We start from the raw sequence: 57,671 nt of genomic DNA, 5'->3' as shown, positions 1-57,671 counted from the left end.
ACAATACCTCATGAGCCTTTCTCTGTCAACTCTTAAGGAGTCGTGGGTTTCATTTTTGAGTTGGCGATTTAAGATCAGTTTTGTTTAAGTATCTTTTACCATGACTTCTACATCGAACTTTCAGCCGACGATAGTCTCAGAGTTTTAGCCGACCTCGAACTCAGCCTAGTTGCTCATTTTCACAGCAAAAACTGCATCCATAAATTTATCGCCGAATTTTAGCATGGAAATTGACACACTACTGCAGCAAATTGATATTGGAGAAGACCAAGAATATGAGTTTAAATCAGCCGAGGGAGGCTTGCCAAAAGACATTTGGGAAACTCTTTCAGCTTTCGCTAATACCGATGGCGGTTACATTATTTTGGGTGTTAGCGAAAAAAAACCTAGATTAGAAATTACAGGAGTGCGTAACCCTAAAAATCTTCAACAAGAGTTTTGGGATAACCACAACAACCGACAAAAACTGAATATATCTATCTGTTCTAATTCAGACGTAGAAGTAAAAAAGATTAATGAATATCAGCTTCTCATTATTCATATTCCTAGAGCTACCCGAACTCAGCGTCCTGTATATATTAACAATAACCCAATGACTGGTACATATAAGCGAAATTATGAGGGAGATTATCGCTGTCATAAGGAGGAAATAGAGCAAATGTTTCGCGATGCCAGCAATGAACCTCAAGATTTTCAAGTTTTAGATAATTTTAATCTCAACGATATTGATCCTGATACTCTGAAAGTATTTCGCCAACGGTTCAGCAATCGCGAACCCGATCATCCTTGGTTAGCATACAATGATCAACAATTACTCCATCAGTTAGGAGGATGGCGACGAGATAGAAATTCTAGCAAAGAAGGATTAACTGTAGCGGGTTTACTCATGTTTGGACGAGAACGCAGTATTTTAGATGCTTTCCCCCATTATAGTCTCGACTATCAGGAAAAATTATCTGACGATCCTGAAAAAAGATGGACATATCGCTTAACTCTTGATGGTAAATGGGAAGCTAATTTACTTAACTCTTATTATCGTGTTTATGGCAGATTAATTAATAATTTAGATGTTCCTTTTCAATTAGACAAAGATGCCGTTCGTAAAGATGAAACCCATGTTCATGAAGCTTTAAGAGAGGCTTTAGTTAATACTTTAATCCACGCCGATCACCAGTCTTCACGGCCTATAAAGGTGGTAAAATCTATCGATGGCTATCTATTTTCTAATCCCGGTCGTCTGAGAATTCCCCTACAGCGTCTCTATGAAGGCGGTACTAGCGATCCTCGTAATCCTCATCTACAAAAAATGTTTCAAATGCTCGGATTAGGTGAAAAAGCTGGCTCTGGATTTGGGAAAATTCTTCGTGCTTGGAAAGAACAACAATGGTTGAGTCCCCTAGTTTCGGAAAAACTTGACCTAGAAGTTACATCTGTTAATTTACCGATGACAAGTTTTATTCCCGAAGCAGTTGAAGTGGAATTAAAAAGGATTATCGGGGATGCTTACCGTCAGTTAGGTGATCTTGATAGGATAATATTAGTATTAGCGCATCAGTTTGAGGAAATTAGTAATACTGACATTCAGCGTTATCGATCAGAACATCCCAGAGATATTAGCGAACGCCTTCGTAATTTAGTTCAAAATGGCTGGTTACACCAGTCAGGTAAGTGTCGGGGAACACGCTACACCCTACCGAACCAGAATTTTTCAGCGCAACTTTCTCTATTACCAAGCTCCGAACATTACCCACCAAGCTCCGAACATTACCCACCAAGCTCCGAACATTACCCACCAAGCTCCGAACATTACCCACCAAGCTCCGAACATTACCAACAGTTAGAGGCAATTGCTGAACCCATACGCAGAAAAGGCCGCATTAGTAAAGACTCGGTACGAAAAGTGATTCTTGAACTATGCTCCCAACAATATCTACCCCTCGGAACATTAGCTCAACTGCTCGGAAGAGAACCTGATACTATTCGTAATCACTATGTCAACCCGATGATAGATGAGGGATTGCTGGAGCTTAAACACCCCCAACTAAGGAACCATCCTCAACAAGCTTATCGAACAGTATCTCGATCGCATTTCCTATCAGCGCAAGATGAGTAAACACCCGCTCCTCAAATCCGAGAGATTAAGGGGACTACATCGGCAAGCCACTAATTTAGCGATCGATAGCTAACTTATCACTTAACATTTCCCTGACGATTTTAGCGGTAGCGGGGGCTAATAAAACCCCGTTGCGGTAGTGTCCCGTGGCCAGAATAACGTTATCGTATCCGGGCAAATATTCGATGATGGGAGCGGATTTTTTCTCCGGTCGCGGTCGCTTACCGGACCAAGTACGCACGATCGCACCCGCAGCCAAAGAGGGACAAAAAGTGATCGCTTTTTGATACACTTGTTCTAATAAGGCAGTATCGGCGATAATTTCGCCCTTTTCGTCCATAAATTCCACCGTTGCCCCAATCCAGTATTCCGCTCCAGCCAAAGGCAGAATATGCAGGTCATTTCCTGTTAAAATCGGCTTAAAATCGCAACTTTCTAGGGGTTGCGTCAATTTTATCTGTAAAGCTTGCCCTAAAACCGGTCGGATTGCCACTGGATGGGTAAGAGTTTCGGTTAAAGCAGTAGAACCAATTCCCGCACAAAGAATCAAAGAGTCGGTTTCCTCTATACCATTGGAACTATAAACCTGGGTGCATTGCCTCACATTAGAGCCTTGAAGCTCTGTCTTCCCGAAATTTTCAACTTTTACCCCAAATTGACATTTTACCCCCCTTCTTGCCGCAGCAGCGACGAGAGACTCCGTGAGCAGGGCCGGATTAATTTGATGATCCCTGGGAGAATAGATAGCACCCTGGAGATGATCGCTGGCCACTTGGGGACATTTTTGGTTTAAAGTCTCTTTATCCCAGATTTCTAGACAATATCCCTGTTCTTGGCGGATTTGGGCTAACTTGCGCCAATTTTCTTCGTCTTCGGCACTCGATCGCAGTAGGACAATACCATCACGGTTACAGGGAATAGTCAGTCCGGTGAGGGATTCTAGCTCAGGAAGGAGAGTTTCGTAACGTTTTAAACTTTCTTGCCGCAGTTTCCAGGCTCTACCTTTAGTTTTATGGCTGATAATCCCCATTAAAATCCCTAGGGCTGCCCCGGTTGCTCCTTGTCCTGGTTTTTTTTCATCGATGAGGGTAATTTCTAATCCTTCGATGGCACTTAATTCGTAGGCAATGGTGGCCCCCACTATCCCCGCACCGATGATGACAATTTTAGTCATAAACTCCAGAGGCTATTTTTCTAGTGGGAATAGGACTAAAAAAGGGTTGAACCGGTTTCAACCCCGATAATTAATTACAGAACCCGGAAAATAAAAGGATAACGGAAAACCTTATAGGGATCTTTCCAGACTTGCAGGATAGCAAGAATGGGGAGAACAATGTTCACCACACCCAGAATTGCTAGGAGCAAATAACCGATTAAAACCCAAATTAGAATCCCGGCAATTAGGTAGTATAACCACATATTCAGGTGAAAGTTTAAAGCTTCTTTGGCGTTTTCCTTCACCGTTCCATCATCAGAAATGAAATAAATAGCTAAGGGAATCCCCACCGATACCAGCGTAGCACTCAAAAAGATCGAAGCATGACAAGCCACGGATAGGAGTCTTTTTTTGGTTAAATCTTCACTCATGACCATCGGGTTTATCCCCCTAAAATTGGCGGAGAAAGCGGATATCGCTATTATAACAACGGCGAATATCGTCTATCTCATGTAATACCATAGCAAATCTTTCCACGCCAAAACCAGCAGCAAAACCCGTATAGATTTGGGGGTCATAACCGACTGCTTTTAAGACATTGGGATCCACCATACCACAGCCCATCACCTCCAACCATTTGCCTTTCCACTGCACATCTACCTCGGCCGAGGGTTCAGTAAAAGGGAAGTAGGAAGCGCGGAATTTAACCGGTAAATCGGCCCCAAACATTTGCTTAAGAAATTCTTTAATTGTTCCTTTCAAATCCGTAAAGGTTAATCCCCGGTCCACCGCTAATAATTCCACTTGATGGAAAACCGCGGAATGGGTTGCATCCACGGTATCGCGACGATAAACGCGGCCCGGGGCCACAATCCGAATCGGGGGTTCGTGACTTTCCATGTAGCGAATCTGCACCGGGGAGGTATGGGTCCGCAATAAACGACCATCACTCAAGAAAAAAGTATCCTGCATATCCCGGGCCGGATGGTCAGCAGGGATATTTAAAGCCTCAAAATTATAATAATCGGTTTCTACCTGCGGCCCGGTGGCGATGCTGTAACCCAGACCGACGAAAATATCGATCATGCGATCAACTGTGCTATTTAAGGGGTGAATTCGCCCTAAAGGACGGCTAAGAGCAGGTAGGGTGACATCGAGGGTTTCCGCCGCTAATTTCGCCTTAATTTGGGCATTCTGGAGACTTTCTCGCCGGGATTCCAGCAGCGATTGTACTAATTCTTTGACCTCATTAGCGATCGCACCTAATCGCGGTCTCTCTTCGGGGGTTAATTTGCCCATTTCCCGTAAAATCTGCGATAATTCTCCTTTCTTACCGAGATAATTCACCCTTAGCTGTTCTAAGTCTTCTAGGGTTGTTGTTTGTTCGATGGAATTTTCCGCTTTCGCTGCCAGGGTTTTTAGGGCAGTTTCGATCGGATGGGGGGATAAACTCATAATTAGGGCATTTTATAGGGCAGCATTCTAGTCTAGTTTATCTGCTCCCGTGGCGAGACAGGCAGAATCGAGCAAAGCTAATAGCTATGTGCTAGGATGGAAGTCGAGAATAAAAGTCGGCACTGCGGCTCGTGGTCAGTATTAATGGTTAAAGCGTTTCTGTTTAGTATTGGTTCAGCTAGTTCCCGAAATCTTCGTTCTCTACAAATCTGTTGTTTTTATCGGTGCAAGGATAGGTTTTATGTCAATTTATGTTGGTAATCTCCCCTTCGAGGTTGACCAAGACGACGTAGTTGAGGTTTTTAAGGAATATGGTGCAATTAAGCGCGTTCACCTCCCCATGGATCGGGAAACGAAAAGAAAACGCGGGTTCGCTTTCGTGGAAATGGAAACCCCAGAGCAAGAATCGGCCGCTATTGCCGCTCTTGACGGCGCTCAATGGATGGGACGAGAATTAAAAGTCAATCAAGCTCGCGAAAAAGAACCCAGATCTTCCTTCGGCGCTGGCGGCGATCGCAATCGGGAGCGTCGCTACTAATCCCCGACCGTAACCATTCTAGGTGATCGGAAATTTGGGTTGAAAACCCCGTCCTTTTAGGACGGCTTTGTGCGAGAATGTTTGTCGGTGGTTCCGAGCGTGAGAACGTGAGGAAACAGGTTAAACGTCCTACTCCGTGATCTGAAAATTTCTAACAGTCAATGGTGTTCAATTAAGTCCAAACTGTAAGAACGCAAAACAATTAAATACTGTGGGACACACAGAAATTTACGCTTGGGGAGTAGTCCATAAGAGTGCTTGCCTTATCGGTGTAGTCGGACTAGACATGAAACCGTAAGACCAAAATTAGCGTTGCTAGTGGAGGCAGGATTCAGCCCAAGAATCTCCGCACTTTTAGGGCGGAGAGTGTCAATGTCAACAGGGGAAGCGAGCGCTCGTTTCCCCGCTTGTCTATCTAATATCCCAAGGAGATTCTTGTGGCTAAACGTCGTAATTTGAAAAAAGAAAAAGCTGAACGCAACCGCGCCTACGCGCGTCAATTCCGGGCTGCCTCTAATCGTACCACCACCAGAGGAGGTAGAGGCGGTTATTCCAGCGATCAAAGACAATCTTCGGAAAATGAAGGGGCAGCCGATACCTAATCTGCTGACTTAGTTAATCTAGCAATAAAAGCCATAGCCTCGCTTTTATTGCTGACTATTCCATCTAAAGTCGCCCCCAACACCGCCGCAAGTAACGATTTAAACTGGGGACCGGGTTGATAACCCAAAGCTTTTAGGTCATTGCCGTCGATAGGAGCCTCGATCTGCGACCATTTAGTTAAATATTGCCAGATTAAAGCCCGCATCCTAGTCTCACTCCTCACCGCCACCAGTAACAAACTAGGAACCTTATAACCATTGAAAAAGCTGACGATTTGACTAACGGGTCGATCATAAGCAAAATTATTGCTAATCTCCCTTTCCATAACTTCTAGTTTTTGTAAACGCCCCACACTATCTTTGGGCAATTGTAAATTATTAGCGATCGCTATTCTTTCCCCCACAGCCAGAGAAGCGATTAATAATTCCAACCGCATTAACCAAGCATTCACCAGCAATTCCAGACTTAAACAATCTAACCAACGACTGAGACAGCGCAATTGTCGCCATAAAGCCCGATTTAAACTTAAATCCCCGTGTAAACAGTGCAAAGCCCCCAAATCGGCCAACTTTTCTAAGGCACTTTCCCAGTAATCCGCCTCTAAAATATAATTCAACTCCGCTTTTAAACGAGACTGTAAAGCGGGTGCATTCTGATTTTGTTGCCGTGAGCGCTCATAAACTCCACTTTCGATCGCATACCTAATATAGTTTTCTGTCAAGGGTTCAATAACAAATCCTAACCGAGTGGCAAAACGCACCGCTCGATAGATGCGCGTCGGATCCTCAATAAAACTATTAGCGTGGAGAACCCGGATTTGTTGGGCGCGTAAATCCAACATACCGCCAAAAAAGTCGAGTAATTCCCCCTCTTTCGGCGAAGTTAGGCGAATTGCCAGAGCATTAATCGTAAAATCCCTTCTATACAAATCCTGTCGAATCGAACTAGCCTCCACTTGGGGATTGCTGGCAGGATAGGGATAGAATTCCGTGCGTGCCGTGGCGATATCCACCCATAACGAGCCAAAACGCTCATCTTTGTGCCATAACAAAGCCGCCGTCTGAAATTCCCCGTGAATCGATAACCGGGCCCCCGGATAAATTTCCTGTAAACAATTAGCCAACTCCACCCCTGCACCCACACCGGCGGCGCGATGGCAGCCATCCACCACTAAATCGATATCCTGTAACAATAAAGTATCCCTTTCTGTGGCTAACAATAAATCCCGCACCGCACCCCCAACCAGATAGAGATGCCAACCGCGTTTTTGAGCGGCAGTGGCGGCAGCTTGCAGGAATGACCATAAAATCGGCTCTAAACGCTCTTTAATCGTCGGTAAAAGACAGGAAACCAAAGCAACCCCTTCAAAACGCACCCGCTCATTTTGATGAATCTGTCTTAATACATCTGTACGAGTGACGATACCGACTAACTGCCCATTTTCTAGTACAGGTAAACGCCCCAAATCGTACGTTACCATCAGCGACTCGATTTCCTGAAGGGAAGTGTCGGGGGTAATAGTTTTCGGATTACAAGTCATGTATCCCTTCACGGGAGAGCGAGAAAAGCCGTGATGGAGAGCTAAATCGAGGTCACGACGAGAAATCACCCCAACTAAGCGATCCTGCTCATCTACCACCGATAAACCCGAATGGCCGTAACGGAAAAGGATGCGCTCGGCTTGAGATATGGAAGTATCGGGACGAATTGTCCGCACCGGAGAAGACATTAAATCCCTAGCGGTGGGAGAAGGGGGAATTTGAGCAATTAAGTCCCCCAGTAGTTGGTTTAACTGTTGAACTGGCTGAACATCGCGAAAACTCACCGAAGCGGCCTGAGCATGACCACCGCCGTTATAGGGGGAAAAAAGCCGATATAGATTCACCCCATCGATTCTAGAGCGACCGATCACGGTTAAACGCTGTCGGGAATTATCTTCCTCGTCTTTACTATAACTATGGGCAAAAAGTAGCGCATCACTATCGGATAATTCCAGCAGGCGCTCGGCCACACTAGACAAACCCGGGATAAAATCGGCAGTATGGAGGAGAACGTGGGCGATTTTACGGTCATGGATCGTTTTAATCTCTAGATTTTCCCAAGCAAGGCTAAATAACTCCTGTAAGCGCGGGGAAAAACTCGGTTGACAGTATTGGGCGATCGTTTTAATGTTAGCAGCACAGGTCATTAACCAAGCCAAAGCATAGGCATCCCTGGGGGTACTACCGGCAAAAGTCAGGGAACCCGTGTCAACGTGAATACCGAGTGCCATTACCGTCGCTGCCATCGAGTTTGGTTTAATCTGGGCTTTTTGTAAAGCTTCGACAATTAAAGTCGTGGTGGCTCCCACTGCTTCTAAATGGACGCTAGAGGCATGAATATCGCTTTCACTATCTAAATGATGATCATACAATTCGATCGCCTGTAAATGCCCTAAATCGAGCCACTGGGAGGCTTTTCCCAGACGCTCTCGCCACTGATTATCAACGATAATTAAAGAGCGAATACGGGCCGGATTGACACTACGCAGTTCAATTAAAGCGAATTCATCCCGATGCAGGGCCAAAAATTCCCTCACCGTCGGGTGCGCTCCCCCCGTTAACACAATGCGACTACCCGCTTTCAGCAACGATAAACCCACCGCTGCCCCCAAAGCGTCAAAATCCGCCGTTTGATGACATAAAATTAAATCCATATTTTTTAGTAAGGAGAAGTTATCGGGATTTTTTCTGTATCTATTGTTACTAAATGCTCGGAAATAGCCGAGCCAAGAACTATAAGTTAGCAAATCTTGACTGAGAGAAACCGATGTTGTTCAAAATTTTAGTAATTCTCCACACCCTAGGGGCGACCGTCTGGGCCGGTGGTCATTTATTGTTGGCAGTCACCGTTCTACCCCAGGCCCTCAAAAACCGAGAACCAGACCGAATTCGTCAATTTGAGCAATATTTTGAAGGTTTTGGGTTATCTGCGCTATTGTTGCAGGTAATAACAGGCCTAGGACTGACTTGGATTTATTTGCCCGGTTTTCGTGATTTTTGGTCATTTGATAGTTTTTTATCGGTTTATATAGGCATTAAGTTAGCTTTACTGTTATTAACTCTCATCTTGGCCCTTCATTCCCGCTTTTTTCTCATTCCTAAACTGAGCGAGGAAAACTTAAATTTCCTCGCCCTGCACATAGTCGCCGTCACCACTCTAGCAGTATTGTTCGTCATTTTTGGCGCTGGCATCCGTTTGGGGGGCTTGACCATTAGCTTTTAGCAGTTCGGCAGTCTGGACATCTTTCTAGGGCAGCTTTGGCGAAAACGCGAAAATACTGTAATCTGGGCAAGGGATTACAGGGAGTCACTTCCCCCACCTAACCCTTACAATCCTGCTTTTGACAAGGATGGAGACATCAAAAAAATTTTAGAACCCGCTGCGGCTGGGTAGTCAGTGGCAGTAAAATTAAAATGCTCGTGGATTCAGTCTGACAGGGATATCTCCTGGGAACCCCTGATTCAGAGAGGACTTAGAGGAAGGATCGTCCAGTTAAGTTGAGTGGAAGCGAGGCTCTTCCATACAAGTATCAAATCTGGGAGAATTATCTAAATAAACATCAACTGCTTTAGGAGAACCCAATCATGTCTATTGTTTTTCAATTTTTTCTCATTGCCTTAGTTTTATTTTCCTTGCTGATGGTGATTGGTGTCCCCGTTGCCTATGCTTCCCCCCAAAACTGGGATCAATCGAAACCCCTTCTCTATGTGGGTTCGGCAATTTGGGCGATTTTAGTGGTTGCCGTCGCTATTTTAAACTTTTTAGTGATTTAGTCTTGATCAGGAGATGGGAGACAGGAGGAGATAGGGTGATAGGGTTTTGGGGTGATAGGGTGATGAGACAGCTTACCCACTACCCCACTACCCCACTTCCCCACTACCCCACTACCCCACTTCCCCACTTCCCCACTTCCCCACTTCCCCAACCCCTATCCCCTTCTACCTATGACTGTTTTTGAGGGAAATTTTACCGAGGACATATCCTCTTTGCGCTTTGCGGTCGTGATTGGTCGTTTTAACGATCTCGTCACTGATAAACTGTTATCAGGCTGTCAAGACTGTCTGAAGCGTCACGGGGTTGATGTCAATCCCGATGGCACACAAGTGGATTATATCTGGGTACCGGGTAGCTTTGAAGTGCCAATGGTAGCCCGTCAAGTCGCCCTTTCCCACCGTTACGATGCCGTTATTTGTCTAGGGGCAATTATTCGCGGACAAACGCCCCATTTTGACTACGTTGCTGCCGAGGCTGCTAAGGGTATTGCTGCGGCCGCTTTTCAGACAGGTGTTCCCGTTGTCTTCGGTATTCTCACCACTGATACTCTACAACAGGCTCTCGAACGGGCCGGTATTAAAAGTAATTTGGGCTGGAATTATGGCCTATCTGCCCTAGAAATGGCTAGTCTCATGCGTCAATTGCGCCCCCGGAATGAAGATAAACCCCTAGAATTATTGGAAAATAATCCCCAACAGGCACTGATGGAAGGCTAAGAAAATTCCCCCGGCATTTAGGATTTTAGTTGTCCCCACTCCCGGAGTTCCACTGATGAGCGAAGCTGAACAGAACAAATATATTAACCAACTCAGACGGCAATTAGTCAACGCTGTCGAGAGAATCAAGACTCTGGAATTAGATTTAGAACCAGAGGGGCGGATTACGGAAGCTTTTGACGCTATGGAACGGCATATAGATGAAAAATTCGCCGCAGTGGCTGAAAAATTCGCCGCCATTGACAAGCGCTTTGATCGTTTGGAACATCAGTTCAACCGACTACAGGCTAAGATAGAAGTGGTTCTCGAAGCTATTACCGGTTTGGGGGATTTGCCAGAAGATGAATCATTGTAAAAAAATGCTCCAAACTACTTGACAAATGCTCTGAGATTTGGCACACTTATAGAAGTGTAAAAAAAAGCTTGCGGGCATAGCTCAGTGGTAGAGCGTCACCTTGCCAAGGTGAATGTCGCGCGTTCGAATCGCGTTGCCCGCTTGAAAAAATCTTGAAATATACCTTAAGGTCAGGATGAATAATTTAGGGATATCCCTTAAGATGGGAATTACCCGTGAGCAATAGGGTTGAGAATTTTGGGCAACCGTTGAATACCTTAGCCATTGACCACGAGAGACTAAAAACAACCGTTTATAAACAAAAATTTAGCTTGTGCGACCGCATAAATATACCAAAATCGACCAACACCAAGACTATCCTTGTCCCTGTCGTCGGAAAGGGACATTATGCCCGATTTTATTGACCGATGCCTTTGGCTGCGATCGCTGTCAACAGATATTTGTGGTACAGGAAAACGGCCAAATTATCGAACAATTAGCCCCCCACTATCCCTATAAACGCACTTGGCGCTGGACGGGATTTCGTTGGGTGAGTACGAATCAGCGCCTTGGGGAAGGAGTCTTGCCCCTGATGATGGGGATAATTCTGTTATTATCGGTCGTCTGGCTACCGTTAATCTTGAAATCACCGCCGGGGGTAAGCGTGATTTTTGGGGCAATTCTAGTTATGCTATTAGTTATTTTGCCCGCATTCATCTTTTGGTTAGCCTATCGACGCTAGACAAGAATCTATGATCGAAAGTTCCCCCAAAACCCCCCCGACGATCTTTAAGCAAGCATACAATGCTTTTCTGGATCTGGGTCAATTCAATGGCAACGAAAGAAATCGCGGGGTAATCGCGATCGCTAATGGCATTAAAACTGGCTTTGATCGCATTTTAGAAGCCAATACCCTCGATTTAGAGGTCAGTCGAGAGATGGCCGTCTCAGAACAAATGATTCGCTGGTTACGGTTAACTCCCGAACGTTTAGAGACGACGGTGGAGGTATTGCAACAACTAGCGGAAGCATCGGATCCGCTGCAACAGGTAATTAACGCGGCCTATCAACTTAATCCGTCCCAAACCTATTGCCAAAGGATGCCTTTAGGAGTGATTGCCTTAGTCTATGAAGGTTTTCCCGAATTAGCGATGGTAGCGGCGGGATTTTCCCTAAAAAGTGGCAATAGTTTGATTATTCGCGGTTCCAATGCCTCTAGTCATTCCGATGGAGTGATTACGGAAATTATCCAAGAAGCATTGGAGGATGTGGGTTTACCGGTGGATTGTGTTAGTGGTTTACCCTGTGATTCTAGTCCCTCCCTAGAGGAGTTGGTGACGCAGGAAAATTATGTTAATTTGATTATTCCCTACGGTCGCCCTAGTTTAATCGGTCAGGTGAGTCAATTGGCCACGGTTCCCGTTTTGCGCGCGGCCATGGGAAACTGTTATTTGTATTGGTCTCCTAGTGGCGATTTGGAGTTAGCCCGTCAGGTAATTATCGATAGTCATGGCAGCATACCGGATCCGGTTAACGCGATCGAAAAAGTTTTAATTAGTCCCCATCAGAATTCTTCGACTTTAAGTCGTTTGTTTAAAAGTTTGCAGGAAAAAGGCTTTAAATTGCGGGGAGATACCCGATTAGCGGCGGATTTTCCCGAACATTTAACCATTGCCACCGATAATGATTGGCAAAGACCCTATTTAGAAAAAACGGTGGCCTTTAGGTTAGTGGATACCCTCACTGATGCGATCGCTTGGATTAATAAGTATAGTAGCGGTCACGCGGATTGTATTGTCACCGAATCCTATCGAGAAAGTCGTCAATTCGCCATGGAGTCCGATAGTGCTTTAGTTTATATCAATTCTTCACCCCGATTTGATCGCAATCCCAAACAGGGAGAATCGGTATTTTTGGGCATTTCCAACCAAAAAGGCCAGCGCCGGGGGTTAATCAACCTAGAAACCTTTACCACCCTTAAACAGGTGGTGCAGGGGTAGTTTTGGTGAACTGGGTATTGTTAAGTTAGCTAGGGTTTGCGGCAAAAAGTTTTTCGTGGGGGTAGGGGTAGGGTTGATTCATGAATCAACCCTACGACATCGGGGGGGGGCGGGGGCAAGAGGCAAAAGGAGGAATAAATAATCAGTCTTTAATAACTGGATTTAGTATTAGAACAATGGCGAGAAAATGACAGTTTTTAACTGAAATTACTGTCCAAATAAAACCGAACTATTGCCAGATCCTTGGAACAAGATCCAGGTCATCAGCAGATTAGATACAAAAATCGCTAAGAGCATAGTGACTACGGCCGCGGTAGTAGCTTGGCCGACTCCTTTAGCACCGCCATCGGTCGTTAAACCCCAATTACAGCCGATAATCGCGATTAAAGCCCCAAAAACCACCCCTTTAACCGGTCCACTCAGCACATCTCCCACACCCAGAAAACCGCGAACCGAGTCGAGAAAAACTGAATTGGCAATTCCGTATAAACTTTCGCCGACCAGCAAACCGCTACCTAAACCGATCAGCAACGCCATAACACTCAAAGCGGGAACCATAAGACAACAGGCAATTAAACGGGGCAGCACCAGATATTCCACGGGATCGGTTTTGAGCATATAGAGTGCGTCGATCTGCTCTGTCACCTTCATGGTACCGATTTCCGCCGCAAAAGCCGATCCTACCCGACCGGCTACCACGATCGCCATCATAATCGGACAGAGTTCCCGACCGAGAGCAAGGGCCAAAATTCCCCCCACCATACTGCCAGCGCCCAAAGCTTGGAACTCCCGGGCCACTTGGATCGTAAAGATCATCCCGATCACCGCGGCCGTGATCATGGCGATAATCAGCGAGGCGGGCCCGGCTGCTACCATTTGTTCTTGGGTGACGCGCCAATCGGGTTGGCGCGTGAATAGGAAGTAAAAAACCCTGCCGGTCAATAGTACCGCTAACCAACAGCGCCGAAACCAAGAGCTTAATTCCTTGCTAAAAATCGCCAATAAATCCTTCATGGTCCCCAAAATCGATCGGACTAGAGAAAAGTCTATCCTGTTTTGTCTTCTAATACCAAATCCTGTTATAATAAAACGAGTAAAGACAAGGAGATAAAATGCCCAAGAAAGCTGACTTAGCCGAACATCTAAGTTCAGAGGAACTGATACTAAATCTGGTTATTAAAAACTGATTATTTATTCCCCCTTTTGCCTCTTGCCTGTTGCATGAGTGCCTCTCCTCTATAAGTAGGCTGGCTGAATAAATGTGAAATGTAGGCAAGGTAAGGGTTTTGTGGCTTTACGAGCGAAACAGGTGCAAGATTTTGAGAGAATCGTCGTTCAAAACCTTGCGTCTTCATCGGCCCGCGTCCTGTAGGGGCGAAGCATTCGGGCAATAACCTATCGGTGAAACCGTAGATTTTCTAACCGAATGCTTCGCCCGTACTTTTTGCCGCAAACCCTAAGTAGCCTATACTCAACGGATTTAGTATATAGCGTTTCCTGTTCGCAAGAGGTACATTATCGATGTTGAAAAGCTTAATCAGCAAAGGTTTAACTGTCCCACACAGCTATTTAAACCGCTATAAGCGGTTTAAATAGGGTTTGCGGCAAAAAGTTTGCTCCCCCTAAATTCCCCTTAAAAAGGGGGACTTAAAGCTGAAAAAAGGGGCTTTGCGCCCCTAAAAATCTTTAGTCAACCGATTAAAAATCTACACCAGACTATAGACAATTACTAAACCCAAAACTGCGGCAAAGACAATTAAAGCGTAGAATTGGGCGCGACCATTTTCGAGGTATTTGAGACCTTCACCACTGACAAGAGTAGCTAAACCGGTTAAATTCACCGCCCCATCGATAACGCGATAATCCACTTCCATAATTTGCCGTGCGAGACGACGACAACCCTGGACGAAAACTCGATCATAGAGATTGTCAATGTACCACTTGTTCAGGGAAAAACGATACAAAACGGGGAATTTTTGGGCAATAGTTGCGGGGTCAATTTTCTTCTGGAGATACATCAAAGAAGCGACAGTAATCCCGATTAAAGCAATCCCCACCGAATTACCCGCCATAATCAGAAACTCTGTCCAATCAAAAGCATGAACTTCTTCCACTACTTCGTTAGGAACATGAATAAAACCCTCGAAGAAATTCTGCCAAGGTTTACCCACCAAACCGATTAACAAAGAGGGAACCGCCAAAATCATTAGAGGTAAAGTCATCGTAATTGGCGATTCGTGGGGTTCATGGGCATGATGGCCGTGGTTGTCTTCTTCCTGTGCTTCCGAGTCCAATTGCTTAACATTCATTGCCCCCGGTCCAAAAGCCGGAATCGCGCCCGCATTGGCTAACAGTCGGCGTTTAATCTCCTTATTAGTGCCTCTAAACTCCCCTTCAAAGGTGTTAAAGTACATCCGGAACATATAAAAAGCTGTTAAACCCGCAGTGGCCCAACCGATTAACCATAAGGACGGGTTCGCCTCAAAAGCTAAACCGAGAATTTCATCCTTCGACCAGAAACCAGCGAAGGGAGGAATCCCACAGATGGCCAGAGTTCCCACCAGGAAAGTTAGGGCAGTAATGGGCATATACTTGCGTAAACCGCCCATCATCCGCATATCTTGCGCTAAAACCGGCTCATGACCGACCACATCCTCCATACCGTGGATGACCGAACCGGAACCGAGGAACAACATCGCCTTAAAATAAGCGTGGGTCATCAGGTGGAATAATCCAGCACTATAAGCGCCGATACCCATAGCCATAACCATGTAACCCAATTGGGAGATGGTGGAATAGGCTAAACCCTTTTTGATATCATTCTGGGTGAGGGCGATACTTGCCCCTAGAAAGGCAGTAAAGGCCCCCGTCCAAGCAATTACCGTCATCGCCGTGGGAATTGGCTCAAAAACGGGATACATCCGGGCAATCAGGAAAACTCCGGCGGCCACCATGGTGGCGGCGTGAATCAGGGCCGAAATCGGGGTCGGACCTTCCATGGCATCCGGTAGCCAGACATGAAGGGGAAATTGGGCTGATTTGGCCACGGGTCCCAGGAAGACTAAAACGGCGAATAATGCCGCTAAACTGCCGGCAATGGCTCCAGAAGAGACTAATTCCTCTAGACGTTCACCCATGATATCAAACTCGAAGCTGCCGGTAGCCCAGAAAAGACCCAGCATTCCTAGTAATAAGCCAAAATCGCCGACGCGGTTGGTAACAAAGGCTTTTTGACAGGCCTCGGCAGCCGCCGGACGAGTGAACCAGAAACCTACTAGCAGATAGGAACACATCCCCACCAATTCCCAGAAAACGTAGATCTGGACGAGGTTGGGACTAATGACCAAACCGAGCATAGAACTGCTAAAAATGCTCAGATAGGCGTAAAAACGCACATAACCGGGGTCGTGGGCCATGTAACCATCGGTATAAATCATCACCAAAAAGGCCACGGTGGTGACGATAACCGACATTAAAGCGCTGAGGTGATCGATCGTATAACCCATTTTCAGGTGAAAGTTACCCGCCGATGCCCAATCGATCATTTGGTTGTAGGGAGCGTGTCCATTGATTTGACTCCACAACAGCGCAAAAGACAGCACCATCGACGCGCCGAGGGTAGAAATGATCAATACAGCATTTACCTGTCGCAGACGATTGGTGACTTCATTAAAGGAAATTAAGCCCGCGCCGACTAGGGTAGCGCCTACCAAAGGCAGGACGGGAACTAGCCACGCGTACTGATAAAGCGGTTCCATTCAGTAATACCTAGTTTACAACTTCACACTATTTGGTTTATCTTCATCTATTGTGACATAGGTTAATTCTTAAGAAAGTGTTTATACCTAGTTTTGCTCAATAAGGCGGCGAAAGGTCAAAGGATCTTATCAATTTGGCAGTTTAGCGAGCGGGACGGTAATTTTTAGGGAGAAGCAGGAAAATTATCGAATAACCACGAAAGCAAGGAAACGATTAAACCAGCAGAAAAGGAAATTATCGCCACGATCGCCTCGCTACCAAGATAACGGGATAAAAAACTGCCTTGAATTTGGGCGATCGGTAGTCGCGGATTTAACCCCACTTGGATGCTGTTGGTATTGCCGGAAACGCTCACTTCTAAACCTTGTGATGCTTCGGTAAATTGAATTTTTGGGGAAAGAAAAAGAAAATAGATAAGCCTATTGCGATGACACCCATCAGACTATCAGGTTCGGGAATGGTTGCTGCTGTAGTAACAGAAACCGGAGCCTGATTAGGAGAAAAAAGCGCAAAGGTACGGGTTGCATCAATAGCGATTCCATATATATCGGGATCAATATTGTAACTTATCGTGCAAGCGCACATTCCTCCGTTTTGATATATCTGCTCCAAGAATTCTTGCCATTTACGACCTTGATAATACGATATATAATTTCCCAGGACAGCACCAAACAAATCAGAAGGATAAGTAAAATTGCCTTGGCTATCAATGACCCTCACATACAAGAAGGCAGATTGTTGGGGAATAACATAATTCCTCGTGTTTTGCGTCTCACCTAAAGCAATTAAAGCGGGATAAGTCGTTGTTAGGACATTATCAATGGCATTCCTTGCCGCTTCTGCACCCTGAGCATTTAGCCAAAAGGTGGGTTGCAGATTTAAATTAGAGGGATTGCCGAATAAATTGCTAAAAGTATCCTGAACAAAATTAACATTGTAGGAAGAATTATTGACGACTAGATCTTTAATGCCGGTGATATTTCCCTTGGCGTTAAACTGAACAGTAGCCGCTTTAGCTGAGGATAGCGTAAAGCTGAAAACTGAAGCTAAAATCGTTAAACCGAGGATTTTAGTCTGTTTAAACATGATTCTTTCTGTACTCAGGATAGTTAAAGTAACCCGTCTGTTATAGCACAAAATATTCCCAGAACATTTGGCTATTAGACTTCTGGCAAAAGTAAGCTCTTGAGCTGCTATCAGATCAGAATATCTAAAATACTAGATAAATTTGACATAATCAGAGGTTATACAGATATTTTAGTCGTCTGTTGTCTTTTTTCTCCTCCTAGTCTCCTGTCTCCCGAAAACGAAAACTTTGTACCTCACTATTGAGCAGTTGATCCATCTGCCAACCTAACTTAGTTGGCTGCTGATAAACCTTTTTTAAAGTGTTAATATCCCGGCTAGAAATCGGGGCAATATCTCTAGTTTGAGCGAAATACATCACATCCGTCTCTAGGGGACTATGACCCCAAATTCCCAAAGCGTGACCTAATTCGTGCCGCGCTGCCGCTAAGGCCGACCGATCGGCTAAATTAGGACTAATCTGGATACTCATCCGATGAGTTAAGCGATTTTCCTTGACAAAAATCTCGTATTGTGTTATGGCAGAACGCACCCGGGGCAGTTCTAACTTACCCGTTTCGGCATTAAAACGGACTCCCGACGGCGGTAACTCTCGTTTAATGAGGATATCGGCCAATTCTGCCCGATTTACCAACTCCATCGGCAAATACTGCCCCCATTCAGCGATCGCCTGTTGTACCAAACTCAGCCAAGAACTGCGATCGCTGTGAACATAAATCTTCACGGGAAATTGCGACCAAATCAACGCCCCCACGGGGCTGATTTCCACAGCATCAAAATAATCCCCGGACTGGTTTTGCTCTTGCCATTGGGCTAAATTAGCGGGTAAAGGATGGGTTTTTAACTCTGGTAGCGATCGACTGTCGGCAATCAAAGAATAGGAAAACAGCAAAAGACTCGCCAAGGCTGCGAGTCCTAGAAAAGAGAACCGACCTCTTAGCATTTAGCGATTTAACCAGCCGGCACTCAGTACAATAGTTAGGGTGATAAATACCGTCCCCAACGCCCAAGTCACCTGATTTAAGGTTTTTTCCGCCGTTTTTGCGCTGGTAAAAATCTGTGATTGGCCGCCAATACCGCCAATACCATCCCCTTTGGGACTGTGTAATAACACCAAAATCGCCAGAAAGGCCGCCGCCAGCGCCCAAATAATCTGTACTACCAGCACCACTGTCATGATTATTACTCTCTATTTTCCATTACAAAGTATAGCAGTTATCAAGCCGTCAGCTTTGAATTAGTTATCAACTGGAGTCCTCTTCATCCTCTATATCCTCAAGTGTTAGTGGTGCTTGGGCGCTATGGCGAACATATAACACATAAACCGTACTATCTCTAATTGTAAAAAGCACTCGATAGACATTTTTGCCTTTCCCATAAAAAAGTTGTCGGACTTCTTTGGGTAGAAAAATCGTCTGTTCGAGCGCTAAAGCACAACGAGTTGGTTTCTCTTGCAGAGTCGCAATAGCATTCATTAATCCTCGAAACCAACGGTCAGCAAACTCGGCATTATAACCTCGATACCAGCGATAGGCTTTTTCGATCTGTGCCGTGGCAGTTGGGGTAATTTCAACCTGAAATACCATATTTTTCGGCCATTTCTTGGGCAAAATCGGCAAGAGGACGGGTTTTACCGGAGTTTATCTCCTCAAAACCTTGCTGAATCCCCTCAATGCTCTCTAAATACTCCATCAGTTGTCTGAGCTTACTAGGATCGATTTGATCGAGAAAAGTCACCAGCACTTGTGAGCGATCGCTAATATCATTGGGTAACTCGGTTAGGTGTATTTGTCCATCTCGATAAACACCTTCGATGGTTTTCAGCATAAAATTCCCCTTTATTGACTTTTTACTCGTTAAAGCGAGATGCGGACGGGAGTGCGACTGGCTTTAATTTCCACCTCGGCTGGTTTAATCAGCGATCGCCCAGTCATTTCTATCGGGACGGGAATTTGGAGAATTTCCAGGATAGTGGGGGCAATATCGGCTAAACGACCATCATCCCGCAGCTGCACATCGCCACCGTGGCCGGGTATTTTTCTCCCTTCCCCTTCAATTAAAATTAAAGGAACGGGATTAGTCGTGTGGGCCGTCCAAGGATTACCCGACTCATCCACCATCGTTTCCGCGTTACCGTGGTCCGCAGTGATTAACACTGTTCCCCCCAATTTATTGACGCTACTTAACAACTTAGCCAAGCATAGATCCACCGTTTCCACTGCTTTCATGGCCGCGTCTAAAATGCCCGTATGACCCACCATATCGGGGTTAGCGTAATTGACTACCACCAGACTATAGATCCCCTGTTCGATCGCCGCAGAGACCGCTGCTGTCACCGCGGCTGCCGACATGGCCGGAGCTTGGTCATAGGTGGCGACTTTTGGACTAGGAATTAATTCGCGCACTTCTCCCTCAAAGGGTTTTTCTAATCCCCCATTAAAAAAGTAGGTGACGTGGGGATATTTTTCGGTTTCCGCACAACGAAACTGTTTTAATCCCTGTTGAGCGATCACCTGTCCTAAAATATTATTTAAATTCTGGGGAGCAAAGGCCACATCTACCGGTAATTTCGGATCGTATTGGGTGAAAGTAACAAAACTAAGCGGAGAAATTAAATCTCGATCGAAATCTTCAAAATCGGGCATAGTCAGGGCATAACATAACTGTCTAGCTCGATCGGGACGGAAATTATAGAATATCACCCCATCGCCCGCTTCGATCGCCCCCGGTGCAATTCTGGTGGGGGGAATAAATTCATCGGTAATATTTTGATCATAAAATGCCTGTAATACTTCAGTAATCGATCGCCCGTCGATACCTTGATCACTGGTCATCACGTTATAGGCTTTTTCCACCCGATCCCAACGGCGATCCCGATCCATGGCATAATAACGGCCACTGAGAGTCACCATGCGACCGAGTTTAATTTTATTAATATGTTCTTGAATCCGTTTAATAGCGAGCATTCCGTCGGTGACATTGGTATCGCGACCATCGGTGATGACATGAATGCAGACATCGCTAATCCCTTGCACTTTCGCTAAGTCTAATAATCCCAGTAAGTGATCGAGATGGGAATGGACTCCCCCCTCGGAACATAAACCAATCAGGTGTAATTTGCTTTTTTTGGGGCGAATCTCGGCGCAGAGTTTTAATAAAGCCTGATTTTGTTGAATCGAACCATCTTCGATCGCATCGGAAATTCGTACTAACTCCTGTGGTACAACTCGCCCCGCTCCGATATTCAGATGGCCAACTTCCGAGTTGCCCATCTGTCCTTCTGGTAGTCCCACATCCTTAGCGGAGGTGCGGATTAGGGTGTGGGGATAAACTTCCCAGAGACTATCCATAATCGGGGTTTTCGCCATTGCGATCGCATTATCCGACCTTTGCGGGCGATAACCCCAACCATCAAGGATAACCAGCACGACTGGGGATATAGGTGCGTGGGTCATGATATACAGTCCTAAATTAAGAGTGGATTTCCATGCACTAAGATAATATCATCGAAACTTCCATTGATCACCGGTCTCCTGGCGATCGACCCCCTAATGTCAGCAAATGATGGGTATGTCTCAAAAAAACGAAACAACTGCTTTAATAATCGCTCTTTTAGCCACTGCGGGCATTTTAGGTGGAGGTTACTTCTGGCTGCAAAGTCAATGTGCTGCGGGTCAAGAATTCTTTCTCTGTGGCAGCAGTAAAAGTCCGCAAAAATCCCCAACATCGGGAAGTGCCTCCTCTCCCCTACCCCCTCCCCCTTCCCCCCAGGAAGTGGTCAGTTTTGCCCCACCGACTTCTATCCCCAGTGGCACGACAATTCGCATTAACGGCTCTACCAGTATGGTACAGATTAATCAAGCCTTAAAAGCCGCTTTAACGGCCAAATTTCAGGGGGTAGAGGTCTTGACAAATGCTCAAGGATCTGATAAGGGATTAGAGGAAGTAGCCCGGGGGGCGATCGATATTGCGGCGGTGTCACGACCTTTAACCGAGTCGGAACGCTCTCAGGGATTGGCTTCTAGTCCGATCGTTCGAGATGCGATCGCTATTGTGGTGGGAGTAAAAAACCCCTTTGCAGGGGGGTTAACCACTACCCAAGTTAAAGATATTTTTACCGGAAAAATCACCTCTTGGTCGGAGGTGGGCGGTTCTGCTGCTACTATTCAAGTGATTAATCGTCCCCCTATTAGTGGCACTTATCAAAGTTTTCGTCAGGAAGTCCTGCAAGGGGGAGAATTTGGTACGGGAACTAATTTTAAAATGATGGATAGGGATGCCACCACCCCAATTTTGCGAGTTTTGGGACTGAATGGCATTAGTTACGCAACCTATAGCCAAATTGCCGACCAAAAAACCGTCAGGGCGCTCGCTGTGGACGGAATTTCAGCCAGTGAACCTAATTATCCCTGGCAGCGTACCCTTTACTACGTTTACAAAGAACCTGCTAGTGAAGCAGTCAAAGCTTTTATGGGTTTTGTGTCCTCTAGTGGTGGTCAAGAAGCGATTTTTCGGGCTAATGAAGACCTACAAAAGTAGTCAGCGAGAATATCTGAAAATCTGGGAAATTTTACCTAAAATGTCGGATGAATGCCCCCGCTACATTTTTCGACTGTATAAAGACTAGACACCTCCAATTCTAATTAGCTAGAATTGCCCCAAGGCCCGCTAATTGTTATTGTGAGATTATGACTGGGAGACAAAAAAACCCTACTTATACTCTTTGGGACACAGAGAGTCTGCCTCGGTGATAGGAAACTATTACGCCAGTTAGTGCCTTCTTTAGGGAAGAGCAAAACCTGCGGAGGCTGAGTAAGACCAAAGCTAAGGAACCACTTGGCGGAGGCATTGGCCGATGAAAGAGGAAGCCCTCGCTTTTAGCGACGAGTATGTCACTATTACCAGACTAATTGAAGGTGAAGAATTAAGCTATGAACAAAAATCGTCTGAATGAGATTGAGTCCCATCTTAAACTGCTTTATGAACAAAGAAGGGAGACGGAAGAGGCTATTATTACGGCTCCAGCAGGTGGTAAAACAATCCTGAAACAGCAACTTCGGTTACAAATTCTTAAACCCATTCGAGATTATGAACAGGAATATTGGCAAATTATCGCTGGTCAGTCTAATTTAGTTAAAATCTCAGAAGCAGACGCAGAAGTTGTTATCGCCGAATTTGTGGAAGGAGTCGGACAACTTCGGGGAGAAAATGCAGAAGTTATAGAATATTTGCAAAAAATCCTCGCTAAAGTCGAAGAACCCGGTCCAACAGCCGCCGCTAAACTTAAAGCGGTTGTTTCTTCGATTCCTCCTTTTGTGGGAATTTCCTACGAGGCTGAGTTGGACACGGAAAATTTCTTAAATCGCCATTTTCCTACTTTGATGAAGGCGGTGCAACGCCTAAAAAAGTAATAGGGCAGGATGTCTCATCAGCCCAACAAAAAGAAACTCCTCAAAATATTTCATCAAAAACAATTCTGGTATTAGCGTCTAGTCCAGCGGCTGAAGCAAGATTACGGCTAGATCAAGAGGACAGACCTGAACCACAAGAAGGTTACGAACAGCTTTCAATTTATTTAGATAAAGAAAACTGGAAAGAAGCGGACAAAGAAACAATGCAGATTCTGCTTCGTATTGCCGATACAACTGAAAGAAGAGGAAGGCTAAAACCAACTCAAAAAGGTTGGCTAACAGACGAAAACGTTAAAAAAATTCCAATTGAAAGCCTACAAAAAATAAATAATTTGTGGTTGGCGGCAAGTGATGGTAAATTCGGTTACAGTGTACAAAAGAAAATCTGGCTGGACGTTACTCAGGTTGAATCCATTGACCATTCACAAGTCAGCTATAATATATTATTTGGTGATTTTGCCGATAAAGTTGGTTGGCAGGTAGAGGGGCATTGGCTATTGAGTTATGATAGCTTTGATTTTTCCAGACGTGCGCCCGATGGACATTTACCGACTTTTTGGTTTCCTGGTAGTAACTATGATCTGGACATACAAAGAAGGATATTCAAGTTTTTTCTTTCTTATCAAAAATTTCCTGAATAGGCAGGTGAAAAATGTCTTTTGATATAATTGAAATTCCGTCGGGTAAAATTGGTCTAGTCGAAGCCAAAAAAGGTGGAAATCCAGCTTTTAGTGGAAGATTTGGAAGGGTTGTTGAGTGCCAAAATTTCCAAGATGAAATCGCATTTATCAATAATGGTGGACAAAAAGGAAAACAGCTATCTTTTTTGACTGCTGCCACTTATCATATTAATACAGAGTATTTTTCCGTTGAGATTGTGGACGAAATTTGCATCAATGAAGATCAAATAGGCATTGTTAAGGCTAAATATGGTCGTCACCTTCTCCTTGGCCAACACTTTGGCAATTTTGTAGAATGTAATAATTTTCAGGATGCTCAAGCTTTTATTGAAAATGGTGGTCAACAAGGTAAACAATTGGTAATTTTGACCAGTAATACTTATTCTATCAATACTTGGATTTTTGAGGTTGAAATTCGTCCTATCACTAAGATTCCTTTGGGGGAGATTGGTCTAGTTATTGCCAATGATGGTCAAGTTATGCCTAATCATAGAAAGTTAGGAAGGAGTGTTGAATGTAATAATTTTCAGGATGCTCAAGCTTTTATCAATAATGGGGGTGAAAGTGGGAAACAATTAGCAATTCTGCGTGACGGAAAAAAGTATCAGATCAATACCGAACTGTTTACTGTAATTACCTCTGCTAATGCTGAACAGTATGAGCTAAAGCCTGAGCAATTAAAATACCTTAAAGTGGAGAAAGAGTTAATCGGCATCGTTACAACAACAGAAGGAAGAACGGGTCTACCGTATGGACTAACAATTGAAGGTCATGACAATTTTCAAAGTCCACAAAAATTTATTGACGCGGGTGGATATAAAGGTTTACAAGAAGAAGTTTTACCCGAAGCGGAATACTCATTAAATCCTTGGTTTGTGAGAGTTGAACAAGTACCATTCGTTGAGATTCCTGTACATTGTATTGGAATATTATTAAATGTTTTCCCTGAAAGAATAGGTCATGAATTAGAAAATAATGCCATAACAATGAAACCGCCAGGAAAACATCAAATTAACACTGCTATTCAAAAAGTGTATATTGTTCCCACGAACACAATTCAAGTGAGGTGGTGGAACATATCGAGGAATACACATCTGGATTATCCACCTTTGATAATTAGAACAAATGAAGAATCGAAGGAGTATTTATTACATTTAATTCTGGAGTTTAGAATTCAAAAAGATTCTACTTATGATTCTACTTATGAATTTATTAAAGCCGTTGCTGGCAACCTTAATGAGTTAAGGGTAGTCTCACATGAATATCTAATTTCAACATTTGTTGAAGGAAACCTTGAAGATATAGTTATTGATATTTATCGATGTGAAATCTCACGACATAACCATGAGGAATTGAAAACTAATGAGATTCAAGACAGGATTAAACAACAAGCCAAATCTAAGATGATGGAGCGGTGTAAGCCTTATTACATTAGTATCGAAGAAAATAAAGAATCAATGAGCTTCTTTTTCTCTAGAGACACAGAGGAGATGTGATTTCTCTTAAAATCAAAAACCTTAGACTTTTAAAAAATACAACAAAAGGAGACAAAACCAATGGTTTTTATTAATATCAAAGAAGATGAAGTAGGCATTGTTTATAAACGATTTGGTCGTCCCTTGCCTGCGGGTCGTCGAGTTGCTCTCAATGGAGAAAGTGGTTTACAAGCGGAGGTGCTTACCCCTGGACGGCATTTGAGTTTGCCTAATGTGGAAATTCGCATTGCTAAGGCAATTGTGATTGCTTCTGATCAGGTGGGATTAGTGGATGCAAAAGACGGGGCAAGCTTACCTCCAGGAGAAAACTTTGGAAAAGTTGTCGAGTGTAACGATTTTCAAGATGCTAGGGCATTTATTCGCAATGGTGGACAAAAAGGAAAACAACGAGCTATTTTGACTAATGGTACTTATTATATTAATACTGAGCTATTCTCTGTTGAGATTGTTAATTTTATTCGTATCCGTGAAGACGAAGTAGGACTCGTGGAAGCTAGAGATGGTAAACCTCTACCGCCAGGTCAAGCCTTTGCCAAGTTTGTAGAATGCAATAATTTTCAAAATGCCCAAGCTTTTTGGGACAATGGTGGTCAAAGTGGTAAACAACTGACAATTTTAACCGCCAATACCTATCAGATTAATACCAATATCTTTAAAGTAAAAAGGGTAAAATGTATTCGCATTGCGGAGGATCAAGTGGGATTGGTTCGGGCTACCTTTGGCAAGCCGTTACCCACAACCCGAACCTTTGGTAAGGTTGTTGAATGCAATAATTTTCAAGATGCTCAAGCTTTTATCAGTGGTGGTGGTGAAAGTGGTAAACAATTAGCCTTTTTAACACCTGGAACCTATCAAATTAATACCGATTTGTTTGAAATTAAAATTGATTCAGTCACTAAAATTCCCCAAGGAGAAATTGGCTTAGTTGTGGCTACCGATGGGTCAACCCGTCCCGAAGATAGGAATTTAGGCAAAGTTGTTGAATGCCAAAATTTTGAAGATGCTGAAGCTTTTATTAAAAATGGTGGTGAAAGTGGCAAACAGTTGGCAGTTCTACCTGCGAGGACTTATCAGATCAACACTGACTTGTTTACTGTTATTACTTCTGCTAATGCCACTCAGTACAATGTAAACCCTGAAGAATTAAAGGTTTATACTGTGGGCAAAGACAAAATCGGTATTGTTACGACACTTGAAGGAAAAACCCTTCCTGAAGGGGAAATTGCTGGGAATACAATTAAAGGTCATGATAATTTTCAGAAACCCCAAAAGTTTATCGAAGCTGGGGGCTATAAAGGCTTACAGGAAGAATTTTTACAGGAAGGTTCCTGGACTCTCAATCCCTGGTTTGTTCGTGTTGAACAAGTACCATTAGTTGAAATTCTTGCCGAACAAGTCGGGGTGATTATTTCCTCTGTCGGCAAAGATAACGAGTCAAAAAATGATGATCGACTTTCAGAAGAAGGGGAAAAAGGCATACAGCGCAAACCTCTTCTGCCAGGCAAGTATGCGATGAACAGAAGAATTAAAAGTGTTCATGTTGTTCCGACCAACCAAATTATTTTAAATTGGTCTAACTCAGAAGAAAAACCAGAGATTAACTATGACAAAAATCTTAATCCGTTGAAACTTCGCTCAAGTGATGGCTTTGTTTTTTATTTACAAATGACTCAAACTATCCACATTGCGGCAGAAGATGCTCCGCAAATGATTCTTAAAGTTGGTGCTCAACCGATTGATGCTTTAAAGCCATTAAACTCTAACCCTATTGAGGAGAATGAGCAAAAAGTTTTTAAATCTTCTGCCATCAGAAATTTAGTGAGTAAAGTTCTAAGCCCTATGGTTGAATCTTATTTTCAGGTTTCGGCTCAAGGTAGTAAAGCACTTGATTTTTTACATGAAAGAGGTCAAATACAAGACAACGCAGCAGCCTATATTCAAGGGGTTCTCAAATCTTACGGTGTACAGTCAATCCAGACTTTAATTACAGACATTGATTTACCTCCTGAATTGGACGATTTATTAAAAGAGCGTGAAATACTGCAACAACAAGCTGAAAACTATAAACAACAACAGGCAACCGAACAAGTCCGTCAGTCTCTCATCAAACAGCAAGAGGAAAACAAAGCTCAAATCAAAATAGTTGAGGCTCAAAGTAATTTAGAGGTAACAACTCTTAATGCTAAAGCTAAACTTGAGGAATCAAAAGCAGATGCACAAATTCAACAAGAAAAAGATGAGCTTGAGTTAAAGCGGATGCGAGAAGAATCTGAGATCAAAACCAGTGAAGACGAGAAAATTGCTGGTATTCGTATAGAAGAGTTTCGTCAAAGAGTTCAGGTTCTTAGTCCTGCGATTTATGCTCAGTTAGAATCAGAAGGGAAATGGGCTGAGGCATACGCCAACACCCAAATTAAACTTCCAGAAGTGTTTATTGGTGCTAGTAGCGGTGGTGGTAATACTTCTGGTGGTGGAGGGATTGTTGAAGCCAGTGCTATGCAGATGGCGTTCCTAGAAATCTTAAGAGACTCCCTGAAATCAAAAAGACAAAATGAGCAAATTAATATGTCACGAGAATATGAGATTCTCCCCCCTTCTGAAAATGATTAAATTCAGAGAGCGTTAATTCCTTTATTTTTGCTCTGAATTAAGAAGTATAACCATTAACTAAGGTAATCAAGTGCCAACTAAAACACGACTCAATTCTGTACAAAAACTTTTAATCTGGTCTGCTGGTGCAGATCAAGAAATTTTGTCTCAAGAAAGCTGCCGCACAGAAAGGTATAAATATGAGTCTATCGGCACCACCGTTATTCTCACGGCAATAATGGCTTTTTGTTCAGGAGGCTATGCACTTTTTACGGTTTTTGGCTCTTTAACAATTTCAATTTCTTTGGGTTTTATTTGGGGTAGCATAATTTTTAACTTAGATCGCTTTTTTATCCTTACAGCTAGTCAAAATAAGTCTTCATCAAAACTACAATTTTGGGTAGGAGCCGCCACTCGCTTAAGCATAGCAATTCTTTTAGGTTTTATCGTTGCTAAACCTCTAGAGTTAAGATTGTTTGAGAGTGAAATAAATCAAAAAATTAGCCAACAAAGAAGAGAAAGAGAAAGAGAAGAAAGCAGAAAAGATCAAGATACTCCAGATGTCAAAAGGATCAATAAAATCAATGAAGAGATTGACAATCTCACAAGAGAAAAAAATCAAGCTTCAGACGCTTTACAAAAAGCTCGTATAGATGCGATAGAAGAAATAAAAGGTAAAGGTGTGACAGGTAAACCCGGTGTCGGTACTATTGCAAAAGAAAGACAAAAAAATGTAGAAACAATAGAAAAAAGTGTTACTTTTTTGGATAGTAGAATCCAAGATTTACTCAAGGAAAAAAATAGTTTAATCAAAAAACAACAATCAAGTTTGAGTATCAAGACACCGCAGAAAAAGGAATGGCAAGAAGGAAGTCTTTTAGATCGTATCTCAGCCCTAGAAGCATTATCGAAAGATGATCCTGCTATTGCTATTACAAATAAATTAATTACTCTGTTATTAATTATTATTGAAATTGCTCCAGTTTTGGTAAAAATCTTGTCGAAAGAAGGTCTTTATGAAAAACTGCTTGAGAAAGAAACTATCGATAGAATGAATCAAGAAAATCTTGGCAAAATGGCAGAAAAAGAACTCTCAAAAATGAAAGAACTAAAAAATTTTCAGCTAAATATTGAAGCTTTAATGATTGAATATATCCGACTTAGAGAAAGAAATAAAGAAAAAATCGAAGATATACAAATGAATAAAGCAAAAAATATTTATCAGCAACATGATGAAGAAACTGCTAACTTTATTAAGTTATGTAGAGAGCGAGTAAATAATTATGAAGATTTAGTAGATTAAACTTTATCTTAAGATAAAGATAATGAGATTTTTAAAGATCAATAATAATCTCTAGAATTGCTATATCCTATGATTTTGAAATAGTGATTGCATTTTTTTAATAACTACCAATTAATCAGCAATCGCAGTTTTAGCTCCTGCGATTGATTTTAACACTCGTACTATCAAGGTAGTGGGTTAGCAGTCAAGCTATAGTTAGCCAACGAACACAAAACAGCCAAAAAACGATGATGCAATACAAAGGCTATGAAGCTGTGATTGAATACGACGAGAGCGATCGCTTATTTTTTGGTCGTGTCATCAACATAGAAGATATTATCGTTTTTGATGGTCTTTCCGTTGATGAACTAGAACAGGCTTTTAAAACTGTTATTGAACAATACTTAGCGGATTGTCAAACCCTTAATAAAAACCCTAATCAACCGACTTATCCCTTATCTTCTCATTAGTTAAAGTGCGATCGCTGTCTGACAGGAGGTTCTAAGAAGATGATCGCTGTTCGATCGCAAAACAGGTGAGCTAATGCTGGCGGCCGCTAAACGAGAAAAAGAAGGCTGGATAGACGGCGAATCCGCCGAGAAATTTTCCTGTGAGGATTTGCGGATGATTGATCGAGAGTGGTTAGCGGCTTCCGGTGGCCAGTTTGGCTTTTCCGTACAATTGGCTATCTACAAGCAGACAGGCAACCAGATCGGCGACTATAATATTCAAGCGTGGCAACGTTTTGGGGACGCAGTAGGCTGGCGAGTCAACGGAAACTGGAAAACTTATTCCGATTTAACATGGAGTACAAACGCACCATCATCAGCACCCAAAGGACACCTGCCGGGTGAGACAGGGATTTCCCACGTAGCAACTAGGTTTGGGTTGGGTGGGGGTGGGGGTCTGTCTGGGCAATCTCTCGCGCTGTGGTTTGTGAATTGTAGCATATAAAGGGTTTCGCAGTTTTTTCAAACTCCGATCCTACATCGTTTCCACACGAGGTTATCAGGGGTTCCGCGATTCGATACCTGTCACCGTCACCCCAGGAGGGTAAATGCCATTTTCCCCTACATAATCTATGGTTTATAATTACGATAGATATTAACCACCGCAAGTTAGGAGTAAATACTTGTCAAAAAAGAAATTTCGTAAATCTGTTGAAAGCATTCGTTATCAAATTCTGATCCATCATCAAAAAATTGCCAATGAGGAACAAAAAGAATCCCCCGATGAAAACTTAATTAATTACTGGAAAAGAGAAATTAAAGGTTTAGAAAAAAGTTTATCTAGAGCAGAAAAGCGATTAAACAGAGGAAAATAAGCAATGATTTCAAACACTGAAAAACCCTTGAAAGTCAACTCTACCTTGGCCACTCTATTATCTGAATTAGGTGAAGAATGCGAGGCGGTTATATTCTTACTAAGTCAGCTTAAATTACCAAGCCTAACTGATGACCAAAAAGGGGATATTTTGGCAGAATTAATAGGCTCAATTACTCACTTGCACGTTCATACCGAAAATTTACCTGATTTAATTGGGGATGAAATTTTAGCTTTGCCAGATGATCAATAATGTTATGATGATTCTTTGTTCTCTGGTTCAGTAGTAGTAGGTTGGGTTGAGGCACGAAACCCAACACAAAGCCTATAATTGTTGGGTTTCACTCTGTTCAACCCAACCTACATAACTTATCAAATCAAACAAATTCGTAATCTAATTTTAAAATATAAATTAGGAGGGAAAGATGAAAATTCGCTATGAATTAATTATTTATTGGAGTGAGGAAGATCAAGCTTTTATTGTTGAAGTTCCAGAATTAGCAGGATGTATGGCAGATGGAGAAACCTATCAAGAAGCTGTACAAAATGCTGAACTTGTTATTCAAGAATGGATTGAAACTGCCAAACAACTAGAACGAATCATTCCTGAACCAAAAGGACGACTATTATTTACCTAATAATGAAGTTTCTCTCGCTGCGACTTGTGAATTGTAGCATATAAGGTGTTTCGGAGTTTGAAAAAACTCCGACATTTGAGGTTTAATTTAGGCAAACGCTGCAATTGAGCTTGTAATCATTGCCATTTATAACCGCTTCTTCGAGGTTCTTTACTCGGTAGATAATCGGCTATTGCGATTGATGTTTGACGTAGATTAGTAATACATCATTAATTAGGTCGTGATAGCTCTTTTCTTGAGCATGATTCCTAAACCACCCAAGGATTTCTGAATCCAACCTGATACTAATTTGCTCTGTTTGTGGATTTGGTTTGACCAGTTTAGCATTCTTGAAAAATTCATCATCTAGGGGAGGAATATCTGAATAATCAATATTCTCATCGGACATTTGCATAAATTTCTCTTGTCGCTCTTTAAGAGGCATATCAAGGGAAAATTCAGGGTTGCTCATAGCGTTTTCTCATGTAAACGGGAGCATCTCATTTATGCAAGTGAGTAATTATACTTATCCATAAAACTGGTTTCTAGCAAGGCTTTCAAAATAGCTTGACATAAAAACCTGATTTAGGGGTTACAAAGGTGAGATGCTCCCTTAGAGCATCGGTTTTTGAGAATTGTCTATATACAAAGTCAGCATTCTTGACATCCTCGCCGCCCTAAAAGTGCGGCGATTCCTAAACCTCACGATTTAAGTTTCTGCTTCCACCACCGTCGCATACCACAGTTAAAAAACCATGTACTGTCTTACACAGAGTCCACAGACTTTCGCCCCATTTCAGAAGCCCGATTCCGTGTGTCCCACGGTACGTTGACCGCCTATAGCTTCTTGTACTTGTTGCGCGCGACTTTTTACCCGGCCAAGCTTTTCTGGTCGGAACCCCCTAAGCCGAGTTTTCAAGGTGCTGCGCCGTCCACTTGGTTTTCGAGACTGGCCTTTTAATTCTAACGTAAAGCCAACCTAGAACGGCGGGGTTTCAGACCCAAAATTTCCGATGAGGGGAACCCTGGGGCGAAGTAATTCGCCCCTTTAAAAGCCCCGTCCCATCGCACTAAACGCTTCGGGTCTTCACCCCGACATTTGAGATAAAATAAGGACGCTGCCACTTGCGTCCTCAAGGTATCTGGAAAAGGCTTTTTTCCTAGACTTTCCGAGAGTAGTATTCCACTACTAACAGTTCATTAATCGAGAGGGCAATCCATTCTCTTTCCACAACGCCATTCACTTTGCCCACAAGGGTATTTTTGTCAAATTCCAAATGACTCGGCAGGTTGGCTAAACCGGGGTATTCCATATTTCTTTTGACTAGATCCTGGGAACGCTCTTGATTTCTGACTCCAATCACATCACCCGGACGGCACTGATAACTGGCAATATCCACAACTCTACCGTTAACGGTGACGTGACCGTGATTGACTAATTGTCGCGCCCCCGGAATTGTCCCAGCCATACCGAGACGGAAAACGGTATTATCCAGACGCATTTCTAAGAGTTGCAGCAGCACTTGACCAGTGGAACCGGTAGCCCGGCGAGCTTTGCGGACATAGCGAATTAATTGTTTCTCGCTGACACCGTAGTTAAAACGCAGTTTTTGTTTTTCTTCTAGACGAATAGCATATTCTGAACGTTTTTTGCGGGCCTGGCCATGTTGCCCAGGTGCATAGGCACGACGGGCATTTTTACGGGTTAAGCCTGGTAATTCCCCTAAACGACGCACAACGCGCAAGCGCGGTCCTCTATAACGAGACATACAGACAGTCTGCTCCTATTTAAATTTATCCCAAAACTATTATCATAGCACAAATTAAGTAATTTATTTGGGGTGTGGGAAGTGGGGTAGTGGGAAAGTGGGGAGGTGGGGTGTAGGGTGTAGGGTGTGGGGTGTGGGGAGAATAAATAAAAGCAATCTCCTGAATACTGACTCCCGACTCGGAGAATACTGATCACTGATTACTGATTACTGATTACTGATCACTGATTCAAGCCTGACGGCAGCTGATGTATTTTTTTCATCGGAAATTTTGGGTCTGAAACCCCGCCGTTCTAGGTTGGCTTTACGTTAGAATTAAAAAGCCAGTCTCGAAAACCAAGTGGACGGCGCAGCACCTTGAAAACTCGGCTTAGGGGGTTCCGACCAGAAAAGCTTGGCCAGGTAAAAAGTCGCGCGCAACAAGTACAAGAAGCTATAGGCGGTCAACGTACCGTGGGACACACGGAATCGGGCTTCTGAAATGGGGCGAAAGTCTGTGGACTCTGTGTAAGACAGTACATGGTTTTTTAACTGTGGTATGCGACGGTGGTGGAAGCAGAAACTTAAATCGTGAGGTTTAGGAATCGCCGCACTTTTAGGGCGGCGAGGATGTCAATAAAGATGAGGCTAATCTCTGCCATCTTAGGGCATACTGTGAGTGTAACGAAGCACTATATTACTCAGTTTGCTTTCCCACTCCTTCCCTAGCTGAATCTCTATCTTGGAGAAGCCATAGTCATGATCGAAATGAAAGTCGCTGGAATTGCCCTAGACGCTATCACTCGCAGTCCCATTGTACTGCTGAAGGATGGTTCCGAGCGTCGCGCCCTACCTATCTACATCGGACAAGATCAGGCTAAGGCCATTATCACCGTCCTCGAACAACAAAGACCCCCTCGTCCCCTCACCCACGATTTGATCGCTAATATTTTTAAAGTTTGGGACATGGATTTAGAAAAGATTATCATCCATTCTCTCCAAGATAATACCTTTTATGCTGTTCTCTGTCTCCAGCGCGGCGAAGTCAAAAAAGAAATCGATTGTCGTCCCAGTGATGCGATCGCCATTGCCCTGCGTACCAACAGTCCTGTCTGGGTAATGGAAGAAGTGATCGCTTCCGCTTCTATCCCTGTCGATCGTGACGCGGATGAGCAGGAACGTCAAGCTTTTCGCAATTTCGTCTCCAATCTTAGCCCCTCAGACCTGATCCAACGTCACGGTGATTTTAGTGATCAGTGAACATTCAGGAGACAGGATTCAGGAGACGGTCGACGGTCGACGGTCGACAGGAGATTATTTTTATTTATTCTCCCCATTTCCCCATCACCCCATCACCCCATCACCCCCACACCCCATCCCCCAATACCTTCTAACTAACAACTGATAACTGGTAACTGATAACTGATAACTGGTAACTGATAACTGATAACTGATAACTGAATCAATGCGTTATCGACGATTTGGCCGTACTAATTGGCAATTTTCGCTGTTTTCCCTGGGGACAATGCGCTGTTTGTCCTCAGAGTCGGTGTTTACCGCAACAGTTGATCGCGCCCTAGAATTGGGGATTAATCACCTAGAAACGGCCAGAGGTTACGGTAATAGCGAAGTTTTTCTCGGTCGCTACCTGCAGCGTCAAGGGGTGCGGGAGCGGGTTTATCTGACTACGAAATTGGTCCCCACTCCCGATCGCCAAACTATGGAAAAAGCGATCGCCGAATCCCTAGAACGATTACAATTAAATTACCTCGATTGTCTAGCAATTCACGGTATTAACACCCGCGAGCATTTAAACTGGATTAAAGACCCGCAAGGCTGCATGAAAGCCGTTTTTCTGGCCCAAGAAGCTGGAAAAATCGGTCATATTGGCTTTTCTACCCATGCACCCCTAGAAATTATTCTGGAGACGATCAATACAGATTTCTTCGCTTTTGTCAATATCCATTACTATTTTTTTTGGCAAAGACAGCAACCGGCGATCGCTTTGGCCCAAGCAAAGGACATGGGTGTGTTTATTATCTCCCCTGCTGATAAGGGAGGTGGTCTCCACAGACCTCCCAAGAAGCTAGAGGAATTATGCGCTCCTTTTTCACCCTTAGAGCTAAATTATCGCTTTTTATTGAGCGATACGCGCATTACTACCCTCAGCGTCGGGGCAGCGATACCAGAGGAATTAGAGACAATTATTAACGTATGCGAAGGAGATCAGCCCCTAGATGCGGCAGAACTTGCCGTTTTTAAGCGTTTAGAGGCACATTTAACCGATAAATTGGCTACAGATTTATGTAGCCAATGTTATCAATGTTTACCCTGTCCCGAAAATATTAATATCCCTGAAGTGTTGAGACTGCGGAATCTGGCAGTAGCTTACGAAATGACTGATTTTGGCCAGTATCGCTATCGAATGCTGGAAAATGCCGGTCATTGGTTCCCCGGACGCAAGGCCAATAATTGTACTGAATGTGGTGATTGTTTACCTCGCTGCCCGGAAAAATTACCGATTCCCCAGCTGTTATTTGATACACACGAACTACTTAACGGACCAGCGCAACGGAGATTGTGGTCATCTTAGGACGAAACCCGAAAAAATTTTTTTGGGGGATCGTCAAAGTGTAAAAACTATCTTAAGATTAACAGGTAAGAGAATTAACTTTCTTGAATTTAAAGAGACAGAAAACAAGAAATAGATTAAGGAGTAAAGGATATGGCACTCGTCCCCATGCGGTTATTGTTGGATCACGCGGCTGAGAACGGATATGGCATCCCCGCTTTTAACGTAAATAATATGGAGCAGATCCAAGCGATCATGCAAGCGGCGGCAGCCACCGATAGCCCCGTTATCCTGCAAGCTTCTCGCGGTGCGCGCAAATATGCAGGGGAAAACTTCCTGCGTCACTTGATCACCGCCGCGGTGGAAACCTATCCTCATATCCCCATTGTGATGCACCAAGATCACGGTAATGAACCCGCCACCTGCTACTCGGCGATCCGTAACGGTTTCACCAGTGTCATGATGGATGGTTCCTTAGAAGCGGATGCTAAAACTCCCGCCACCTACGAGTACAACGTTAACGTTACTGCTGAAGTAGTAAAAGTTGCTCACTCGATCGGTGCTAGTGTGGAAGGGGAACTCGGTTGTTTAGGTTCCTTAGAAACCGGTAAAGGAGAAGCGGAAGATGGCCACGGTTTTGAAGGGGAATTAGATCACTCGATGCTGTTAACCGATCCCGATGAAGCGGTAGATTTCGTCGAAAGAACCCAAGTAGATGCTTTAGCAGTAGCCATTGGTACTAGCCACGGCGCTTACAAATTTACCCGCAAACCCACCGGCGAAATTCTCGCTATTAGCCGCATTGAAGAAATTCATAACCGCTTACCCAATACTCACTTGGTCATGCACGGTTCTTCCTCGGTCCCCGAAGATCTCCTCGAATTAATCAACCAATTCGGTGGCGCTATCCCTGAAACCTACGGTGTTCCCGTGGAAGAAATCCAAAAAGGCATCAAGAGTGGTGTGCGTAAAATCAATATCGACACCGATTGCCGTTTAGCAATTACCGCCGCAGTTCGTGAAGCACTATTCAGCAACCCGAAAGAGTTTGATCCCCGTTTCTTCCTGAAACCCTCGATCACCTATATGCAGAAAGTTTGTGCCGATCGCTATCAACAATTTGGTACCGCCGGTAACGCCAGCAAAATCAAACAAATGTCCCTCGATGACTACGCAGCCAAATATGCTAAAGGGCAATTAACCCAAGTCAGCAAAAAAGTTGTGGCTGTCTAGTAGCTGAACAATTAAGCGATCGCTTAATGGCACCGATCTAGTAGAATTTTTTGGGGTAGTTAACCATAACTACCCTCTTTTTTATGGGAATCCCTTGAAGGGAAAGAGTTACCAGATAAGAATCGATTTCAGAGAAAAGACTATACTGAAAATAATCAGCAGATCAGCACTTGATTTATAAGAGAAGCAAGATGAGAAAAAAATCGTTGTGGGTGGGATTATTAGTGGGATTTTGGTTTTGTCTGACTTGGATGGCATGGACACCCACAGCAGCCGCCTTTAGCGAAGAACAAAAATTGCTACTACAATCTTGGCGATTAGTCAACCAATCTTATTATGATGACACATTTAATCATCAAAACTGGTGGCAGGTGCGGGAACAATTCATCAAAAAACCCCTCAACGATCGGACGGCGGCCTACAATGCGATCGAACAGATGTTAGCTACTCTCGATGAACCTTTTACCCGTCTCCTGCGACCGGATCAATACCATAACCTACAAATTAGCACCACGGGGGAATTATCGGGGGTAGGACTGCAAATTAATATCAATCCTGACAATGGTTACTTAGAAGTAGTTGCCCCCCTTGCCGGTTCTCCTGCTGAGGCCGCTGGTTTGACTAGCCACGATCGCATTTTGTTTATTGATGGCATCGATACCACTACTTTAACCCTCGACGCGGCGGCGGCCAAAATGCGCGGCACCCCCGGAACAGAAGTTTCCTTAGTCATTCTTCCCGATCAAAAAAGTCAACCAAAAACCCTATCTTTAACCCGTCAACGCATTTCTTTAAGTCCAGTAGTAGCGGTTTTGGATAAAAATTCTAGTTCCTTGCCCATCGGTTATGTGCGCTTAAATCAATTTAGTGCTAACGCTGCCAAAGAAGTCTCGGAAGCGGTGACGAACTTACAAAAACAAGGGGCAAAGGGTTATATTTTGGATCTAAGAAATAACCCCGGTGGTTTACTGCAAGCGGGTATAGAAATCGCTCGGATGTGGATTAATCAGGGAACGATCGTTTATACGGTTAATCGCGAGGGAATTGCCGATAGTTTTGCCGCTGCTGGCAATGCTTTAACCGATGCGCCTCTAGTGGTTTTAGTCAATCAGGGAACCGCCAGCGCCAGCGAGATTTTAGCTGGAGCATTACAGGACAATCAGCGAGGGGTTTTAGTGGGAGAAAAGACTTTCGGTAAGGGATTAATTCAGTCCTTATTCGAGTTACCCGATGGGGCAGGATTAGCGATTACCGTCGCCAAATATGAAACTCCCGCCCACCATGATATTCATAAGTTAGGAATTATCCCCGATCAAGTGGTGGCACAGGAACCGATCACCTATGAGGAAATCGGCACCGAAAAAGATAGTCAATACCAAACGGCGATTCAGTTTTTAAACCAGAAGACCGTTTTAGCCAAAGCTTCCTAAGTGGGGTTTACTGAAAAAGTTTGTTGGTGGGGTGAGGCAGGAGATAGGGATTTAGAGATTGAGGGGTTTAGGGGTTTAGGGGTTTAGGGGTTTAGGGAAATTTCAGCCAAATGCTCTACTTCCCCACTTCCCCACTTCCCCACCCCACTTCCCCATTTCCCCACTACCCACTACCCCACTACCCCACTACCCCACACCCGACGGCATAGGTCGAACAAATTAGCCATTTTTTCCATCAATATCTGATTAAGATGGAAACCTGTTTGATTTGAAGAGAATGCTAACATCGATTAGAATTTTCCCAGTCCGGGCCTTTCAGTCTTGCAACCTTGACTCATCCTTGATTTTACTGCCATGCAGAGATATATTCGATCGCCCCTAGCCCTAACCCTGAGCATCACCCTGTTAGCTAATTTTTTAACCGCTTGTAATAATGCCCAAACCCCCGATAACACTGCCTCTAGTCCCACCACCACTGGCCCCGGTGATCAAGGCTTAAAATTAGGGGCTTTACTGCCCATTACCGGAGATTTAGCCGCCATTGGTCAAAATATGCCCGAAGCAGCCGCCCTAGCGGTAGAGACTATCAATGCCTGTGGTGGAGTCAATGGCAAACCCGTCACCCTCGTGAAAGAAGATGACCAAACCGATCCCGCCGCCGGTGCTTCAGCGATGACGAAACTAGCGGAGGTGGATAAAGTAGCCGGTGTGATCGGTTCCTTTGCCAGTAGCGTCTCAGGAGCAGCCGTCGATGTGGCGGTGAGAAAGAAAGTTATGTTAGTCTCTCCGGGTAGCACCAGTCCTGTATTTACTGACAGGGCGAAAAAAGGCGATTTTAAAGGTTTTTGGGCGCGGACGGCTCCCCCGGACACCTACCAAGCTCAAGCTTTAGCGGTCCTAGCTAAGAAAAAGGGTTTTCAAAATGTGGCCACCGTCGTGATCAATAACGATTATGGAGTCGGATTTGAACGGGAATTCGTGAGCGCTTTCGATAAATTAGGCGGCACTATCACTAATAAGCAAAATCCTGTCCGTTATGACCCGAAAGCTGCCACTCTCGATAGTGAAGCGGCGGCTGCCTTCGCTAACCAACCGGATGCTGTAGCGGCAGTCCTTTACGCTGAAACGGGCAGTTTATTACTGCAAGCGGCCTATAAACAGGGATTGACCAAAGGAGTTACCGTCCTCCTCACCGATGGGGTTTATTCGGAAGATTTCACCAAACAGGTGGGGAAAGGAACCGATGGTAAGTCAATTATTGCTGGGGCCCTAGGCACGGTCCCCGGGGCCGACGGTCAAGCTTTAAGTGCTTTTACTACTCTCTGGAAAGAAAAGACCGGCAAGGATGTCACCGCTTTTGTTCCCCATACTTGGGACGCGGGGATTTTATTGATGTTAGCGGCCGAGGCGGCTAAATCTAACACTGGTGAAGGGATTCAAAGCAAGATTCGTGAGGTGGCTAACGGTCCGGGGACGGAAGTAACCGATGCTTGTCAAGCCATGGAAATGATTCGCAAAGGCGAGGATATTAACTATCAAGGGGCCAGTGGCAATGTGGATATCGATGAAAATGGCGATGTGGTCGGTAGTTACGATGTCTGGACTGTTAAGGATGACGGGACTCTCAAGGTTATCGATCAGGTGACACCTAATCAGTAATCAGTAATCAGTAATCAGTGATCAGGAGTCAGGAGGCGGTCGGCGGTCGGCGGTCGGCGGTCGGCAGGAGGTAGGGGATAGGGATTTAGGGGTTTAGGGAAATTTCAGCCAAATGCTCCACTTCCCCACTACTTCACTACCCCACTTCATAATTCATCATTCATACTTTGTGCTTTTTGTCAAAAAAACTTTTTTTTTGCAACAAAACTACACAAAAAAAAGATCATCGTTGTGGGTGAAATTGACTCATTTACCTGTCTTAATTAGGATTACCTTCTAGCTGTGGCAAGGGTTTCAAGCGTTGCTGTCCAAAAAAGCACAGAAAAACCCATTATGAAATTCAGTAAAATCGCTGTAACCATTGTAACATCGTTGTTAAATAAAAATCTTTCTCAATTAATTTTTAAGAATTTGTAAATATTGCGGAATGTTAATTTAAATATTCTCAAGTTTTTGGCATCAATCAATAATTTTTGCTTATCTTTGTCGAACATTGGGTTAGGAGTAATACTAAATCCGTTTTTAATAGTACGATTAACTCCCAAGTTATAAATTGTTTCTCCCTGCTCCCCGCTCCCTGCTCCCCTGTACTTTCTAAACAGGATTTAGTAAGTAGTCGTGCAAAATTAATTTCCTAGTGAAGATAGGCAAGAGGCAAGAGGCAAGAGGCAAGAGGTGGTTAGATATGTGTAATTAATTTTGCTTAGGTACTTATAAGGAGTCAGTCCTGATGCCAAAGTCGGCACCGCCAAACATGAAAATATTCTGATTGACGAATTTGCGTTATTTCAGCCTCTATTTTTCAGTCAGTCCCGATGAAAAAATTTTCACCACCAGAGATGAAAAAGCAAATCCTGTTATCTCGTTCTCAGGTTCTACCTGGGAACCCTTTATTCAGGTTCTACCTAAAGAATATTTTAAGGCAGAACCTTAAATATTGTCTGCCAAGGCTCTGCCCTGGCACAAGCGAAATCAAGCTTATGGGGCAGTCGCTGGGATTGAAATTAACGAAGGAGTAGATCGCTATGCTTATAAAAAGGGACTATTTGTCATCAAGCCTTCGGGAGATACTGTAGCAATTGTCAATGATGCTAACTTTCAGCCAAGGACTTGGTAGAACCTAGCTTCAGTTATCAGTTAATATCTCCCAACACTTCATCAAGGGAGTAGGTTTCATTATTACTTATTTAAGGAGACGGAGAAAGGTAATCAATTGACAAGATTCCCTCTTGATTTAAATAGTTTCGATAACTGGAATATCGCCAATGGGCAGGATCGTCCACATAACCACGCTTAACTGGATTATTGTGAATATATTCTAGTTTTTGCTGTAGCACTTCCTCTGAGAGAATTGCTTGGGGATGAGAACCCTCTTGCCAAAGTTGATAATCTTGATCGATTTTATGAACTAATTTGAACAGACGAAGTTGAGTTAAGTAATGCTGGTTATTGGTTTGCTTAAGATGATCGATAATTGAGCGAGCAGTAAAGGATTTAAATTTGCCAATTTCTTGAGATAAATTAGCAGATGAAGCAATAAGATGAAGGTGATTTTCCATTAAGACATAACCATGAACTGATAACCGTTGATGCTCCTGAAGAAAGCTGAGAGAATTAAATATTATTTGGGCAAGTTCAGGTTTACTAAAAATCGGAATCCAATTGACAGTAGTGCAGGTGAGAAAGTATGGACATTGTTCAATAATTTGGTAGCGACTGCGTCCCATTTTTGCCGTCTCCTTTCCTTTGCGGGTTTATTTGTTGTGTCTCATTGCATCTCGTGCATCTCGTTCCCAGGTTCTACCTGAAGAATACTTTAAGGCAGAGCCTTGGCACAAGCAAATCCTGCTATCTCGTATCTCGTTCCCAGGTTCTACCTGGGAACGCTCTTTTCAGGTTCTACCTGAAGGATATTTTAAGGCAGAGCCTTAAGTATTGTGTGTCAAGGCAGAGCCTTGGCACAAGCAAAAAAACCTTCACCAGCTAAGTATTTTTACTCAAGTCTCTGGAGGGGGACAGCTTATGTGACAGTTGAGGGTGCGGAATGTGGGTTATAGGTTGAGGGGTCTGGGTTGAGATCCCGTTCAATTTTAGGCAAAGAAGCTACTGCTCGCCACTGCGCCTGCGTTATCGGATATTTGCCCATCAGAAAGGGAGAAATCGTGACCCTGTGTGGCGGGCGCTCATCTGGATATGATCCGTCTTCTCGCTCCGGCGAACCCATCCAAAACTCACCACCAGAAATTTTCACCATTTCTAGGTTTATTCCACTTTCTAACTCTTCGATTACTGTGGCTGGTAGATCGTTTTCTGCGATAATTGAGAGTTCAATATTTCCTTGTTTATCAACCTCTGCTGTCCAGATAGGAACCTCCTCTCCCCACTGCTTCAGTAACCAGGAAGCTGACAGCCTTATCTGTGCTTTTTCCTGCTCATCTTCGAGTAAGTTTCTCAACTTTTCTCGGTTTAAAAATGATTTGTTGGCTGCTTCCTTTTCTAATGTCTCTCGCTCTAAATTATCAATGTCTGAACTGCGGAGGTAATTATATAATTCTTGCTGGCTACTAGCTTCGAGAAAATCTTTAGCCAATTGCGTAGTCTCCACCGTGTCTTTATATTCTTGCAGGACTTTCTCCGCATCTGCTAACTTGTCACCCGACCACAAATAATACTGGGATTTGTGACTTTTTTGCCAATTTTGGGCATCTTTATCCACCTGTTTGGCTAATTCTCTACCCTTGCGAGTTTCGGTTCGCCACAGATTCAGGTTGTCCCACTTTTCAATTAAAGCTTCATGTGCCAAATCTACCCAAGCTTCTTCTTCTCGTTCACTTTTTCCCGTTACCAAAAGACGACCTTTAACTAATCCTTGGTTATCTTCAATCAGTTCTTTTAAAACTTTTTGTCCTTCTTGATTATCTCCAGCTAGAGACAAGATAAAGGCTTTCGGTTGACGCAATCTGGTATCTTTTTCCCCATCTCCTATTTGCAGAAGATTCAAGAAAATTCGCTTGATTAAAGCTTTTTCTGTTTCTGTTCGCTCCTGCTGCGGTGAGTCTTTTTCATAATCCTTGTATTGATAGACTTTATCAGCTTGACAATTTAACGCTCCGACTATACCACCTATCGCCTCATAAGCATCTAAAGTCAGCCGATGTTTTTCCTTATCTCGCCTCTGCCAAAGCTGGGTTAAAGCAAACTCTAATAAGGGTAAAAATCCTGGTTCTTGTTTAATATCTTCAAGGATTTTATTGAGCAATTCTTTCGTAACTTCATAGCCTTGCAGTTTGGCTGGTTCGGTGATAGCTTCTAGCAAATCTAATCCCCTTAGATCTGGCAGGTATTCGGCGTTATTTTGAATCAGTTGTCGCAGCCCATCGTAACGCAAACAGGGTTCAATGAAATCCGCCCTCATGGTAGCAACAACTGCTAGGGGAGAGTCTGGAATTGTGGCAACTTGAGTAATCAATTCAATAAAGCGATCGCGCTGTTCCGCTAGAGCAAAAGTGAATAATTCCTCAAATTGATCCACCACCAGCAAGAATTTGTGTTTGCGGGGAAAAAGCTCTAATAGCGGTTTTAAGCCTTCGCTGGCTGGATTATTGATACATTCATCCAGCAATTTTTCGCAATCTGGAAAATAGGATAACAGTAGGCTTTCTAACTTTGTCAACGGCTTAAATCCAGGCTTGATCGGTTCGAGAATTTGCCATCCTAATTCTTCCAACCAGGGCATCAATCCCGCCAGAACTACCGAAGATTTACCACTTCCAGAAGCACCAATCAGAGGGACAAAATTTAGCCGATCCAGCTTAGATTTGATGTCGTCCACCACTCGCTTGCGTCCGAAGAAAAATGGGCGTTCTTTCTTAGTAAACGCCAGCAATCCTTGATAGGGACAGCGCAATTCTCCCTTCTCATCTAGTAACGGTTCCACTTCTGTAACTTGAGGTTGCGCCCCATATTTGACCAGAATTAGCGATCGCCCAACTCCCATACGAATCGGTTCTTGACCCTTCCCGCGCAATTCCCGCGAAACGAAATCAAACAGGCGATCGGCACTAATTTCTCCCGTTTCTGGGTCAGCCTGTTGTGGGGACAGTCCTTTGAGTAAGGCGGCGGTGAACAAACTGTATTCCTTATCTTCCCAAGCCACCTGTTCTGACCGACAGGCGGCGATCAGGTAGTAATCTTGCTTCTCCTTAAATGCTGAAAGGCTAGGTTCTAGCAAAGTGCGATTTAATTCCGGATTTTCGGGCAATAACGCCCCCGCATGGCAACAGTCTAGCATTACTACCAGATTACTCAAATTAGAACGCCGCAATAGAGGATTGAGTTCTCGGTCTAAAGAAATGGCATTTTCGCCGTCGGGTTGGCTATCGGAGGTGGCAAGATAGGCTTCCCCGTCACCGATGCGATTGATCAGGCGAAACCCGTGTCCTGAAAAGTAGATCAAGACTTCTTGATTTTTGGTCTGCTCTCCCGATAAAATTTGCTGTAAGGCCTGCAAGACTTTATCCCCCGTTACCTGTCCTGGAACAACTTCGTAGCGTTTTTCTGCGGCAATCCAGCGATTGGGTAGGCGTTCTACATTGGCAAATGTCCCAGTATTCTCCAAGAATTGAGCAACAGCTTCTGCATCTTGGGCGGGTTTACTCAAAGGTGGCAGGAAATTGGGGTTATCGTAATGGTTAATGCCGATGACGAGGGCGTAGCGAGCCATAGACAGTCAGCAAGGGATAGAAATGTTTTTTATATTAGGTTGTTTTTTGATAAACTGCAAGGAAAGCATACGCCCTCCCTTAGATAATCTTTTCTTATCATCACAAGTACGGGAGAGCCAAGAAATAGTTAAGAAAAAAGTTAATTTTCAATTTTTGCATTATTTATGACTCGACTAACTCCGATCCAAATTGACGAAAACACTCTAATTTATATAGAGTCCACCGATGACCTGGAAATTCCTGCCGAGACAGTAAAAACCGAGGGAAGAGTTGCTAAAGGGGTAATTCCTGTACCAGATAAACAGCAAATTTTGCAGAATTTTCAGACAATTGAAGATACAATTCGTACTTACACTACTTACACTTTAAACGCTTTTCGCAATTTAGCCATTGCTAACATTGAGGAAGTCACTTTACAATTTGGTGTGGAAATCGGCGGTGAGGTAGGAATCCCTTATATTACCAAAGGAACCGCTAAAAGTAATTTAAATATTACGGTTAAGTGTACCTTTCCTAAGCCGCCGAACTCGTCTGATTGATGGTTCAATCTTTAACGTTTTCTGGTTTTTCCATATATTCCCAAAATAAGAGAGCCAATTGACATCCTCGCCGCCGTAAAACGGACGGCGATTCCTCACCACGCCACTTTTTAAGGGTGGTCGCTGAACGGGGTTGACGCTTCACCGAAAAACGCTTAATTGCTTAAGTCTGACTCTTTCGACCCGTCCGTTTTGAGTGTCCGAATGCCCTCCGGCCACTTTGAACAAGTCGAAAAAATCTCATGTTCAACCTTATTTCCTAGAAAGTTTTACTCGTTCAAGGCCGAATTTGAATTCTTTTCTGAACAAAACCCCCTACTATCTGTTGTCAAGGTTCAGTTTTTAGCTTGGTTATCGCTTTTTCCATTGTAGCTTAAAGCCGTCCTAAAAGGACGGGGTTTTAACCCAAATTTTCGATAATCTTGATTAAGGTCTCTGGTCTTGATTTTGGGGATAACTGGGGAATAGATCTCTAGGGAAATCCTCGGCACTTAAACAGGTTTGTAAAGCTTGGGAGGGATTATTTTTGTCCACACCACGACTGACAGCGATAACGCATTCGGAAAAGCGCCCGGGTAATAAACTTTGACGACAGGAATCTAAAACCTGTTTAGAAATCCCTAATTTATCAGGTTCCTTGGCTGTTTCCGTTTGTTTGAGGGAATTAGCGGCAAACAAGGGGGCAGCGCGATGGATATCGACCACACAATTACCTAGGTCGATGGGACGACGCACTTGAAAACAAGCTTGCAGAGCCAGATTACCATCGATCGGGGTTTTGGATTTAATCATCGCCACACACCGGGATAATTCTTTCGGAATTAATGCTTCTGAACAAGCGGTGGCGGCATCTTCGGGACTGACTCCCGTGCCGACAATCTGACCGATACAGGCACTGAATTGATTATTGTTGCCAAATGCGATCGCTGCTCGGTTCATTTCTACTAAGCCAAGGGAAATAGTAGCGATTGCGCTCCAACTAGCAATTTTTTTAATATGGTTTTTCATCGTTCGCTCACACCGAGGATTTTAAGGCTAACTGGCCTTGATCTTAACAGATTCAGAGAGAACAGGAAACACAGAGAAGGGGAGATGGGGGGATGGGGAATGGGGTAGGGTTGATTCATGAATCAACCCTACCTTGAATCAACCCTAGGGAGATGGGGGGATAGGGAATGGGGAAATTCAACTAATACCCCAAAACCCTAACACCCTAACACCCAAAACCCCAAAACCCAAGGGCCGAAATTAGTATTCTGGTACAGTGGAATCGACTTCGCGACTCCAGGCGCTGATACCACCTTTGACGTTAATTCCTTCGATACCTGCCTCTTTGAGGATAGCGAGGGCTTTAGCGGAACGTCCCCCCATCTTACAATGGGCGATGAGACGATAACCGTTGACTAATTCCTTAATTTTGGGAATTGCCGCACCGTTTTCGATATCGGGTAGGGGGATTAATACCGAGTTGGGAATCTTCGCGATTTGGTACTCGTTGGGATTACGCACATCGATGAGAATGTAATCATTGGCATTGCTGTCAAGTAGGGTTTTTAACTCTACTACGGTCATTTCTGTCATTTTTTGCTGTTCTGCTGCTTCTTGTGCCTTCGCTTGCGGGATACCGCAGAATTGTTCGTAATCAATTAGTTTTTCAATGACGGGACGGATGGGATTCGGGCGCAATTTTAACTCACGGAATTTCATTTCCCAAGCATTGTAAAGCAGTAAACGACCACTGAGGGTATCCGGGGCGCCGAGGATAATTTTAATGGCTTCTGTGGCTTGAATTGTGCCGATTACTCCGGGTAAAACCCCTAAAACGCCGCCTTCCGCACAGGAGGGAACCATCCCCGGTGGTGGCGGTTCGGGATAGAGATCGCGGTAGTTGGGACCGCCTTGGTAGTTAAAAACGGTTGCCTGTCCTTCAAAGCGGAAAATTGAGCCATAGACGTTGGGTTTGTCGAGAAGAACACAAGCATCATTAGTCAGATAACGGGTGGGGAAATTATCGGTCCCGTCGATGACTACATCATAGGGGGCTAAAATGTCAAGGGCATTTTCGGAACTTATGCGGGTTTCGTACAAATCCACCTGACAGTAGGGGTTAATTTCTAGAATTCTGTCCTTAGCGGAAACAATTTTCGGTTTACCTACCCAAGAAGTGCCGTGAATAATTTGACGTTGCAGATTGGAACTATCGACGATATCGAAGTCAACAATACCGATTCTACCGATGCCAGCCGCCGCTAGATAGAGTAAAAGCGGGGAACCGAGTCCCCCGGTGCCGATGCAGAGAACACTGGCGGCTTTTAGTTTTTTTTGACCTTCTAAGCCCACTTCGGGCAGAATAATGTGTCGAGAGTAGCGTTGAACCTCCTCTTGGGAAAGTTCGATCGCCGCGAGATTAGGATTTAGCATAGATTGGGTAAATAGTGAAACCTGACTCGATTCGGGCAAGAATTTCGTTTCAGCACGGTTTAGAGACAAAAATCAGGAAGACTCGATCGCTTCCTGGATTTTCAATTCTTTCTATGCCTATGATAGTGTGAGGGTCTGGCTGCGTGTTGTTAATATTAGTTAACTTTCCCCTGCTACTTGGGCGCGGTATTCACTAGCGGAGAGGGTATCAGCCAAGGCAGTATCGGGATTTTCTACCCGCACTTTTAATAACCAACCCTCCCCGTGGGGATCATCGGCAATTAATTCGGGGGAGTCAATCATCGCTTGATTGCGATCAACTACGGTTCCCGAGACGGGAGGATAAAGCTCTTCTACCGCTTTTACCGATTCGATCGTGCCGAAACTACTACCCACTTTCAGCGCCTCTCCCAATTCGGGCAATTCTAGAAACACGATATCACCCAATTGATCGACGGCAAAAGCACTAATTCCCAAGGTAGCGATTTCACCTTCGAGTCTGACGTATTCGTGGGTTTCTAGGTATCTCAAATCCTCGGGATATTCCAGTTCCATCGTCTGTCTCTAAATATTTACAGCATCAGATAGTTTACTAGATCTCTTGGGGAAAATGTTGATCGGCTAGGGCTGTTTTATTGCCAACCCTACCTAGACAAAATTAATTACACCGATCGAACCCTGATTAAACAGCTAAAATTGGTCTAGGTTGATCGGGGAACACCGGAACACTGGAACAGTAAGGGTTAGCTGCTTTTTTAGCTCACTTAACAATACCCATTTTAAATATCTCCTAGCTTACTTATGTTAAATCCCATCTTAGAGCCTCGTGGTGGCGAACATCAAACCATAAGAGCCTTTTTTGAGCCAAAAACCATCGCTGTGGTGGGATTTAATCGCCAAAATCCCCAACTTGATCGCACTCTTTTAAATAATCTCCATCATAATCCCGGTCAGCACCGCCTTTATCTAGTTAATCCTCACCCCGAAAACTGGCTCGATCTTCCCACCTATAGCAGTTTAGAGGATATCCAGGCGGCGATCGATCTGGTAATTATCACCGCCCCCGCTCCCGAAATTCCCGCTATTATCGCCCAATCTGTCGAAAAACAGGTTAAATGCGCCCTGATTCTCTCCACGGGTTTTCGGGAAACCGGCCAGATGGGGGAAAATTTACTTAGGGAAATTAAAGCGATCGCTGGTCAAAAATTACGCATCATCGGTCCCCATAGCTCAGGAATCTGCAATATAAGCCAAAATCTTAACGCCACCTTTTCCCCCATCCTGCCGAAAACTGGTTCAATTGCCCTGATTAGTCAAAGTGGGGCGATCGCTGCTGCCGTGCTTGATTGGAGTTTAAGCGAAAATGTCGGTTTTAGTCACTTTATCTCCCTCGGAGTTCTTTTAGATGTGGATTGGGGCGAATTACTCTATTATTTGGGAGACGATCCCCAAACCAAAAGCATCGTTATCTACCTGGAATCCCTGAATAATGCCCGCTCTTTTCTGTCCTCAGCCCGAGAAGTTGCCCTAAATAAACCAATTATCGCCATTAGTCGCCACAGTACCGACTTTGACCCCACTTATCTTTCCCATGCTGGCAAATTGACCAGCGATCAGCTAACTCTCTCCGCTGCCTTTGCTCGTTGTGGCATCGTGGAAGTACAAAGACTGGCCGATCTCTTGAATATCACGCAAGTTTTAGCGAAAATTCCCCGATTTCCCCGGGGAAAACGCTTGACAATCATCAGCAATGGTGTGGCTCCCGCTCTTTTAGCGGCCTCGGCTTTACTGGCGGAAGATGGACAACTGGCAACCCTTACCCCCGCAACGATCGAAAAACTAGCGCCTCTTGTTCCCGCGGATATCGTCCCCCAAAATCCCATCGATCTGCGTCGCAGCAGCGATCCCGATAGCTACGCTCGCGCCCTAGAGATTGCTTTAGCGGATGCACATACCGACGCGGTGTTGATGATTCTCTCGCCTCGCTTTAACACTGATCTGCGAGAAATTGCCCTTAGAATTGCCTCAATCGCTCAAAATAGCACAAAACCCATTTTAGCAAGTTTGATGGGGGGAGAGGGCATTGCAGAGGGAGTAGCGTTATTAAATCAGCAGGGTATCCCCACCTATCGCTATCCCGATTCGGCTGCCCGGGTGTTTAATTTGCTCTGGAAATATGAAGAGAATCTACGCGGTCTTTATCAAACGCCAATTTTAACCAATTCTCAGGAAAATAGCTCCGATCGAGTTTTAGTTAGCCAGATTATCGAGCAAGCAGGGGATAGAACAATTCTCAGTGAGCCAGAGTCTTTAGATATACTCAAAGCTTATGGAATCCCTGTTATTGTCACTGAAATTGCCGAAAGTGCCGCAGAAGCAGTTAATCTCGCTGAATCTCTCGGTTATCCCGTGGTGATGAAACTGCATTCCCAGACGATTATCCATAAAAGCGCCGTGGGTGGGGTACAATGGCCGCTTTTTTCCTCTATGGCAGTCGCACAAGCATATCAGGCGATCGAAGCTAATGTTAGCGCACAAGTGGGTGGGGAGCATTTTCTCGGGGTGAGTATTCAACCGATGTTAGAAATCGATCGAGGATATGAGTTAATTATCGGCTCTAATTACGATGATCAGTGCGGACCGGTGATAATTTTTGGTACTGGCGGCCGTTTAGTCGATATTTTTCAAGATTACGCCACCGCTCTACCTCCTTTAAATACTAATCTCGCGCGCCGACTTTTAGAAAAAACCAAGATTTATCGGGCTTTTCAGGGACTAAATGGGCTTAAATCGCTTAATTTAGCGAATTTAGAGCAAATAATCGTTAGATTTAGTCACCTGGTTAGTGAACAACCTCGCATTAAAACTATCGATATTAATCCCTTTTTTGCCGATTCAGAGCAATTAATCGCCCTTTCCGCTTCTATCCTTCTTCATCCTCCAACTACTCCCCCAGAAAAGTTATCTCATCCGGCGATTCGTCCCTATCCTGAACATTATATAGGTCCTTGGACGACGAAAAGAGGCTTAAAGGTGCTAATTCGTCCGATTCGGGCAGCGGATGAGCCTTTAGTGCGACAATTTCACCATTATCTCTCGGAAGAAAGCATTTATTATCGTTATTTTCACCTTGTCAATCTCGATCGCCAAACCGCTTATGATCGTCTTACGCGCATTTGTTTTATCGACTACGATCGAGTAATGAGCTTAGTGGTAGAGATTAATAACGATCAGACGGAAGAGCCAGAAATTATCGCTATAGGACGCTTAAATAAACTGCACGGCGTTAATGTGGCGGAATTTGACCTATTAGTTAGGGATGACTATCAAGGTCAGGGCATTGGTACAGAATTACTACAGCGTTTAGTCACTATTGGCAAAAAGGAAGGATTAGAGGGAATCGAAGGGGAAATTTTAAGGGATAACCGCGCTATGCAGATGATAGCCGCCAAAGTAGGGTTTTCTCTCCATAAAACTGCCGATTTTGTCAAAGTGGAACTTGAATTATGAAGCCTTTTTGACAAGCTGATCACTAATTTTCTGGATTAATTGTTTGGGCTAATCCTTGCTCTAAAGTAAAGGGAGGTTGCCAATTCAGGGTTTTTTGAATAGGGCTAGAGTCAAGACAAAAATTGATTTAATTAGGGCTTGCTGAATAAATCTAAAAACCTTGTTGGATAAGGCTTTTAGACTTTTTTTTCCTCAAAAAGTGCCGACCATTGGAGGGATCGGGGGTAAAATTCAGGTACTTTTTCCCTGAAAATTAGGTAACTGACTACCTCAAAATCGGTAAAACCCTACACCCCACACCCCACACCCCACACCCTGCCCCCACCAACAAACTTTTTCAGCAGACCCTAATTAGTTAAATTATGCCTTGGGAGCGCATTAATTCTATCTCTTGTTGTAGTCCGGCTTCTAGAGTACGAGGAGTAAACCCTAAATCCCTTTTAGCTTCTTCGTGGGCATAAGCTTTGTCTTCTTGTAATCGCAGGATTTGTTCTCGTCGCACTGGTGATTTTTTACCTAATGTTTGTTCTAGTAGGGTAGCTGACCAGATGCCAAAGTTCAAGGGAAAGGACAGGGGACGCACCGATTGGCCTAATAATTGTTCTATCAATAAAATTAACTGACGGAAGGAAACAATACTACCTCCGGAAAGATCGTAAGCACCTTTTATATCAGGACATTCCCAGACTTTTAACAACATCTGGGCAATGTCATCAGCGTGAACTGGTTGTAACAGGTTATCACCAGAGCCAAAAATGGGAAAGAATCCGTAGCGGTGACAGAATTTAATCAATTTGTGTAGGTTTTTATCCTTAGGAGTGCCATAAATCATTGTCGGTCTCAGCAGACAATAAGAAGCAGGATACTCTTGTAAATAATTTTCTGCTTGTTTATACTCGGCAGAATATTCATTATATTTTGAATATACTCCTGTGGTTCCAATAATAATTAATCGGGGAGTTTGTTGGAATTTTTTTAGACTATTAAGTATAGTTGGTACTTGTCGAAGTTGGACGAGATGGATGATGGTTTCAAAACTATTTTCCCTAAAAATTCCTTCCCAGGTTTCTGAGATAGAGCTATCGCCAAAATCGTAGGTTAAATTCAGTCCTAGACTATCTAACATACTGCGATCGCTACTGGGTCGAATTAAACAATGTATTTCTATTTCAGGCTTAGTAGATGCCAAATGTTGCATGAAAAAACCACCAGGCAATCCCGTAGCACCTGTGATTAATATTTTATTCTCAATCATCATTTTTTCTCCTTTTGGCTAAAACTTGCTGATAAACCTGAAAGGTTTTTTCAAACATCTTCTCAAAAGTATATTCTGTTTCATAGCGTTTGCGTCCTGCCGCTCCCATTTTAGCTCTGAATTGTTGATCAAGAACTAATTGTAATAGTCTCTGGTGTAACGTGTTAACATCTCCCCTCGCTACGGTGTATCCAGTTATTCCTTCCACAATTGCTTCCGATGCTCCCCCCACATCTGATACAATTACTGGTAATCCCGCTCTCATTGCTTCGATTGTAGTGCGAGGAAACCCTTCCCAATTAGATATTAAAGTAAATACTTGGGCTTGAGCTAAGACTTCAGCTACATTATTACGAAAACCTAAAAAGTTAACTCTGTCGATAATTTTTAGCTCCTTAGCTAAGGTTTTAATCTTTTCTAAATCCGGACCGTCTCCGACTAAATCTAAATGGGCTTCGGGAATATTTTGAAAGGCTTTCAGTAAGGTTACATGGTCTTTTTGCTGATCAAATCTTGCCACCATGACAATACGAACAGGGTTAGCATTACCAGGATTAGCTCTCAATTCTGCGGGTAGATCTGGCATCCCATTATGAATGGTCAATAATCGCTGCGGTTGCATACCAGTTTTTATTCCAATTAATCGATCTTGTTCCGAAACACAGATAATTTTATTAGCTAAAGGTTCTGTGATTTTTTCTAACCACTGATAGATAGTGCGACTCGGCTCTGGTACACCTCCTGTAAAAGCCCAACCATGGGCGGTAAAAATGCAAGGAGTCTTACTTTTTTTGGCCGCTAATCGTCCTAAAATTCCCGCTTTACTAGAGTGAGTGCTGATAATATCTGGTTGGAATTCTACAATAATTTGTTTGATAAAATTCAAGGTTTGCCAGTCTTGAATTAAGTTAATTTTTTTGCCAAAGTGTTGACAAGATAAATTGGTTATGAGGCAGCTCGTCAGATCGTCATTATAAATGCCTTTTATTCCAGTAACAACTAAGACCTGATGGTGAGAATCTTGCAAAAATCTCGCTAAATCTCGCACATGAACCTGTGCGCCTCCAACGGTATCTGCTCTAGTAATAATAAAAAGTATTTTCATTTCATGCACAGTTTAGATTCTTGATTTATGGATAATTTTAGAAAAACAGTTTTAGGTTTTTAAAACTTGATTAGCTTTTTGCAATAGCTGCAACATTTTAGGGGCGGTTATTTGAATATTATACTTATCTTCGACAAGTTTTCTGCCAGCCCATCCCATGCTTTCTCTTAAATCTCGATCATTTTTCAGGTTTTGAAAAGCTTGCAGCCATTCAGCTTGACTACTAGCTTGAAAGCCGTTGATCCCCTCCTTAATAATCTCTGCGTTCACCCCCACTGGTGAACCAATAACTGGGCGAGTAGATGCCATATATTGGATTAGTTTAAATCCGCATTTTCCTCGCTCAAATGCTGTATCGGTAAGGGGCATAATCCCCACATCAAATTGTTGCATCTCCTTCACCTCGGTTGCCTCAGACCAAGGCTTAATTTCTAAAGGGATATCCTCTAGATTTGTCTCTTTGGCACCAATAGCAACGACTTTGGCACCACCATCTCGACAAATTTCTTTTAAAACAGGATAAAGTTCTTGTATATAATCGACAAACTTCAATGGACTTCCTATCCAGCCGATGGTAAAGACTTCATTTTGAGGAGCTTTTGATAAGGGATAGCGATCAAGATCGACGACGGTGGGTAATATTTCTACCCATTTAGCTCCTGCTTGTGTTGCTCTGTTAGCTAAGTAATCATTTCCCGCAATCACTAAGCGAGCATTCTGCATTACTCGATCGATTTTCTGTGCCAATAGCCATCTAACTATAGGAGCAGAATGTTGATCGTAACGGTGGAATACTGCGTCATCATAATCAACTACATAAGGTGTTCTTCCTCTGAGAAACAGTAATTCTAGCCAAGCTGGTAGCCAAGGTAATGCTTCCTTTTCCAACCAGATTAAATCGTATTTTTGAGATTGCAACAGCAGCGAAATTCTCTGTTGATAAGCAAATAATAATCTCGATAAAGGGTATTTTTTCCCTAAGTAGCGAGTTCTCAAGTAATCATTATCTAATAAGGGAGCGGTCTCAAACTCTATTCCCTCTTTTTTGAAATAAGGCAAATATTGGTAGGTACGATAGCGGCTACTAGCACCTAAAGTATCATAGCGACTAAATAACAAAATTTTCATCACTGTTGAGGATTTAATTAGATTATTTTCTTGTATAAACTGGAGAATTGAGGATATTCTCTAGGTATGGCGAAGATGATTAGCTCCTTTATATCTCTCAATAATCATTTGATCAGAAACTACTTTCTCAGGAGATTTTTTTCCTAAGAAATATGTACAAGAAGCTCCATCGAGAGCCTGAGGATTATTTTTGAATAGATAGTCAAAATATTTAAGCCAAGAAAACAATAATCTCACCATTGCTTTAGTTAATAATCTTGAGGTATTATTGCCAGCAAAACATAAAGCAAAATGTTCGATAGACCAGACTAAAACTGTTCCAGGTCCGGCAACTAAACCACTGGAAATTTCTGAAAAATAGTTAAACAAGCGCCGATGACCAGAAAGGGTATATCTGGTAAAATCATAGGCCCCTTCATGAACCTGCTGCATAAAGGGAATTTCTGAATAAATTACCCCGCCATCTTTGAGAACTCTGTGCATTTCACTAACGACTTTTTCGGGGTAGAGAACGTGTTCTAAAACTGCTGTAGTAATAATACCATGAAAAACTTGGTCTTGAAAAGGAAGATCGTGAGCATCACAGAATAAATCGACATCTGCATTAACATCAACATCGGAATATATCAACTTGATATTGCTATATTCTGACATTAACCTATCTAAATCTCTTTTCTGATTTCCTCCACCCACAACCAAGACATATGCTAAGGTAAAATTTTCTAAAGTCTGAGCAAAATTTTGAATCCTCTCAATATAGTTTAAGGTGATCGATGGACTAGGGACAATTTTTGAGAATATGTTTTTTTCTTTTGAACCATGATCAGTCACCGTATTAGTATAAAAAGAGGGAGAAAAAATTTCATTATCTTCTCGAATGAATACTGGTTTATTATTGACAATAGCAAATTCAGAATTACAGTTTTTGCAAATAATCTGATGATCATCAAAAGTTAATTGACTACTTTTGCACTTAGGGCATTGACTCAAAGTCTCGATAAATTGTTGCATTTTCTTACTCCGATCGATTAACTAAAAGTCTGCTTTTTCTCAAGAAACAAAGTTACACTGGCAATATACTTAAGAAAAAATATAGATAAAAACTCCAAGATAAATGAGCTATAATGGTTGGTATAGATTGATTTTGGTGTTCGTTTCATTTTCTTGTCTAGGTATAGTTGATAAAGTTCCCTCGTATATCTGAAAGATGTCCTTAAATTAGATATTTTGCCCATATTTAAAATCTCTTGGTAGCTGATATAGTTAGTAAAGTAATGTAAATAATCCGTATGTTTTTCAGTCCAATCTTCCAAGGATATACCAGATTCTTTAGTCTGACGATGAAAAGTTCCTAAACCTAAAGTGCTTAAAAATTTAATGTTATCAAACAAAAAATCAAAGTTTTTAACCTTATGGACTAAAGGTAAATGAATATGCCATTCCCAGAGAACGTTGGACAAGGGAAATAGATGTACAGAATATCCATTCATTGTTAATGTTCTAGATATCTCAAGAAAAAAAAGTAGATGATTCTTGACGTGTTCCACCACTTGGTTAGAAATAATTACATCAAAAAAATTATCTGGATATTGCCACTTTTCATCATCATAAATTAAAGTTAGTCTTTCATGCCAATCTACTTCAGAAAAATTCTTTGATAGATTTTCAATTGTTTCATCCATAAACCCCTTTTTTTGGACACCATGATTAACAACGTCTAAACCATAGACTTTCCAGTTAATATTTGGCTGTACACAGGGAAGATTTTTTGTCAAGTATGCAATCAATTGTCCGTTACCACAACCAACATCTAGAATTTTGACTTCTTGATCAGTTGAATGTCTGTAAGATTCAGTATTGATTATACTTAATAAATGTTGATAATTGCTACTATTTGCTGTACTCTGCATAGAAAGTTTCTAACTCCTTTAAATTGTTGATTGCTGAAATATGTTCATGCCAATATCACTCGAATAAAAAGGATTATTCGCAGTCTTTTAAAATTCTTTTCAAGGTTTTGTAATCGGTATGTAAATGGGTATTGTTTCTAACAACTAAACCTCGTACAGCCCCCCAAATCCAAGATAAAATCAGCCCAGACAAACCAAAATTATCATAAATAACTCTAGCGTACTCCTGCTTACAATTCGCTAATTTTGAGTTATCTTGATAGGAACTGCTGGCACCACCAAGTCTAAAAAAAGCAATCGTAGATTTGTCTTTGATTGACGATGCACTCATCTTATAAATCTTTTGATTAAGGTCGAAATCAGCATATATTTTATATTTGGTGTTGAACGGAAGTTGAGCAAGTAGGTTTTTCTTAATGAATAGTCCTTGCGGACATAAAGTATTTTTGAACACAATCAATGGATTATATCTACTGATCCGTAGCTGACCGTTATCCATAATTACATTGCCATAAATTATGTCCGTATTGTTTAAACTTGCTTTTTGAATAGATTGGCTAGGTATATTTAACAATATATCATCGCTCCCCAGGTAGTAAATGTAATCTCCTTGACTCAATTTCCAGCCTTTATTCATCGCATCATATATACCTTCGTCAGGTTCGCTCAACCAATAATCTATCTGATCATCATACTTACGAATAATATCAATTGTGCTGTCCGTAGAACCTCCGTCTATAATAATGTACTCAACATTATTGTAAGACTGGCTAATGACACTCTGAATTGCTTGCTCTAAGTGCTTTTCTCCATTAAAAACTACCGTTATAATAGTAACCAAAGGAACTGCAAATTTTTCCGATAACTCACTTGTCTCCGTGTAGGAGTGCTTGAAATATCCCTTTGTTCTTAATCCTCCTTCTCCCCTGCGTTCTGGATTTGGTGGCAAAAATAAATAAGATTGCACTTTTGCAGAAGGATCGTTAATAATAGCAGGTCTCTCCATCGTTACTCGGCGAGTTGTAGAGAAGTTAGCATCTAGCTCGATAAATTTTTTCTCTTGCAATGGTGGCTTTATTGTCATATCCTATCTTGATACTGGCAAGCTAAAAGCTTTGTAATCAAGATTACAAACTAGGTCAGTTTGTAATTAGCCCTATAGAACTAGAAAGATTATTGCAGCTCTCTCATACTTGCCAAAATACTATTAAACTAGCCTGGGGGTTATATCAGCTAATATGATTAGCTAAAAAAATTAACTTCAAGACCTAGAGGAAGTGTACCTGATCATGAACTTATTGTCAAGAAAATTTTTAACCAGCCAATAAGTAGGGTTTGCTGAAAAACTGGACTTCCCCCATACAGAAATACTAAAAAATCAACAAAACCCTTACTGCAGGTCGCTTCTCAGAAAAAATTGCTCAGAAGCTACTGGGTACATTTTCCCCTTGAAAATGGCTGTA

The 57,671-nt window shown here is 43.1% G+C and carries 52 protein-coding genes, 1 tRNA gene and 5 pseudogenes (1 of these 58 running past the window's edge); 30 read left to right on the top strand and 28 right to left on the bottom strand.

The genetic code is table 11. The features are described 5' to 3' along the window. Positions 1-4, bottom strand: a pseudogene (locus H6G48_RS03310) (helix-turn-helix domain-containing protein); its annotated part reaches 198 nt to the left of the window's first position; the annotation flags it as partial. A 219-nt stretch (positions 5-223) separates the two neighbouring features. On the opposite strand from H6G48_RS03310, the gene H6G48_RS03305 reads away from it, so the two are divergent. After that, the gene (locus H6G48_RS03305) at positions 224-2,113 is read left to right on the top strand and encodes an RNA-binding domain-containing protein (protein WP_190719026.1); all 1,890 of its coding nucleotides are present in this window, start codon (positions 224-226) and stop codon (positions 2,111-2,113) included. Positions 2,114-2,168: 55 nt separating this feature from the next. Here the strand turns inward: H6G48_RS03305 and H6G48_RS03300 are convergent, their stop codons facing one another. The 3 genes from H6G48_RS03300 to pheS form a co-directional block, all read right to left on the bottom strand. Then, on the bottom strand, positions 2,169-3,287 hold the full coding sequence (locus H6G48_RS03300; protein WP_190719024.1) for an NAD(P)/FAD-dependent oxidoreductase: 1,119 nt from the start codon (positions 3,285-3,287) through the stop codon (positions 2,169-2,171). A 74-nt stretch (positions 3,288-3,361) separates the two neighbouring features. Beyond that, complete coding sequence (locus H6G48_RS03295) at positions 3,362-3,706, bottom strand: DUF4870 domain-containing protein (protein ID WP_002798023.1); 345 nt, start codon at positions 3,704-3,706, stop codon at positions 3,362-3,364. A gap of 13 nt (positions 3,707-3,719) precedes the next feature. After that, positions 3,720-4,724 carry a phenylalanine--tRNA ligase subunit alpha gene (gene pheS, locus H6G48_RS03290; RefSeq protein ID WP_190719021.1) on the bottom strand — a complete coding sequence of 335 codons (1,005 nt, stop codon included), beginning with the start codon at positions 4,722-4,724 and terminating at the stop codon, positions 3,720-3,722. Between the two features lie 241 nt (positions 4,725-4,965). Between pheS and H6G48_RS03285 the strand changes: the two genes are divergently transcribed. Then, positions 4,966-5,262, top strand: coding sequence for an RNA recognition motif domain-containing protein (locus tag H6G48_RS03285; protein WP_190719018.1), 297 nt, complete (start codon positions 4,966-4,968; stop codon positions 5,260-5,262). Between the two features lie 437 nt (positions 5,263-5,699). Further along, complete coding sequence (locus tag H6G48_RS03280) at positions 5,700-5,864, top strand: hypothetical protein (protein ID WP_002733784.1); 165 nt, start codon at positions 5,700-5,702, stop codon at positions 5,862-5,864. Here the strand turns inward: H6G48_RS03280 and H6G48_RS03275 are convergent. Further along, a complete protein-coding gene (locus H6G48_RS03275; protein WP_190719015.1) occupies positions 5,861-8,560 on the bottom strand; it encodes a CBS domain-containing protein in 2,700 nt (899 codons plus the stop codon). The two genes, H6G48_RS03280 and H6G48_RS03275, sit on opposite strands and share 4 nt — an antisense overlap. Positions 8,561-8,673: 113 nt before the next feature. Between H6G48_RS03275 and H6G48_RS03270 the strand changes: the two genes are divergently transcribed. From H6G48_RS03270 to H6G48_RS03240, 7 genes are all read left to right on the top strand, one after another. Beyond that, on the top strand, positions 8,674-9,129 hold the full coding sequence (locus H6G48_RS03270; protein ID WP_061432142.1) for a CopD family protein: 456 nt from the start codon (positions 8,674-8,676) through the stop codon (positions 9,127-9,129). Positions 9,130-9,491: 362 nt separating this feature from the next. Next, positions 9,492-9,680, top strand: a complete 189-nt coding sequence (psbZ, locus tag H6G48_RS03265; RefSeq protein ID WP_002732865.1) for a photosystem II reaction center protein PsbZ — start codon at positions 9,492-9,494, stop codon at positions 9,678-9,680. Between the two features lie 171 nt (positions 9,681-9,851). Further along, positions 9,852-10,397 (top strand): 6,7-dimethyl-8-ribityllumazine synthase, encoded by a 546-nt coding sequence (gene ribH, locus H6G48_RS03260; protein ID WP_190719012.1) that lies wholly within the window; start codon positions 9,852-9,854, stop codon positions 10,395-10,397. A gap of 55 nt (positions 10,398-10,452) precedes the next feature. Further along, positions 10,453-10,752, top strand: a complete 300-nt coding sequence (locus H6G48_RS03255) for a hypothetical protein (protein ID WP_190719008.1) — start codon at positions 10,453-10,455, stop codon at positions 10,750-10,752. A 70-nt stretch (positions 10,753-10,822) separates the two neighbouring features. Beyond that, a tRNA-Gly gene (locus H6G48_RS03250) sits at positions 10,823-10,894 on the top strand. A gap of 171 nt (positions 10,895-11,065) precedes the next feature. Further along, positions 11,066-11,473: a hypothetical protein gene (locus H6G48_RS03245; RefSeq protein WP_012266165.1), complete on the top strand. Its 408-nt coding sequence runs from the start codon at positions 11,066-11,068 to the stop codon at positions 11,471-11,473. 10 nt (positions 11,474-11,483) lie between these two features. Then, positions 11,484-12,731, top strand: a complete 1,248-nt coding sequence (locus H6G48_RS03240) for a glutamate-5-semialdehyde dehydrogenase (RefSeq protein WP_061432145.1) — start codon at positions 11,484-11,486, stop codon at positions 12,729-12,731. Between the two features lie 207 nt (positions 12,732-12,938). Here the strand turns inward: H6G48_RS03240 and H6G48_RS03235 are convergent, their stop codons facing one another. The 9 genes and pseudogenes from H6G48_RS03235 to gpmI all read right to left on the bottom strand — a co-directional run bounded on the left by H6G48_RS03235 (position 12,939) and on the right by gpmI (position 21,031). Continuing rightward, a complete protein-coding gene (locus H6G48_RS03235) occupies positions 12,939-13,745 on the bottom strand; it encodes an MlaE family lipid ABC transporter permease subunit (RefSeq protein ID WP_190719005.1) in 807 nt (268 codons plus the stop codon). A 692-nt stretch (positions 13,746-14,437) separates the two neighbouring features. Continuing rightward, entirely contained in the window at positions 14,438-16,489 is a 2,052-nt protein-coding gene (locus H6G48_RS03230; RefSeq protein WP_190380173.1) for an NAD(P)H-quinone oxidoreductase subunit 5, read from the bottom strand. 164 nt (positions 16,490-16,653) lie between these two features. Then, a pseudogene (locus H6G48_RS03225) lies at positions 16,654-16,878 on the bottom strand (hypothetical protein); the annotation flags it as partial. Continuing rightward, positions 16,848-17,576: a hypothetical protein gene (locus tag H6G48_RS03220; RefSeq protein WP_190719002.1), complete on the bottom strand. Its 729-nt coding sequence runs from the start codon at positions 17,574-17,576 to the stop codon at positions 16,848-16,850. The gene H6G48_RS03220 and the pseudogene H6G48_RS03225, both read right to left, overlap by 31 nt. Positions 17,577-17,775: 199 nt before the next feature. Continuing rightward, positions 17,776-18,519 carry a peptidase gene (locus H6G48_RS03215; protein ID WP_190718999.1) on the bottom strand — a complete coding sequence of 248 codons (744 nt, stop codon included), beginning with the start codon at positions 18,517-18,519 and terminating at the stop codon, positions 17,776-17,778. Continuing rightward, positions 18,520-18,753 (bottom strand): preprotein translocase subunit SecG, encoded by a 234-nt coding sequence (gene secG / locus H6G48_RS03210; RefSeq protein ID WP_002736485.1) that lies wholly within the window; start codon positions 18,751-18,753, stop codon positions 18,520-18,522. 67 nt (positions 18,754-18,820) lie between these two features. Beyond that, the gene (locus tag H6G48_RS03205; RefSeq protein ID WP_002774217.1) at positions 18,821-19,162 is read right to left on the bottom strand and encodes a type II toxin-antitoxin system RelE/ParE family toxin; all 342 of its coding nucleotides are present in this window, start codon (positions 19,160-19,162) and stop codon (positions 18,821-18,823) included. Beyond that, a complete protein-coding gene (locus H6G48_RS03200; protein WP_002736285.1) occupies positions 19,146-19,403 on the bottom strand; it encodes a hypothetical protein in 258 nt (85 codons plus the stop codon). Before H6G48_RS03200 ends, H6G48_RS03205 begins: the two co-directional genes overlap by 17 nt. A gap of 29 nt (positions 19,404-19,432) precedes the next feature. Then, a complete protein-coding gene (gene gpmI, locus H6G48_RS03195; RefSeq protein WP_190718996.1) occupies positions 19,433-21,031 on the bottom strand; it encodes a 2,3-bisphosphoglycerate-independent phosphoglycerate mutase in 1,599 nt (532 codons plus the stop codon). A gap of 106 nt (positions 21,032-21,137) precedes the next feature. On the opposite strand from gpmI, the gene H6G48_RS03190 reads away from it, so the two are divergent. The 11 genes from H6G48_RS03190 (at position 21,138) to H6G48_RS03140 (ending at position 30,995) form a co-directional block, all read left to right on the top strand. After that, entirely contained in the window at positions 21,138-22,115 is a 978-nt protein-coding gene (locus H6G48_RS03190; protein WP_190718993.1) for a phosphate ABC transporter substrate-binding protein, read from the top strand. Positions 22,116-22,507: 392 nt separating this feature from the next. After that, positions 22,508-22,987, top strand: coding sequence for a hypothetical protein (locus H6G48_RS03185; RefSeq protein ID WP_004161496.1), 480 nt, complete (start codon positions 22,508-22,510; stop codon positions 22,985-22,987). Further along, positions 22,987-23,628, top strand: coding sequence for a GUN4 domain-containing protein (locus H6G48_RS03180; RefSeq protein ID WP_341275480.1), 642 nt, complete (start codon positions 22,987-22,989; stop codon positions 23,626-23,628). The genes H6G48_RS03185 and H6G48_RS03180 overlap by 1 nt, the downstream gene beginning before the upstream one ends. 11 nt (positions 23,629-23,639) lie before the next feature. Further along, positions 23,640-25,163 (top strand): hypothetical protein, encoded by a 1,524-nt coding sequence (locus H6G48_RS03175; protein WP_002798048.1) that lies wholly within the window; start codon positions 23,640-23,642, stop codon positions 25,161-25,163. 60 nt (positions 25,164-25,223) lie between these two features. Next, positions 25,224-27,773, top strand: a complete 2,550-nt coding sequence (locus H6G48_RS03170) for an SPFH domain-containing protein (protein ID WP_190718990.1) — start codon at positions 25,224-25,226, stop codon at positions 27,771-27,773. A 70-nt stretch (positions 27,774-27,843) separates the two neighbouring features. Continuing rightward, positions 27,844-29,055, top strand: coding sequence for a DUF4407 domain-containing protein (locus H6G48_RS03165; RefSeq protein ID WP_190718987.1), 1,212 nt, complete (start codon positions 27,844-27,846; stop codon positions 29,053-29,055). A 230-nt stretch (positions 29,056-29,285) separates the two neighbouring features. Next, the gene (locus H6G48_RS03160) at positions 29,286-29,504 is read left to right on the top strand and encodes a hypothetical protein (protein ID WP_012266176.1); all 219 of its coding nucleotides are present in this window, start codon (positions 29,286-29,288) and stop codon (positions 29,502-29,504) included. A gap of 73 nt (positions 29,505-29,577) precedes the next feature. Then, a complete protein-coding gene (locus H6G48_RS03155) occupies positions 29,578-29,988 on the top strand; it encodes a GUN4 domain-containing protein (protein ID WP_242034512.1) in 411 nt (136 codons plus the stop codon). 178 nt (positions 29,989-30,166) lie between these two features. Further along, positions 30,167-30,358 carry a hypothetical protein gene (locus tag H6G48_RS03150; protein ID WP_004161490.1) on the top strand — a complete coding sequence of 64 codons (192 nt, stop codon included), beginning with the start codon at positions 30,167-30,169 and terminating at the stop codon, positions 30,356-30,358. A 3-nt stretch (positions 30,359-30,361) separates the two neighbouring features. Next, positions 30,362-30,610, top strand: coding sequence for a hypothetical protein (locus tag H6G48_RS03145; RefSeq protein ID WP_190718983.1), 249 nt, complete (start codon positions 30,362-30,364; stop codon positions 30,608-30,610). 172 nt (positions 30,611-30,782) lie between these two features. Continuing rightward, complete coding sequence (locus H6G48_RS03140) at positions 30,783-30,995, top strand: type II toxin-antitoxin system HicB family antitoxin (protein ID WP_002765615.1); 213 nt, start codon at positions 30,783-30,785, stop codon at positions 30,993-30,995. 169 nt (positions 30,996-31,164) lie between these two features. Here the strand turns inward: H6G48_RS03140 and H6G48_RS03135 are convergent, their stop codons facing one another. Both H6G48_RS03135 and rpsD read right to left on the bottom strand, forming a co-directional pair. Beyond that, positions 31,165-31,446 (bottom strand): BrnA antitoxin family protein, encoded by a 282-nt coding sequence (locus tag H6G48_RS03135; protein WP_190718980.1) that lies wholly within the window; start codon positions 31,444-31,446, stop codon positions 31,165-31,167. Positions 31,447-32,134: 688 nt separating this feature from the next. After that, positions 32,135-32,743 (bottom strand): 30S ribosomal protein S4, encoded by a 609-nt coding sequence (gene rpsD, locus H6G48_RS03130; protein ID WP_002798058.1) that lies wholly within the window; start codon positions 32,741-32,743, stop codon positions 32,135-32,137. Positions 32,744-33,481: 738 nt separating this feature from the next. On the opposite strand from rpsD, the gene H6G48_RS03125 reads away from it, so the two are divergent. The 7 genes and pseudogenes from H6G48_RS03125 to H6G48_RS03100 form a co-directional block, all read left to right on the top strand. Next, complete coding sequence (locus H6G48_RS03125; protein ID WP_002758898.1) at positions 33,482-33,982, top strand: bifunctional nuclease family protein; 501 nt, start codon at positions 33,482-33,484, stop codon at positions 33,980-33,982. Positions 33,983-34,187: 205 nt separating this feature from the next. Then, entirely contained in the window at positions 34,188-35,315 is a 1,128-nt protein-coding gene (locus tag H6G48_RS03120) for an aldo/keto reductase (protein ID WP_190718976.1), read from the top strand. A gap of 132 nt (positions 35,316-35,447) precedes the next feature. Next, positions 35,448-36,527: a class II fructose-bisphosphate aldolase gene (gene fba, locus H6G48_RS03115; RefSeq protein ID WP_002744497.1), complete on the top strand. Its 1,080-nt coding sequence runs from the start codon at positions 35,448-35,450 to the stop codon at positions 36,525-36,527. Between the two features lie 191 nt (positions 36,528-36,718). Continuing rightward, positions 36,719-37,957 carry a carboxyl-terminal processing protease CtpA gene (gene ctpA / locus H6G48_RS03110; protein ID WP_190718974.1) on the top strand — a complete coding sequence of 413 codons (1,239 nt, stop codon included), beginning with the start codon at positions 36,719-36,721 and terminating at the stop codon, positions 37,955-37,957. A 354-nt stretch (positions 37,958-38,311) separates the two neighbouring features. After that, positions 38,312-39,616, top strand: coding sequence for an ABC transporter substrate-binding protein (locus tag H6G48_RS03105; RefSeq protein WP_190718971.1), 1,305 nt, complete (start codon positions 38,312-38,314; stop codon positions 39,614-39,616). A 420-nt stretch (positions 39,617-40,036) separates the two neighbouring features. Further along, positions 40,037-40,254, top strand: a pseudogene (locus tag H6G48_RS27360) (hypothetical protein). Positions 40,255-40,586: 332 nt separating this feature from the next. Next, positions 40,587-40,733 (top strand): annotated as a pseudogene (locus tag H6G48_RS03100) (DUF3782 domain-containing protein); the annotation flags it as partial. A 70-nt stretch (positions 40,734-40,803) separates the two neighbouring features. On the opposite strand, the gene H6G48_RS03095 reads toward H6G48_RS03100, so the two are convergent. Next, positions 40,804-41,343, bottom strand: coding sequence for an REP-associated tyrosine transposase (locus H6G48_RS03095; RefSeq protein WP_190718968.1), 540 nt, complete (start codon positions 41,341-41,343; stop codon positions 40,804-40,806). Between the two features lie 293 nt (positions 41,344-41,636). Next, positions 41,637-44,339, bottom strand: a complete 2,703-nt coding sequence (locus H6G48_RS03090; protein WP_242034511.1) for an nSTAND1 domain-containing NTPase — start codon at positions 44,337-44,339, stop codon at positions 41,637-41,639. Between the two features lie 165 nt (positions 44,340-44,504). On the opposite strand from H6G48_RS03090, the gene H6G48_RS03085 reads away from it, so the two are divergent. Then, positions 44,505-44,879, top strand: coding sequence for a CU044_2847 family protein (locus H6G48_RS03085; RefSeq protein WP_190718963.1), 375 nt, complete (start codon positions 44,505-44,507; stop codon positions 44,877-44,879). 426 nt (positions 44,880-45,305) lie between these two features. On the opposite strand, the gene H6G48_RS03080 is transcribed toward H6G48_RS03085, so the two are convergent. From H6G48_RS03080 to gcvH, 3 genes are all read right to left on the bottom strand, one after another. After that, positions 45,306-45,887, bottom strand: a complete 582-nt coding sequence (locus H6G48_RS03080; RefSeq protein ID WP_190718960.1) for a hypothetical protein — start codon at positions 45,885-45,887, stop codon at positions 45,306-45,308. A 240-nt stretch (positions 45,888-46,127) separates the two neighbouring features. Beyond that, entirely contained in the window at positions 46,128-47,300 is a 1,173-nt protein-coding gene (moeB, locus tag H6G48_RS03075; protein WP_190718957.1) for a molybdopterin-synthase adenylyltransferase MoeB, read from the bottom strand. A 159-nt stretch (positions 47,301-47,459) separates the two neighbouring features. Next, positions 47,460-47,855: a glycine cleavage system protein GcvH gene (gcvH, locus tag H6G48_RS03070; RefSeq protein ID WP_190718954.1), complete on the bottom strand. Its 396-nt coding sequence runs from the start codon at positions 47,853-47,855 to the stop codon at positions 47,460-47,462. Between the two features lie 246 nt (positions 47,856-48,101). Between gcvH and H6G48_RS03065 the strand changes: the two genes are divergently transcribed. Continuing rightward, entirely contained in the window at positions 48,102-50,810 is a 2,709-nt protein-coding gene (locus H6G48_RS03065; protein ID WP_190718951.1) for a bifunctional acetate--CoA ligase family protein/GNAT family N-acetyltransferase, read from the top strand. A 22-nt stretch (positions 50,811-50,832) separates the two neighbouring features. Here H6G48_RS03065 and H6G48_RS27355 read toward each other — a convergent pair. The 7 genes and pseudogenes from H6G48_RS27355 to H6G48_RS03035 form a co-directional block, all read right to left on the bottom strand. Beyond that, positions 50,833-50,934 (bottom strand): annotated as a pseudogene (locus H6G48_RS27355) (NAD-dependent epimerase/dehydratase family protein); the annotation flags it as partial. 231 nt (positions 50,935-51,165) lie between these two features. Beyond that, positions 51,166-52,065: an NAD-dependent epimerase/dehydratase family protein gene (locus tag H6G48_RS03060; protein WP_190718947.1), complete on the bottom strand. Its 900-nt coding sequence runs from the start codon at positions 52,063-52,065 to the stop codon at positions 51,166-51,168. Further along, the gene (locus tag H6G48_RS03055) at positions 52,058-53,170 is read right to left on the bottom strand and encodes a glycosyltransferase family 4 protein (protein WP_190718944.1); all 1,113 of its coding nucleotides are present in this window, start codon (positions 53,168-53,170) and stop codon (positions 52,058-52,060) included. Before H6G48_RS03055 ends, H6G48_RS03060 begins: the two co-directional genes overlap by 8 nt. A gap of 51 nt (positions 53,171-53,221) precedes the next feature. After that, entirely contained in the window at positions 53,222-54,298 is a 1,077-nt protein-coding gene (locus H6G48_RS03050) for a glycosyltransferase family 4 protein (RefSeq protein WP_190718941.1), read from the bottom strand. A 60-nt stretch (positions 54,299-54,358) separates the two neighbouring features. Further along, positions 54,359-55,309 (bottom strand): class I SAM-dependent methyltransferase, encoded by a 951-nt coding sequence (locus H6G48_RS03045; protein WP_190718938.1) that lies wholly within the window; start codon positions 55,307-55,309, stop codon positions 54,359-54,361. 17 nt (positions 55,310-55,326) lie between these two features. Beyond that, on the bottom strand, positions 55,327-56,208 hold the full coding sequence (locus H6G48_RS03040; RefSeq protein WP_004160833.1) for a class I SAM-dependent methyltransferase: 882 nt from the start codon (positions 56,206-56,208) through the stop codon (positions 55,327-55,329). A gap of 73 nt (positions 56,209-56,281) precedes the next feature. Beyond that, a complete protein-coding gene (locus H6G48_RS03035; protein ID WP_190718936.1) occupies positions 56,282-57,292 on the bottom strand; it encodes a glycosyltransferase family 2 protein in 1,011 nt (336 codons plus the stop codon). Positions 57,293-57,671 lie beyond the last annotated feature (379 nt).

It is taken from the genome of Microcystis flos-aquae FACHB-1344, assembly GCF_014698375.1.
Classification (GTDB): Bacteria; Cyanobacteriota; Cyanobacteriia; order Cyanobacteriales; family Microcystaceae; genus Microcystis; species Microcystis aeruginosa.
Note: the sequence above shows the minus strand (reverse complement) of the source record. Positions and strands in the feature narration are given on the sequence as shown.

Excerpts from the sequence above, each read along its gene's own strand:
- H6G48_RS03305 (WP_190719026.1), top strand. The coding sequence starts at position 224 with ATGGAAATTGACACACTACTGCAGCAAATTGATATTGGAGAAGACCAA.
- H6G48_RS03300 (WP_190719024.1), bottom strand. The coding sequence starts at position 3,287 with ATGACTAAAATTGTCATCATCGGTGCGGGGATAGTGGGGGCCACCATT.
- H6G48_RS03295 (WP_002798023.1), bottom strand. The coding sequence starts at position 3,706 with ATGGTCATGAGTGAAGATTTAACCAAAAAAAGACTCCTATCCGTGGCT.
- pheS (WP_190719021.1), bottom strand. The coding sequence starts at position 4,724 with ATGAGTTTATCCCCCCATCCGATCGAAACTGCCCTAAAAACCCTGGCA.
- H6G48_RS03285 (WP_190719018.1), top strand. The coding sequence starts at position 4,966 with ATGTCAATTTATGTTGGTAATCTCCCCTTCGAGGTTGACCAAGACGAC.
- H6G48_RS03275 (WP_190719015.1), bottom strand. The coding sequence starts at position 8,560 with ATGGATTTAATTTTATGTCATCAAACGGCGGATTTTGACGCTTTGGGG.
- H6G48_RS03270 (WP_061432142.1), top strand. The coding sequence starts at position 8,674 with ATGTTGTTCAAAATTTTAGTAATTCTCCACACCCTAGGGGCGACCGTC.
- psbZ (WP_002732865.1), top strand. The coding sequence starts at position 9,492 with ATGTCTATTGTTTTTCAATTTTTTCTCATTGCCTTAGTTTTATTTTCC.
- ribH (WP_190719012.1), top strand. The coding sequence starts at position 9,852 with ATGACTGTTTTTGAGGGAAATTTTACCGAGGACATATCCTCTTTGCGC.
- H6G48_RS03255 (WP_190719008.1), top strand. The coding sequence starts at position 10,453 with ATGAGCGAAGCTGAACAGAACAAATATATTAACCAACTCAGACGGCAA.
- H6G48_RS03240 (WP_061432145.1), top strand. The coding sequence starts at position 11,484 with ATGATCGAAAGTTCCCCCAAAACCCCCCCGACGATCTTTAAGCAAGCA.
- H6G48_RS03235 (WP_190719005.1), bottom strand. The coding sequence starts at position 13,745 with ATGAAGGATTTATTGGCGATTTTTAGCAAGGAATTAAGCTCTTGGTTT.
- H6G48_RS03230 (WP_190380173.1), bottom strand. The coding sequence starts at position 16,489 with ATGGAACCGCTTTATCAGTACGCGTGGCTAGTTCCCGTCCTGCCTTTG.
- H6G48_RS03220 (WP_190719002.1), bottom strand. The coding sequence starts at position 17,576 with ATGTTTAAACAGACTAAAATCCTCGGTTTAACGATTTTAGCTTCAGTT.
- H6G48_RS03215 (WP_190718999.1), bottom strand. The coding sequence starts at position 18,519 with ATGCTAAGAGGTCGGTTCTCTTTTCTAGGACTCGCAGCCTTGGCGAGT.
- secG (WP_002736485.1), bottom strand. The coding sequence starts at position 18,753 with ATGACAGTGGTGCTGGTAGTACAGATTATTTGGGCGCTGGCGGCGGCC.
- H6G48_RS03205 (WP_002774217.1), bottom strand. The coding sequence starts at position 19,162 with ATGGTATTTCAGGTTGAAATTACCCCAACTGCCACGGCACAGATCGAA.
- H6G48_RS03200 (WP_002736285.1), bottom strand. The coding sequence starts at position 19,403 with ATGCTGAAAACCATCGAAGGTGTTTATCGAGATGGACAAATACACCTA.
- gpmI (WP_190718996.1), bottom strand. The coding sequence starts at position 21,031 with ATGACCCACGCACCTATATCCCCAGTCGTGCTGGTTATCCTTGATGGT.
- H6G48_RS03190 (WP_190718993.1), top strand. The coding sequence starts at position 21,138 with ATGATGGGTATGTCTCAAAAAAACGAAACAACTGCTTTAATAATCGCT.
- H6G48_RS03185 (WP_004161496.1), top strand. The coding sequence starts at position 22,508 with ATGAACAAAAATCGTCTGAATGAGATTGAGTCCCATCTTAAACTGCTT.
- H6G48_RS03175 (WP_002798048.1), top strand. The coding sequence starts at position 23,640 with ATGTCTTTTGATATAATTGAAATTCCGTCGGGTAAAATTGGTCTAGTC.
- H6G48_RS03170 (WP_190718990.1), top strand. The coding sequence starts at position 25,224 with ATGGTTTTTATTAATATCAAAGAAGATGAAGTAGGCATTGTTTATAAA.
- H6G48_RS03160 (WP_012266176.1), top strand. The coding sequence starts at position 29,286 with ATGCAATACAAAGGCTATGAAGCTGTGATTGAATACGACGAGAGCGAT.
- H6G48_RS03155 (WP_242034512.1), top strand. The coding sequence starts at position 29,578 with ATGCTGGCGGCCGCTAAACGAGAAAAAGAAGGCTGGATAGACGGCGAA.
- H6G48_RS03145 (WP_190718983.1), top strand. The coding sequence starts at position 30,362 with ATGATTTCAAACACTGAAAAACCCTTGAAAGTCAACTCTACCTTGGCC.
- H6G48_RS03140 (WP_002765615.1), top strand. The coding sequence starts at position 30,783 with ATGAAAATTCGCTATGAATTAATTATTTATTGGAGTGAGGAAGATCAA.
- H6G48_RS03135 (WP_190718980.1), bottom strand. The coding sequence starts at position 31,446 with ATGAGCAACCCTGAATTTTCCCTTGATATGCCTCTTAAAGAGCGACAA.
- rpsD (WP_002798058.1), bottom strand. The coding sequence starts at position 32,743 with ATGTCTCGTTATAGAGGACCGCGCTTGCGCGTTGTGCGTCGTTTAGGG.
- H6G48_RS03125 (WP_002758898.1), top strand. The coding sequence starts at position 33,482 with ATGATCGAAATGAAAGTCGCTGGAATTGCCCTAGACGCTATCACTCGC.
- H6G48_RS03120 (WP_190718976.1), top strand. The coding sequence starts at position 34,188 with ATGCGTTATCGACGATTTGGCCGTACTAATTGGCAATTTTCGCTGTTT.
- fba (WP_002744497.1), top strand. The coding sequence starts at position 35,448 with ATGGCACTCGTCCCCATGCGGTTATTGTTGGATCACGCGGCTGAGAAC.
- ctpA (WP_190718974.1), top strand. The coding sequence starts at position 36,719 with ATGAGAAAAAAATCGTTGTGGGTGGGATTATTAGTGGGATTTTGGTTT.
- H6G48_RS03105 (WP_190718971.1), top strand. The coding sequence starts at position 38,312 with ATGCAGAGATATATTCGATCGCCCCTAGCCCTAACCCTGAGCATCACC.
- H6G48_RS03095 (WP_190718968.1), bottom strand. The coding sequence starts at position 41,343 with ATGGGACGCAGTCGCTACCAAATTATTGAACAATGTCCATACTTTCTC.
- H6G48_RS03090 (WP_242034511.1), bottom strand. The coding sequence starts at position 44,339 with ATGGCTCGCTACGCCCTCGTCATCGGCATTAACCATTACGATAACCCC.
- H6G48_RS03085 (WP_190718963.1), top strand. The coding sequence starts at position 44,505 with ATGACTCGACTAACTCCGATCCAAATTGACGAAAACACTCTAATTTAT.
- H6G48_RS03080 (WP_190718960.1), bottom strand. The coding sequence starts at position 45,887 with ATGAAAAACCATATTAAAAAAATTGCTAGTTGGAGCGCAATCGCTACT.
- moeB (WP_190718957.1), bottom strand. The coding sequence starts at position 47,300 with ATGCTAAATCCTAATCTCGCGGCGATCGAACTTTCCCAAGAGGAGGTT.
- gcvH (WP_190718954.1), bottom strand. The coding sequence starts at position 47,855 with ATGGAACTGGAATATCCCGAGGATTTGAGATACCTAGAAACCCACGAA.
- H6G48_RS03065 (WP_190718951.1), top strand. The coding sequence starts at position 48,102 with ATGTTAAATCCCATCTTAGAGCCTCGTGGTGGCGAACATCAAACCATA.
- H6G48_RS03060 (WP_190718947.1), bottom strand. The coding sequence starts at position 52,065 with ATGATTGAGAATAAAATATTAATCACAGGTGCTACGGGATTGCCTGGT.
- H6G48_RS03055 (WP_190718944.1), bottom strand. The coding sequence starts at position 53,170 with ATGAAAATACTTTTTATTATTACTAGAGCAGATACCGTTGGAGGCGCA.
- H6G48_RS03050 (WP_190718941.1), bottom strand. The coding sequence starts at position 54,298 with ATGAAAATTTTGTTATTTAGTCGCTATGATACTTTAGGTGCTAGTAGC.
- H6G48_RS03045 (WP_190718938.1), bottom strand. The coding sequence starts at position 55,309 with ATGCAACAATTTATCGAGACTTTGAGTCAATGCCCTAAGTGCAAAAGT.
- H6G48_RS03040 (WP_004160833.1), bottom strand. The coding sequence starts at position 56,208 with ATGCAGAGTACAGCAAATAGTAGCAATTATCAACATTTATTAAGTATA.
- H6G48_RS03035 (WP_190718936.1), bottom strand. The coding sequence starts at position 57,292 with ATGACAATAAAGCCACCATTGCAAGAGAAAAAATTTATCGAGCTAGAT.